This is a genomic window from Herbiconiux sp., from assembly GCF_004297105.1.
Taxonomy (GTDB): domain Bacteria; phylum Actinomycetota; class Actinomycetes; order Actinomycetales; family Microbacteriaceae; genus Herbiconiux.
This window is the reverse complement of record NZ_SCVE01000008.1, coordinates 1-57,389: the sequence shown is the minus strand read 5'-3', so window position 1 is coordinate 57,389 and position 57,389 is coordinate 1. Positions and strand designations below refer to the sequence as shown.

Below are 57,389 nucleotides of genomic sequence, written 5' to 3'. Positions count from 1 at the left end.
GCGCACCCGAGTTGCCACATCTTGAGGCAACTGGGCGGCGGGAGGTCAGCCCAGCGCGCCCGCCGCGAGCCCGAGCTCGCGCTCCACGGCGGCTCGCACGATGCGGATCTTGCCCGCATCGTGCCGGTCATGGATGGCCGACTGCGCGTTGAGGCCGTCGACGATGCCGATCACGAGCCACGCCACACCCTCGGGATCACGCGTGGCGAAGACGCCCGAGTCGACTCCCTCGGTGACGATGGCGAGGGCCTGGGCCTCCCAGGCATCCGAGAGGTCGCGCACCGCCTCGGCCAGGGCGGGGTTGCGCCGGCCGAGGCTCCACGCGTCGACCCAGACCGTGGTCACCTTGTCGCGCGAAGGATCGAGTGCCGTCGCGATGAAGAGCGAGAGCCGCTCGGCCGGGCCCAGCGTGGAAGGCGCTGTGATGGCCGCGATCTCGTCGAGCTCGGCGGAGGCGAGAGTGCGGAACGTGTCGGCCACGAGCTGCTCCATGCTCGGCTCGTAGTGCGCCACGAGGGCCGGCACCACGCCCACCCGCCCCGCGATGGAACGGAGCGTCAGACCGGCCAGACCGTCTTCGCGGGCAAGGTCGACGGCCGCCGAGCGGATCTCGAGACCCCGCTCATCGGCGGACTTGCGTGACGCCTTCTTGCGCGGCGTGGCGGTCGACATGATGCAGCCAGTCTACGAAGCGGTGCGGCCGGTGCTCGGGATGCGGGGCATCCCAGGTGCGTCAGAACAGAACGATGACGGCGAGCACCGCACCGACGACGGCGGTGCCGATGAGCAGGGCGGCCACCCGGGTGAGCGATGTCCAGGGCGAGATGCCGTGTGAGCGGGCCGCGCGCCGCCGCGCGGCGAACAGCACCACGGCCGCCCCTACCGCGATCATCCCGGCGATCGCCGTTCCGATGAGGAAACCGGTGCGGAGGCAGGCGAACGCCAGCAGCACCGCGATCATCGAGGTCGACAGGGCCGTGCGCTGCCACGACAGTGCGGTGCGCTCGCGCTGAAGCCCGGGATCGGCGTTCACGCCGTCCGGCCCGACCGTCGAATCCGTGCGGCTCACCTGATGCCACCGGGCACCGCGACGGGCAGGGCGGGCGGGCGGCTCACCGCGAACGCCCGAGTTCGAACACCGCGTACCCGGCCAGCACGAGCGCGAGCACCACCACTCCACCCACGAGCCACGGCAGTGCCGCGGGCGGGGGCAGCGGCCGGCCGAGTCGCAGAGCCCGTTCCACCCGCCGCCAGGAGAACAGGGCGGATGCCGCCAGCGCACCTCCGCTAAGACAGGCGATCAGGGCGATGAGGTCGAGCACCCAGGGCAGATCGGCCAGCGCCGCCAGCGTGGTGAGGGCCACGCCGCCCGCCACGAGCGACAAGCCGGTACGCACCCAGGCCAGGGCCGTGCGCTCGTTCGCCAGGCTGAACCGCACGTCGGGATCGCAACCGACGCCGTACACGGAGCGGGGCCGGCGGTCGGTGCCCGGCCCATCGTGGGCGGCTGCCGCATCCGTCGACGTCGGCTCCTGCTCGCTCATACCCGAACTCTAACGAACCGGCCGCAACCGCACACCGACGGAGTCGCTCCGCGGCTCGGCCTTCTTCCGGGCCGCCCGGGTACGATTGCAGCCACCCGCACGCCGTCCGGCGGCGATGCAGCCACCCGCAGACCCAGGGAGCACCACCGTGACACTCGCCACCGACCTCTCCGCCGGCCTCGCCTCCACGGGCGCGAACGGCCAGATCGCACTCATCATCGGCGGCATCGCCGTCGCCGTGCTCGTGATCGGCGGCATCGTGTTGTTCATCTCCCGCCGCCGCCGCAAGAACTGACCGATCGCGCCGGGTCGATTCCGCAGCCACGCTCGGCCACACCAGGGGCGAAGCCCCACCGACTTGCCAGCAACTGTGGTCTGGGCGGGTGGGTTGCCACATGTTGTGGCAAGTGGGCGTGGCGCAGGATGCCGCGGGTGCGGGCCGGCCCATCGACTTGACAGTAACTATGGTCTGGCTGGGTGGCTTGCCACATGTTGTGGCAAGTCGACATGGCGCAGGGTGCCGGGGCGCCAGCTGAAGCACCGACTTGCCAGTAGCTGTGGTCTGGGCGGGTGGGTTGCCACATGTTGTGGCAAGTTGGCGTGGCGAAGGGTGTCGGGGGTGCGGGCCAAACCACTGACTTGCCAGTAATTGTGGTCTGGCTGGGTGGGTTGCCACATGTTGTGGCAAGTTGGCGTGGCGAAGGGTGTCGGGGGTGCGGGCCAAACCATTGACTTGCCAGCAACTGTGGTCTGGGCGGGTGGGTTGCCACATGTTGTGGCAAGTTGGCGTGGCGCAGGGTGCCGGCCAAACCACTGACTTGCCAGCAACTGTGGTCTGGGCGGGTGGGTTGCCACATGTTGTGGCAAGTCGGCGTGGCGCAGGGTGTCGGGGATGCCGAGGGTGCCGGCCGGCCCACTGACTTGCCACTAGCTGTGGCCTGGGCGGGCGAGTTGCCACAACATGTGGCAAGTCGGCGGCGGGCCGGCGCGGAGGCTGGCACCGGCAGGCCGCGAAGCGCGCCCGGGGCGCTGCTACCCGAAGGCCTCCACGATCGGCCGGAACTTCATCTTGGTCTCGAGGTACTCCCGCTCCGCATCCGAATCGGCGACGATGCCGCATCCGGCATAGGCCGTGATGTCGCCGGATGCGTCGACCTGAGCCGAGCGCAGAGCCACCGCCCACTCCCCGTCGCCATCCGCTCCCACCCAGCCCACGGGCCCGGCGTAGCGCCCGCGGTCGAAGGGCTCGAGTTCGCTGATGAGCGAGAGGGCCTCGGCGCGAGGCGTACCGGCCACGGCGGCCGTCGGATGCAGGGCCGCGATCAGGTCGAGCGACGTCGACCCGTCGCTCAGCGTGCCCACCACGTCGCTCGCGAGGTGCCAGAGGTTCGGCAGCTTGAGCGTGAACGGGATCTCGCTCGTGATGAGGTTGCGGCTGTGCGGCGCGAGCGCATTCACCACGCTCGTCACCGCGAAGCCGTGCTCGTCGAGGTCTTTGGCCGAGGTGGCGAGGGCCACCGCCTTGTCGTGGTCGGCCTCCGCATCCGATCCTCGTGAGGTCGTACCGGCCAGCACCCGGGCACTCACGTGCCCGTGCGAGACGCTCACGAGGGTCTCGGGGCTCGAGCCCACGAACCCGTCGACCGCGTACGTCCAGCAGTCGGGGTAGCCGAGCGCGAGGTCGGTGAGGGGCCGGCGAAGGTCGGAGCCTGCCGGCAGATGCCCCACGAGATCGCGCGCCAGCACGACCTTGCTGAGCTGTTGATCGGCGATGCGCGCCACAGCGGCATCGACGGATGCCCGGAACGCGTCGGCGTTCATGGCCCCCGGCAGGAGGCTCAGCCGGTACTCGGAGCCGAGCGGCCGAGCGGCAGGCAGGGCGGCATCGCCACCACCGTCGGCACCGGATGCGCCATCCGCCACGATCCGCGTGACCCAGTACTTCCCGTCCCGCTTGCCCAGCACGAGCTTCGGCACGATCAGCACGCTCGCCGCGGCCGAGTCGTCGGCGAAGGCGAAGCTCCCGAAAGCCACGAGCCCGGTGCCCGGCACGCCAAGAGGGTCGATCACGGTGGACGCCTCGGCCACCTCTTTCCACGCGGCGCAGGCATCGAGCATCCGGTTCGCGCCGCTGAACTCGAGGCGCAGCGCCTCTCCCACGCCCGCGATGCCCTGGCCCTTGCGCATCCAGATCAGCGGATGCTGCGGATCGACCCGAGGGAGGAGCATCTTCAGGTCGTCGACCGGAGTGGTCTCCACCCGCAGTCGGGGGATCGTGCGTACGGTGTTGCTCACCCCTCGAGTTTACGTCCGGTCGAGCACGGGTCGGCCGGCGCCGGCGTCGCGATGAGGATGCACCGGATCCTCACGGGCAGCTCCCGCGGATTGCTGAGAGCGTGGTCACAGCCTTCTGAACATAAACTAGGTCAGTGACTAAGGCAGACCTCACCAAACGACCCGAGCAGGTCTCTGCCATGTTCGACCAGGTGGCCGCGGGCTACGACCGCACGAACAACGTGCTCTCGGTCGGCAATGCGGTGCTGTGGCGCGTCGCCACCACGCGCGCCGTCGCCCCCCGCCCGGGCGAGATGATCCTCGATCTCGCTGCCGGAACCGGCACGTCGAGCGCCTCGTTCGCCAAGAGCGGCGCCCATGTGGTGGCCGCCGACTTCTCGCCGGGCATGATCGAGGTCGGCCGGCGTCAGCAGGCCGGCGTGCCCAACATCGAGTTCGTCGAAGCCGACGGCATGAACCTGCCCTTCGACGACGAGCGTTTCGACGCCGTCACCATCTCGTTCGGACTGCGCAACATCGTCGACCCCCACAAGGCCCTCGCCGAGCTCTACCGGGTCACGAAGCCGGGCGGGCGCATCGTGATCTGCGAGTTCTCGACGCCTCCCATCACGCCGCTCCGCAAGGCGTACTTCTGGTACCTGCGGCACGTGATGCCCCCGCTGGCCAAGGCCGTCTCCTCGAACGACGCGGCCTACGACTACCTCTTCGAATCGATCGCCTCCTGGCCCGATCAGAAGACCCTCTCGTCGTGGCTGCGCGCCACCGGCTTCACGGATGTGCGCCACCGCGACCTGAGCGCGGGCATCGTCGCATTGCACCGGGGAACGAAGCCGGCGACAGCGGCCGCGCCCGGGGAAAAGTAGGCTGTGACCGTGACCCCAAGCCTCCGCCGCGCGAGCGGACTCTCCCTCGCCGACCGGCTGTTCTCCACGGGAGACGATCGGCGCACCGCGCGCGTGATCGAAGAGAGCATCGACGCGCTCGAGGTGCGCCTCGCCGAAGAGACCAGGTTCACCGGCGGCCTCGTCGATGTGGTGGCCCGTTACCTGCTCGAGGCGGGTGGCAAGCGTGTGCGCCCGGTGCTCGCCTTCCTCACCGCCCAGCTCGGCGACGGCATCACCGATGAGGTCATCACCGCCGCCACCTCGATCGAGCTCACCCACCTCGCGTCGCTGTATCACGACGACGTCATGGACGACGCCGATCAGCGCCGCGGCGTACCCAGCGCGCAGTACGTGTGGGGCAATTCCGTGGCCATCCTCACCGGCGATCTGCTGTTCGCCCGGGCGAGCGCCCTGCTCGCGATCCTCGGCGAGCGCGCCATCCGGTTGCAGGCCGACACCTTCGAGAGGCTCTGTCTCGGTCAGCTCAACGAGACCATCGGCCCGTCGCCCGACGAAGACCCGGTGGCCCACTACCTGCACGTGCTGGCCGACAAGACGGGCTCGCTCATCTCGGCCTCGGCACAGCTCGGAGTCATCTTCTCCGGAGCCGATCCGGCCTACGAGCAGCCGGTGCGCGAGTTCGGCGAGAAGGTGGGCATCGCCTTCCAGCTCGTCGACGACGTGATCGACATCGCGCCCTCGGCGGAGCAGTCGGGCAAGACGCCCGGAACCGACATCCGGGCCGGTGTCGCCACGCTGCCCGTGCTCTACCTCCGTGGAGAGGCGCTCAGCGACCCGGCTGCTGCGGTGCTGCTGGCCCGCCTCGACCCGGCCGCGCTGACCGCCGCGAGCGACGAGGAGTCGGATGAGTCGATCCGCCTGCTGCGCGAGCACCCCGTCACCCGGCGCACGATCGACGAGGCCCGCCGCTACGCTCACGAGGCCATCGCGGCGCTCGCCCCTCTGCCCGAGGGCACCGTGAAGAAGACGCTCGTGCGCTTCGCCGAGACCGTCGTCGAACGCACCAACTGACCGCAGACCGGGATGTCTCCGAATAGGTGACGCACCCGTGGAGCGGCACACGCCGCATCCCCCTCACTCACATCACCACATCACCGATACGAAGGAATTCTCAGTGACCAAGCTCCGTTTGGCCATCGTCGGAGCCGGCCCCGCCGGTATCTACGCCGCAGACCTGCTCGTGAAGGCCGAGCGTCACTTCGACGTCTCGATCGACCTGTTCGAGCAGCTGCCCGCCCCCTACGGGCTGGTGCGCTACGGGGTCGCGCCCGATCACCCGCGCATCAAGGGCATCGTCAACGCTCTGCGTGAGGTGCTCGACTCGGGTGTGATCCGGTTCTTCGGCAACGTGCGCTACGGGGTCGACATCACGCTCGACGACCTGAAGAAGCACTACAACGCGGTGATCTTCTCCACCGGGGCCATCAAAGACGCGGCGCTGAACATCCCCGGTATGGACCTCGAGGGCTCTTACGGCGCCGCCGACTTCGTGAGCTGGTTCGACGGTCACCCCGATGTGCCGCGCACCTGGCCGCTCGATGCGCAGTCGGTGGCCGTGATCGGCAACGGCAACGTGGCGCTCGACGTGTCGCGCATCCTCGCCAAGCACGCCGACGATCTGCTCGTCACCGAGATCCCCGCGAACGTCTACGAGGGGCTCAAGGCCTCGCCCGTCACCGACGTGCACGTGTTCGGCCGCCGCGGCCCCGCGCAGGTGAAGTTCACGCCGCTCGAGCTGCGCGAGCTCGGCGAGATGAACGACGTCGACATGATCGTCTGCGACGAGGACTTCGAGCTCGACGAGGCCTCGAAGGCCGCGATCGCCTCGAACAAGCAGGTGTTCGTCATCAACAAGGTGCTGAACCAGTGGCGCGAGCGCCCGGTGGGAACTGCGTCGCGGCGCCTCCACCTGCACTTCTACGCGAAGCCACTCGAGATCGTGGGGTCTGACGGGAAGGTGTCGGCTATCCGCTTCGAGCGCACGGTTCCGGATGGCGCGGGCGGGGTCGCGGGCACGGGCGAGATCCGCGAGATCCCCATCCAGGCGATCTACCGGGCCGTGGGCTACTTCGGGTCGCCGCTCGATGGCATCCCGTTCGACGAGCACCACGGAGTCATCCCGAACCACGAGGGCCAGGTTCTCGATGACGACAACACCGTCATCCCCGGTGTCTACGCCACGGGCTGGATCAAGCGCGGACCCGTGGGCCTCATCGGTCACACCAAGTCCGACGCGATGGAGACGCTCTCGCACCTCGTGCGCGACCAGGCCAACTGGTGGGCGCCGGCCGATCCGGCCGAGGAGTCGGTGCCGGCACTGCTCGAGTCGCGCGGCGTGCAGTACACCGACCTCGAGGGCTGGCACAAGCTCGACCAGCACGAGCTCGCCCTGGGCGAGGCGCAGCCGACGCCGCGCCTGCGCGTCAAGGTCGTCCCGCGCGAAGACATGATCGCGATCTCGCGCGCCGACTAACCCCCCGTTCCTCCTCCTTCCTCCTCGCGACTCGCCAAAATCCGGCCCTTCTCACGCGATTTAGACCAGATTTTGGCGACTCGCGAGGAGGGTGGCGCGGGGAGAGGGAGGGGAGGGGCTAGCGCTTCACTCGGGAGCGGACGGCCAGGAAGGCGCAGAGCACTACTGTCACGGCGCCCGCGATCGTGAGCGGGGTGAGGTCTTCGCCGAGGAGGAGTGCGGCCCAGATCAGGCTGAGCACCGGCTGCACGAGCTGGATCTGGCTGACTGTGGCGATCGGGCCGATCGCGAGGCCGCGGTACCAGGCGAAGAAGCCCAGGAACATGCTGAACAGGGCGACATAGCCGAACGACATCCAGGCGGCGGGCGGCACGGTCGTGACGTCGAGCGGATGCTGCGCCAGCGAGTAGCCCGTCAGCACCAGCATCACGGGCGACGCCGCCACGAGCGCCCAGCAGATCACCTGCCACGACCCGATCTCGCGCGAGAGCAGCCCTCCCTCCGCGTAGCCGATCGCCGCAGCGGCGACCGCACCCACGAGCAACGCGTCGGAGACGTGGAGTCCGCCCAGCCCGCCCGAGGCGATCACCGTGAAGCCGATCACGGCAGCGGTGCCGGCGAGGGCGGCCACCCAGAACATCCGGCTGGGTCGCTCGCGGGCGCGCAGCACCGCCACCACCGCGGTCGCGGCCGGCAGCAGCCCGATCACCACGGCGCCGTGGCTCGCCGGCGAGGTCTGCAGGGCGAATGAGGTGAGCAGCGGAAAGCCGAGCACCACCCCGCCCGCCACCACGAGGATGCGCGGCCACAACCGCCGCGGCGGCATCCGGGTGCGCGTGACGGTGAGCACGAGGGCGGCGAGCAGCGCGGCGACCACCGCGCGCCCCGCTCCCACCAGTAGCGGATCGAAGGTCGCGACCGCGATGCGCGTGAACGGCAGCGTGAACGAGAACGCGAGCACCCCGAGAAACCCCCAGAGCAGCCCGCCCCGGCTGAGTCCGCGCCCGGATCGCGTCGCCGTGTGCGGAGCCACCGCGTCGCGCGTCGCTCGCGAGGTCGCGGAATCGGTCGCGCGTCGGCCGATCTGCGCATTCTCCTGCGACTGCACGCTCTCCGCGGGGGAGGGGGCCGACAGTAGCGGTCCGGTGGGAGGGAGAGTAGCGCTATCCTCTATGTTCATGAACAACGATAGCAGTTCGGAAGTGATTGCACGGGAGCTGCGCGCCGAGATCGCGAGGCTCCGCGCGGGTTCCCGTCTCCCGGGCACCCGCGCCCTCACGGCGCGCTTCTCGGCGAGCCCGGTCACGGTGCAGCGGGCCGTGCGGATGCTCGTGCGCGAGGGCCTCGTCGAATCCCGCCCGGGCGCCGGCAACTTCGTGCGGCACGCGCCCACCGTGCTGCCCGCCGACTACGGCTGGCAGACGGCGGCGCTCGGCGCCATCCGGTCGGACGGGGTGTTCATCGGCTCCACGATGCAGACCCCCTCGGTCGACTCCATCGCGCTGCACAGCGGCTACCCCAGCGACGAACTGCTCCCCGTGCGCGCCGTGCAGTCGGCTCTCGCCCGGGCCGCCCGCTCGCGCTCGGCACTCGACCGGCCGCCCGCGGCCGGGTTGCCGGAGCTGCGGTCGTGGTTCGCGCAGGAGGTGGCCGAGGCGGCGACGGCGGATGTCGCGGCGCCCACAGCATCCGACGTGCTCGTGATGCCGGGCGGGCAGAGCGCGCTGTCGTCGATCTTCCGCTCGCTGGCGCGGCCGGGCGACACCGTGCTGATGGAGTCGCCGGGCTACTGGGGCGCCATCGCGGCGGCGCGGCAGGCGGGGCTCGTGGTGGAACCACTGCCGCGGGCGGGTGCCGTGAACACGGCCGGCGCTGCGACCTCGTCGCCCGCCTCCGGCTACGACGCCGTCGACCCGGTGGTGCTCGCGGAGGCCTTCGAGCGAACCCGGGCGCGGCTCTTCTATGCGATGCCGCACTTCGCGAATCCCACCGGGGCGAGCTGGTCGGGGGAGCGGGCATCCGCTCTGCTCGATGTGGTGCGGCAGAACGATGCGTTCCTGATCGAGGACGACTGGGCGCACGACTTCGCCATCGATGCGCCGGCGCGTCCGCTGATCGGGCAGGATGCCTCGGGTCACGTCGTGTACGTACGCTCACTCACGAAGAGCGTGTCGCCCTCGGTGCGCATCGCCGCGGTGATCGCGCGGGGGCCGGCGCACGCGCGCATCCAGACCGACCGGGTGGTCGACGGGCTCTACGTGAGCGGAGTGCTGCAGACGGCCGCGGTGGAGGTGGTGACCGCAGCCGGCTGGCAGCCGCACCTGCGCCGGATGCAGGAGCAGCTCGCGCGGCGCCGGGACTCGCTGGCCGCCCTCGTCGACGACCTGCTGCCGCCCGGCACGCTCACGACGATTCCGCGCGGGGGCCTCAACCTCTGGCTCCGCCTGCCCGTCGGGGTGGATTCCGCCGGCTTCGTGGCGAGGTGTGCCCGTGACGGCCTGCTGATCTCGCCGGGGGCGGAGTGGTTTCCGGCCGAGCCGACGGGCGACTACGTGAGGCTCAACTACTCGGGCCCGGCCCCTGGCCGCTTCGATGAGGCCGTGCGCATCATGGCCGCCAACCTGCCCTGACCTCTATCGTGCACCTCCCGTACTGGGTACTCTCGCCGCATGACGTTCTCCGAAGACCAGTTCTCGGCGCTCGCTGCCTCCGTGACCGGTGCCGTGTTCCGACGCGGCGACAAGGGCCTCGGAGCCGAGGTCGCCGGTCAGAACACGACAGTCGTGCATGACCCCGATGTCGTCATCGGCGCCGCCACCGAGGCCGATGTCGCCGCCGCCGTCCGCTTCGCGGCCTCGGTGGGGATGCCCGTGCACGTGCTCGCCACCGGCCACGGCACCTACGCGCCCGTCACAGACGGCGTGCTGATCACCACGTCGCGGCTCACCGAGCTCTCCATCGACGCCGATGCCCGCATCGCCCACATCGGCGCCGGCAATCGCTGGAGTGCCGTGGTCGCCGCTGCCGCCGAACACGGCCTGGCCCCCATCACGGGCGCCTCGGGAAACGTGGGCGTCATCGGCTACACGCTCGGGGGCGGCCTCGGCCCACTCGCCCGCACCTACGGTTTCTCGTCCGACTACGCCCGCGGTTTCCGGGTGGTCATCTCGACGGGGGAGGTGGTGTCGGCCACGGCCGACGAGAATCCCGACCTCTTCTGGGCCTTGCGCGGCGGCAAGGGCGGGTTCGGTGTGGTCACCTCGATCGACGTCGCGCTCGTGCCGCTCACCACCTTCTGCGGCGGAGCGCTCTTCTACGACGCGCCGCACATCGAGGCGGTGCTGTCGCTCTGGGCAGCGTTCACCGAGACGGCTCCGGATGAGGCCACCACCTCGGTGGCGATCATGCGTTTCCCGCCGCTCGATGTCATCCCCGAGCCGCTGCGCGGAAAGACGGCGATCTCGCTGCGCTATGCCTACATCGGCGACCTCGACGAGGGCGAGCGGCTGTTCCAGCCGTTCCGGGACGTGGCTCCGTCGTTCCTGGGCCGGGTCGGGGAGATGCCGGCGGCGGCCGTGTCGATGATCCACAACGACCCCACCGATCCCGTCCCCATCTGGGACCGCGGAATGCTGCTCGACCGAATCGACGGCGGCTTCGTCGAGACCTTCCTCGACCTCTTCGGACCGGGCCACGACGTGCCGATCGTCTCCGCCGAAGTGCGCCACCTCGGCGGCGCCACACGGGTCGACGTGCCCGAGGGCAGCGCGGTGGGTGGCCGCGACGGCGCCTTCGCCTTCATCATGATCGGCGCGCCCGACCCCTCGCTCTTCGAGTCGGTGCTTCCTCGGGTGGCCGATGGTGTCACGGCTCGTCTCGCCGAGTGGATCTCCCCGTCCACCACCATCAACTACACCGGCGACCTGTCCGGCCCCGGCGCCTACGAGGCCGCCTGGCCGCCGGCCACCTTCACCCGCCTGGCCGCCATCCGCTCCCTCTACGACCCCCCGACCCTCTTCCCCTACCCCCCGATCTCACCCGGCGAACGAGGTGCCCAAGCCTTCCCACACGGTGAGTGGCGGGGATCCGATTCGACTCCGGGGCGCCTTTGATCTCTGCTCAACCCCCTAGCCCCGGAGTCGAATCGGATCCCCACCACGCTCCCCGCGCTCAGCGCGCGAAGGGCCCCGAGAGAGCCGCCCACTGGAGGAGCATGACCGTCTTCGCGTCGATGATGTCGTCGCCGATGCGCGTGAGCGCCTCCTCGATGCCCAACTCCACCAGCTCGATGTCCTCGCCCTCCTCGGCGAGCCCGCCGCCGGCATCCGCCCGGTTCGCGGCCGAGTAGGGCGCGGCGAAGAACGACAGTTTCTCGGTCACGGATCCCGGGCTCATGTACGCGTCGAACACCAGCTGGACCTCGCCGATCTCGTACCCGGTCTCTTCGCGGGCCTCGCGGCGGATCGCGGTCTCGGCGTCGTCTTCGTCGAGGAGACCCGCGGGCGTCTCGAGCAGCACGCCGTCGGGGTGCCCGTTCACGTACGCGGGGTAGCGGAACTGGCGGATGAGCAGCACCGTGCGCCGCTCGGCGTCATAGAGCAGGATCGTGGCGCCGTTGCCCCGGTCGTACGTCTCGCGATCTTCGGTCGACCAGTGCCCGTCGCGGTGCTGGAACTCGATGCGCGTCGTGCGGGTGACGTACCAGTTGGAGGTGAGCAGCTGCACGTCGAGCACGCGCACGCGCGGGTTGCCGGTGAGGTCGCGGCCGGTCTGGTCGAGGCCGGTGCGGCCTCGGCGGTCGGGCACGTCGATGCCGGGCCGCCCGGTCGGAGGCGGTTCGGCCGACGGATGCGTCATCCGCTCGCTCAGCGGAAGTTGATGAACTGCAGCGCCACGTCGAGATCGGCGCCCTTGAGCAGGGCCATGGTGGCCTGCAGGTCGTCCCGGCTCTTCGACGACACACGCAGTTCGTCGCCCTGGATCTGCGACTTCACGCTCTTCGGACCCTCGTCGCGGATGAGCTTGTTGATCTTCTTCGCGTCGTCTTGCGCGATGCCCTCCTTCATGGAGGCCTCGAGGCGGTACTCCTTGCCGGAGGCGTACGGCTCGCCCGCATCCAGCGACCGCAGCGAGATGCCGCGCTTGATGAGCTTCGACTCGAAGACCTCGAGAATGGCCTTGACGCGCTCCTCGGAGTTCGCCTTCATCATCACCTTGTCGCCGCTCCACTCGATCGAGGCCCCGATGTTCTTGAAGTCGTAGCGCTGAGCGACCTCTTTCTGCGCCTGGTTGAGGGCGTTGTCCGCCTCCATCTTGTCGACCTTGCTGACCACGTCAAACGATGAATCTGCCATGCCCTCATTTTACGCACGCCCGCCATTGTGACGAAGGCTCATTGTGGCTAGGATTGCTGGCCAGGAGGTCGGGGAGACCATGGAGAGATACGACGTGCTGTACACGAGAAACAATCTGTCCAAATTGGTGGCGCGGGCCGAGGCAGGTGAAGAAATAGAGATCTCGCGCAGGGGCAAACCGGTGGCGAAGATCGTGCCGATCGCGCCCGCCGAGAATAAGTACTGGACGGGCAAGCAGATCGTCGAGTGGCTGGAGGCGAACCCGATCCCGGCGTCGCAGCGAAAGATGCGTGAGGAGATCGACGCGATCATCCGCGACATCGCCGAGGGTCGAGAGGACAGGGATTGATCTTCGTCGACGCGAACGTGCTCGTATACCTGATCGAGGATCACACCGAACGGGGAGACTCGGTGCGCCAGCGGTTCTCCGAAATGGAGAGCGTTTTCGCGGTGAATCCACTGATTGCCCTTGAGTGCTCGATTCGACCGCTGAGAGACGGAAACGCCGTTCTCGCCCGCCGTTACGACCGTCTCGTGGAAAGTCTCGTGATGCTTGAGATCACTCGAGAGGTCTACACGATGGCGGGCATGTTGCGGGTTCGTCACGGGCTGACCGTGGTGGATGCGGTGCACCTGGCCACTGCGCAGCACTATCTGTGCAGTGGGTTCTGGACCAACGATGCGCGGCTGAAGGTGGCGGCCGGAGGGCTTGCGGTCGAGACGTTCTGAGGGCTCGCCGTGCACCGGCCCGCGGGGCATTGGGCGGAACGTCAGCGGGGAATGGTTGGGTTGGGGTATGCGACACGGTGCCTCGACGGGATTTCGGGGAGGCGCCGCATCCGAGGGGCGGCGTCGGGCGGGGGCGACCCTGGTGGGCCTCATCGTGGTGGGCCTGCTGAGCGGATGCGCGCTGCTGGGCGGGGGAGCGGGCGGCGTCGGCGGGTCCGATGACAGCGGCGGCAGTGGCGGCGGGAGCCTGACCGTGCCACCTGTGATCGCCGAGGCGGTACCCGCATCCGGAGCCGGACTCTTCGCCGACGGCACCGCCACCGCCTACCTCGCCGACGACGCCTGGCTCGACCGGGCGGCCGAGGCCACGGGCATCCCGCGCCGCGCCCTCGAGGCCTACGCGGGCACGGCACTCGCCGAGGCCGAGGTGCGCCCCGGCTGCCACATCGGCTGGAACACCCTCGCCGCCATCGGCTGGGTCGAATCGCACCACGGCACGATCTTCGGCGGCCGCATCGACGACGACGGGCGCACGACCGAGCCGATCTACGGGGTACCGCTCGACGGCGGCGGGTTCCAGCAAATCCCCGACACCGACCGCGGCACGGTCGACGGCGACACCGAGTGGGACCGCGCGGTGGGCCCGATGCAGATCATTCCGCAGACGTGGGCCGCCTGGGCCAGCGACGGCAACTTCGACGGCCTGCTCGACATCAACCAGATCGACGACGCCACCCTGTCGGCTGCCGAATACCTCTGCTACTCGGGCGGCGACCTCGGCACCGAGGCGGGCTGGCGGGCCGCCATCACGGCCTACAACGAGTCTCCGGCGTATCTCGACGAGGTACTCGACTACGCCGGACGGTATGCCGCCGAGGCGGAGTCCGCTCGCACCGACTAGTCGGCCGCGGCGGGCCTGTTGACGAGAAGGCGGACGACGATTTCGCACTGGCCCTCCGGGTGGGTATTCTTGTCCAGCGCCTTCGGTTGTGTCTCGAACGTGGTCGGGTGCGCCTGGCGAGTTACCCAAGTGGCCAAAGGGATCTGACTGTAAATCAGACTGCTTCGCATTCGGGGGTTCGAATCCCTCACTCGCCACCCCACATCAACGGAGATCGATCATGACCGCCGCATCCTCCCTCGACCTCCTCGAGATCGCCCGCTCCATCGCCCTCGAGGCGGGGGCGCTCATCAAGAAGCGCCGCGCCGAGGGCGTCACGGTCGCGGCCACCAAGTCGTCGCCGCAGGATGTGGTCACCTTCGCCGACCGCGAGTCGGAGGACTTCATCCGCGGGCGCCTCGCCGAGCTGCGCCCCGACGACGGCTTCTTCGGGGAGGAGTCGGATGCGACATCCGGCACCTCGGGCATCACCTGGGTGGTCGACCCCATCGACGGCACCGTGAACTACCTCTACGACATCCCGCAGTACGCCGTCAGCATCGCAGCGGTGCGCGTGCCCGCCGTCGGGGGCTCCACGGATGCCTCGACCTGGACGGCCCTGGCCGGCTGCGTCGTGAACCCCGTCACGGGCGAGGTGTTCACCGCGACGGCGGGAGGCGGCAGCTTCCTCGGTACGCGTCGACTCCAGGTGAACACGGATGTCGCGCTCGCGCAGGCGCTCGTGGGCACCGGGTTCTCGTACACGGCCGATCTCCGCGTGAAGCAGGGTCGGGTCATCACCGGGCTCGTGGGGAGCATCCGTGACATCCGCCGGGCGGGTTCGGCGGCGCTCGACCTCTGCTTCGTGGCGGCGGGCCGGCTCGACGCCTACTTCGAGCGCGGGCTGAGCCCGTGGGACCACGCAGCCGGCGCCCTCATCGCTCGCGAGGCGGGAGCCTGGGTGGGCGGCTTCGAGGGCGCTGCCGAGAGCACGATCATGACGATCGCGGCGGGGCCGTCGCTCGCCGGGGAACTGGTTCCGCTGGTGCACGGGCTGCACCGGGAGGCGGGTCTCCCGCTCTGACCGGGTCGTGGCCAGTCGTGCTCGAATCGCGCGCGACACTCGGTCGGCGCGCAGGAATGTTGCGCCGGGTGGCTTTACGGTGGGGCGCTCGGTACCCTTTATGAATCCGATATCTCGCTTACCCCGAGATGAAGAACGACGATCTACCGGAGACACCCGAACAATTGCCACGCCCGACTTCACGACCGGATGACGACTCATCCACACGCGAGGCCACTGGTTCATCGACGCGCCAATCCCCCTCTCTTCCGTCACGACGCAGCTTGCGCGGGGCGTCTTCGCCGACCGTGCCGGCACCCGAAGCCCTGAATGCCGACACCGCTTCTGACTCCGAATCACGGGTTCCCCCCGCCCCTCTGACGCGTCGTGCCCGCCGCGCGAGTGCGCCGGCCGGCCTCCCCGCCGAGGTGACGGAATCCGTGCAGTCGTTTGCGGCGGCCGTCGAACCAGAAGCTGCTTCCGCACCTCGCCGTGCCGGGCGGCGTGCGGGAGACCTCGTCGATGAGGGCCCGGTCGACTCGGCTGCGCCGACCGTTCGGCGCGGGCGCCGGGCTGCGGGGCCGCCGGACGTTCCCGACGCGGATGCGCCAGCCCGCGATGTGGTTCCCCTCGTCGATTCCACCGTCACTCCTGCTGCTGCGGATCCTGCTCCTGCCGCTGCGGCGCCGTCGGTCGCCGCGAGCATCGTGGCCGCGCCGCGCCCACACACTCAGCGTGGTGGCCGCCGTGCGGCCGACACCACCTCCGACTCGATCGAGCGGCCCGTGGGTCGCCGGCGGGCTTTGATCTCGGCCCCCATCTCGGCCCCCGCGAATGCGGGCGAGGCCTCGCCGGTGCACGAGCCGGCCGAAGTCGCTGCGCAGAACGACAGCGTGCAGATCGATCCGGTGCGTATCGATGCCGCGCAGATCGATCCGGTGCAGAGCGACGTTGTGCGGATCGACGCCGTACAGATCGCCCCGGTGCAGAACGACGCCGCGCAGATCGACCCGGCGCAGATCGACACGGTCGTCGTGCCCGTCGTGACTGCGCCCGCGATCGACGTCGAGATCACGGCGCCGGCGAAGCCGTTGTCGCGCCGGTCCCTGCGCACGGCGGGGCCGCCGGCGCTTCCCGAGACGTCTGCCGCCTCCGCTGCCTCGGGCACGACCGCGCCCGAGGGCTCGCACGCAGCATCCGAGTCCGCCCCGGCGACGGGCCGCCGCAGCCGTCGCGGCTCCATCGCCAAGGGCACGTTCAGCATCGTCGCGCTGCTCTTCGCCACGGGGATCGCCGTCGCGACCTCGATGCCCGCCTCGGCCTGGCAGGCCGCCACCGACTCATCGGCCGAAAGCCTCCTGGCCGACGTCGCCCCGGCTGTGCCCGCCCAGCAGCTCACGACGGCGGCGGATGTCGCCGGGTCGAGCGTGGCTCGCGACGGCTACGGCGTCCGCGATGTCGCGGCTCTCAAGGCCGCCGGCTACCGCCTCGCCGACACCTTCACGAACAACCCGAACGGCACCATCCAGTGGCCGTTCCCCGTGGGCGTGCCGATCAGCGACGGCTACGGACCTCGTGAGTCGCCCGGCGGCATCGGCTCGACCGACCACAAGGGCGTCGACTTCACCCCCGGCGAGGGAACGCCGATCCAGGCGATCGCTGATGGAGTCGTGAGCACCGTGGTGCGCTCCGACAGCGGTGGGCTCGGTGTCTACGTGATCCTCGATCACGTCATCGACGGCCGGAAGGTCTCCACGGTCTACGGTCACATGCTGACCGGATCGATCCAGGTCACCGAGGGCCAGGTCGTCAAGGTCGCCCAGACCATCGGCAAGGTCGGCAACACGGGTACCTCGACGGGTGCCCACCTGCATCTCGAGGTGCGCCTCGACGGCGTCACCCCGGTCGACCCCTTCGCCTGGCTCGAGGCCAACGCCAACTAGCCCCACCCCGAACCCGCGCGCGCTCGCGCCGCGCGTCGCCGACCGGACTCACGGCGGAGTTCTCCACACCTGGTGCACACCGCGCCTCTCACCGCTCCGGTTGGCACGAGGATTGTCGATGTCCGCGGCGCTTGAGGGTCTCCTGTGTGCGCAGGCGGTGCGGGCGCGGTGCGCCGCCGTTACGCGCGGAGCCAGACCGTGGTGTCGGTGGGAAGTGCGGCCTCCGTCAGGGGCTCGGATGAGAGCAGCACATCGCCGAGGTGGGGCTCGACCGGCAGCTCCACCGGTGTGGCCCCCAGGTTCGCGATCACCGTCACCGAACCCACCCGGAATGCGATGACCTCGGGGCCGTAGCCCTCGAGCCACGAGAGCTCGCCCGTGCCGAGATCGTTCTGCGACCGCAGCGCGAGAGCGCGCTTGTAGAGCTCGAGCGTCGACGACTCGACGCCCTCCTGTGAGGCGCGAGCGAGGTCGTCCCAGTCGGTGGGCTGCGGCAACCACGAGGAGGTGGAGGTTGCCGGGCCGAAGCCGTAGGTGGGGGTGCCGGCGGCCCAGGGGATGGGCACGCGGCATCCGTCGCGACCGTACTTCTCGCCGTTGGTGCGGAACCAGGTGGGGTCTTGCCGAGCCGAGTCGGGCAGGTCGATGACCTCGGGCAGCCCGAGCTCCTCGCCCTGGTAGATGTAGGCGCTGCCGGGCAGCGCGAGCATGACCGCGGTGGCCGCCCGCGCGCGCCGGAGCCCGACCACGGGGTCGGGGAGGCCGGGCGACTTCGGCCCGATCCCCGCGCCCTGCAGGTTCTCGGCACCGAGCGCGAGCCGGGAGGCGTGCCGCACCACGTCGTGGTTCGACAGCACCCAGGTCGAGGGCGCGCCGACCGTGCCGAACGCGTAGATCGAGTTGTCGATCACGGCTCGGAGCTCGGGGGCCGACCATCCTGCGGAGAGGTACGTGAAGTTGAACGCCTGCTGCATCTCGTCGGGCCGCACCCAGCGCGCGAGCTTCGTGAGGGGCTCCACCCAGGCCTCGGCGCAGAGCACGCGGTCGCCCTCGTACTCCTCCAGCACGGCGTGCCAGCCGCGGTAGATCTCGTGCACGCCCTCCTGCGCCCAGTAGGGCGGGGTGGGTGGGTCGTCGGAGGCGTGGGCGTCGATGCCGGGTTCGAGGCCCACCAGGGAATCGCCCGCCGTGGCGCCGCCACCCATCGACCCCGCGTCGGCCGGCGGCGTGTAGTCGGGCAGCCCCTCCTCTTTGATGAGGCCGTGCGCGACATCCACCCGGAAGCCGTCGACGCCGCGGTCGAGCCAGAAGCGCAGGATGTCGTGGAAGCGCTCGCGCACCCACGGGTTCTCCCAGTTGAGGTCGGGCTGCGACTTGTCGAAGATGTGCAGGTACCACTGCCCGGGCGTGCCGTCAGGACGGGTGGTGCGCTCCCACATGGGCCCGCCGAACACCGACTCCCAGTTGTTCGGCATCTCGTCGCCGTTCGGGCCGAGACCGTCGCGGAACATGTAGCGGTCGCGCTCGGGGCTGCCCTCAGGGGCGGCCAGGGCCTCCTGGAACCACTTGTGGTCCCAAGACGTGTGGTTCGGCACGAGGTCGACGATGACCCGGATGCCGAGCTCGTGCGCGCGGGCCAGCATCAGGTCGAAGTCGGCGAGCGTGCCGAACAGCGGGTCGACGTCGCAGTAGTCGGCGACGTCGTACCCGGCGTCGTGCTGGGGGCTCGTCATGAAGGGGGAGAGCCAGACCGCGTCGACTCCGAGCTCAGAGAGCGCGGTGAGCCGGGAGGTGATACCCGGCAGATCGCCGATGCCGTCGCCGTCGGAGTCGGCGAAGGAGCGCGGGTAGATCTGGTAGATGACCGCGGAGCGCCACCATTCGCCGCCGGTGCCGATGAGGGTCGCGGCGGTCTCGGCGACCGGCACCCCGGTCTCGGGCAGCTCGGCTTCGGGGGTGGTGTCGATAGTCATGCCGAGAACTCTAACGGCAGCATCCGTCTGTGTGGAAACGTGTGCACACAGTTCAGGATGCCCGTGCTGTGCTCGAGCCATGCCCGCGACGAAACCGGTCGCCGAGTGATGCTATTCTCTACTGGTGCCAAAAGCCGTTCGCGGCTGTGCGCGCCCCCTTAGCTCATTGGTAGAGCACTTCCTTGGTAAGGAAGAGGTAGTGGGTCCGATTCCCACAGGGGGCTCCGGCTTCCGGCCGGCGGCGGCCTTCGGGTCGCGCCGCAGGAGTCATGGCGGGATAGCTCAGTTGGTTAGAGCACACGGCTCATAATCGTGGGGTCGCGGGTTCAAGTCCCGCTCCCGCTACGAAAACCCCCAAGATCTCGCCATCTTGGGGGTTTTTGCTTGTGTCGAAAAGGCACAACGGGGTGGGACCTCCTGCTTGGTGCGGTGTTGCACGGGGAGAAGGTACGCGTCTGCGCCACGTGGCTCAGATTTCTTGGGACCTAACCATTCGTCGCCTCTCCCCGTGCAAGTCTCCCTATCGTTCGACGCCTCAAAGTGGCTGAAACACTGGACGCTGAATCGGGTGATGCCTGCCGCTGAATCCGGCAGGGAGCCGAAGCTGGTGCCGTCAGAGCACCGCTACGGGGTTGAGGGGGCTGGATGTTGATCCCACGAATCTCCACGGCAGCGCGGTGAAGAGAAAATCCCACTGCTCGGATTTGGTGCATTCGGCGGTGAGGCCCGTGAGATCGAGGTTGTCCATGAGCCAGAGGCCGATGGCCACGAGGCTGACGCTGTGGATGGGGCGGGCGAAGTTGAAATCGGAGAATTGCGGCGGCTGTACGTCGTGAGTCCCGTCAGCGCCCATGATGGCGATGTCGCGTTCCCGGAGGTAGGGGAGCGCTGATGCGTCGAGGCCGGTCTGCACGCCGTCCAGGGGTCCTTTGCTCTCACCAAGGTAGAGGGGCCCGTCGGCGATGATCGCCGCCGCGTTCCCGGTGTGGATGAGAAGAGCGTCGCCGGATCCCACCGTGACACCTTGTCGCTTCTCGGCAGCCTCCAGGTCGGAGGGAGTGATCGCGTAGCCGCGTTCGACGAATTCGACGCCGAACAGTCCCGCGATGTCGAGGAGCACGCCGCGGGTGATGATGCCTTCGGCAGCGTGGTGCACGGCCAGCTTCGTCGCGCCGTCCTCAGCGGTGGTTGCATCGGCCGGGAAGCCGTTGTAGTTCTTTCCGTCCCAGGAATAGTGGGCGAGGCCGTCGAGGTGGGCGTTCCCGCCGTGGGGGGAGACGTGGATGTCCTCGCCTGCTGCATCCCAGCGGATGCCGTCACCAAAGGATCGTTTCACCTCGCCGGCGTGGGTCGTGCGTTCAAGGGCTGCGATTCCTGAGTGCACTGGGTCGGGGTTCGACGGGTCCAGGTCGCGGGAGAGTGACACGGCGAGTCCAGCGCGAACGCTTGCGAGGGCCTGTCGGCGGACTTCGGGTGTGATCAGGTTGAGGGTGCCTTTTCTGTCATCCCGGCCCCACCGGCCCCAGTTGGAAAGTTCGTCGAAATAGCGCTCGACCGCGCTTGTCGTCAGACCGGATGTTGTGGCCACAGTTCCTCCATTGGATCGTGACTCCAACGGTAAACGGGACCCGTCAACTGCCGTTCGTGAAAACAGAATGTTCGGTCGGAATCGCGGTATTTCCGATGATGGGTCGCAAGTCGAAAACACGAGTCACAGCATCGACGACCGCCTGGAAAGTAGCGGTCTCCTCCAACTCTCGATGCCAGGCGAGATAGGTCGTCAAGACGGGAACGGGCTCGAGAAGAGGTTTGATCAGGATGTTCCGCCGGGTCTCAGGCGACAGCAGAAAGTGCTCGTTGGAGTTGGTCGGGACGAATGCGCAATGTTCTCCGCTTGAGACCAAGAGGTGGGTACCCCCGAGGACAGCGCTATTGACTCGATCGCAGCGTGGCAAGTAATCGAGGTAAGGCCCGAGGTCGGCCGGGACGGTGAGAGGGTCGACTGTAGAGGCCAGCTTCAAACCGGCCAGATCCTCGGGGGCTATCCGCTCGAGCGAAGAGAACTTCCGATTGGCCGGGACCACCACGGCAAGACTTTCGGTGATGACTCGAAGCGAGTGCAGCGGAGGTTGAGGGGGTACCCACACGAACCCATAGTCCAGACGCCCGGTCAACAGGAGCTGGACTTGCGTGATCGAGTCCAGCGGCAGTGTGTCGACAGCCCGCCCTCCGATGGCCGACTCGAGAGCCGACTTCAGTTCCTCGAGGAGCTCCATCGGAAGTGAACGCATGCCAACTCGGAGCCGAGGCGCCGGGTCTTCAGGAAACAGCATGCGAATGGTTTCGAGTTCTCGAACGACAGCTCGAGCCCGTGGGATGAGGGCGAGTCCGGCTTGGGTGGGCGCCAATTGGCGGCTTGATCGGTCAATGAGCGTGGTGTTCAGCTCCGCTTCGAGTTGCTGCACTCGCTCCGTGACTCGGGACGGAGCGATGAACATGCTCTTGGCGGCTGACGCGAACGACTTGTGCTCGACGACGGCGAGAAATGTTTCCAAGTGAGTGAACTGCATGAGTTCCAATCCGCCGAAGTGACGTTCTGCAGGGCCGAAGCGAGCTGTCTTTCTTCGGATCTATCGTCCATTGATAGCTGTTCATGCTAAACCCCTAAAGACAAGGAAGTCTCGTGGCTCAAGCACCTCATCTCGCCGTCGGCAGATCTTTCAGCGCGGAGGAGATCACCGCACGACTCGACCGCATTCCCGCGCTCACCCGCAAGCACATTGTGCTGATCGTGCTCCTCATCTCCGTCTTCACCTTCGACATCATCGATCTCGCATCCTTCTCCTACGTCGCCCCCGGCCTGATTGCCGACTGGGGGGTCAGCGTCGAGCAGATCGGCCTGCTGACCTCGACTGCCTTCATCGGCATGTTCCTCGGCGGTGTGATCGGAGGTCGGCTCGCCGACCGCTTCGGTCGGCGGCCACTCGTGCTGGTCGGCGTGGTGATCTTCTCGCTGGCCTCGCTCGCCAGCGCACTCGCGCCCACCCCTGAGATCCTCGGGGGTCTGCGTCTGTTCACGGGCTTCGGACTTCAAATGGCCACCGGCGCGATCCTGGTCACGGTGTCGGAGACCTTCCCGAAGCCCTTTCGTGGGCGAGTCATGGCGCTGGTGCTCGGCGTCAGTCTCATCGGTGGCCCCATCATCGCGCTGGTCGGACGCATCTTCGTACCGCTGGGCATGTGGCATGTCGTCTTCATCGTGGGTGGGCTCGGGTTGATCCCGGCGGCGTTCGCTCTGAAGTACCTGCCTGAGTCTCCCCGCTGGCTGGCAATCAAGGGTCGTGGCGACCTGGCAGACGCCCAACTGCGCATCTATGAGTCGCAGTACGAAGCGAAGCGCGGCCCGCTGCCAGGACTCCAGATCGCGCCTGCCGCGGCGGCCGGAAAGAAGAGTTCCATCCTCGACATCTTCCGCAGGAATCTCATCGCCCGCACCATCGTCGCCACGCTGGCGTTCTGCTGCCTCATTCTGCTGAACTACGGGTTCGCGTCCTGGCTGCCGACGATTCTGATCGAGCGGGGCTACCCCCAGACGGACGCTCTGACGTTCTCCTTCATCCTCTCGTTCGCCACCATGGCCGGCGCTCTCGTCGCCCTTCTTTTCATCGACCGGATCGAGCGGAAGGTCAGCATCGCGCTGGCCGTCGTCCTCATGGCCGTGAGCTACTTGACGATCGGTTTCGTGGATTCGGTACCTGTGCTGCTGATCGCCGGATTCCTCGCAAACATGCTGTCGCAGGTCGTGTCCGCCACGATGTACGCCTACGTGCCGGAGATGTTCCCTGTCTCGGTTCGCGGCGTCGGAGCCGGCTTCGCGAACGGTGTAGGCCGTGTGGCCGGCATCTTCAGTGGGATCATCCTCGCCGCCGTCATCGCCGCGTTCGCCGTCCAAGGCGTGTTCGTGTACCTCGCAATCGTCGCGGTTGTGATGGGCGTCATCGTGCTATTCGGGCCCGTGATCGGTATACGAACCGCCCACCTGAAGCTCAAGGCAGAGAAAGCTGAGGTTCAGTCCCTCGCTGCGGCCCCTGCTGGCAATTGACAGATCCACCGAGAAACGGAGCACCATCATGACATCCACACACCAGCCACTCGCCGGCAAGGTGGCCTTGGTCACCGGGAGTGCCGCGGGAATGGGCCGGGCTTACGCCCACCACCTCGCGAAGCTCGGTGCCGACATCGTCATCGCCGACATCAACCTCGAATCGGGGAAAGGGTGGGGAGAAGTCGAAGAGTCGGTCGAGGCCGAGATCCGTGCCATTGGCCGGAGCGCTGTCAGTGTTCAGGGGGACCTGTCGACCCGTGACGCAGCCAAGGCAGCCGTCGGCGCGGCCATCGACTCTTTCGGCCGGCTCGACATTCTGGTCAACAACGCCGGCGGAGCGATCACCCCGCCCGAGCGCAGCACGCTCACCCAGTCACCCGACGAGGACACCAAAAAGCTGATGGATGCCAACTTCTACAGCACGTTCTACATGTGCCAGGAGGCTGCGCCGGTCATCACCAAACCAGGTGGATCGATCATCAACATCGCAACCTTCGGCCTGTTCGGCAGCAAGAACGGTTCGTATGCGATCTACGTCGCTGCCAAAGCCGCCGTCGTCTCGATGACCGAGTCACTCGCGGTCGAATTGGGTCCCGACGGTGTCCGGGTGAACGCGGTGGCACCGGGTCTGATCCGGACAGGGCGCGTGATCGCCACAGCCAAGGCCCGCGGTATCGGCACGGGAGACCAGGACGAGAAAGTCCCGCTGCGGCGCCTCGGAACACCCGATGACATGGTGGGCGCGATCGAGTTCTTCGCAACCGACCTCTCGCGGTACGTCACGGGCGAGCTGCTGAGCGTCGACGGCGGAGCACATCGGGTCTCCGCAATATGACCCACGTCGAGGGCCACCTGAATCCGCTGCTGGATCACCTCGAGGCCGACCGGGCGATATTCACGCTCTGGGTCAACTACTACGGAGTCGGAGCCGACTACCAGACCGCCGCCTCGGCACAGGCAAGCGACTACGACTTCCTGCTCTATGACCTCGAACACCAGCCGTACGATCTTGGCCAGCTCCGGCAATTCCTGTGGAATCTGATCGACCCCGCGGACTTCGCCGCGCACGGACGCCGCGCGATCAAACCGGTCATCCCGCGCCTCCCACCGGCCGGCCGTGAGATGAACGAGTGGGTCATCAAGCAGGTTCTCGACACCGGTGTGGCGGGGCTGATGTTTCCCCACATCGAGACCGCAGAACAAGCGCTGAACTCTGTCGCGGCTGCACGTTACGCGCAGGCTCCCGGCTCGCCGGACTACCTCCCTGAGGGCAGACGCGGATTCAGTCCGGCCGTGCCGGCCCGCTACTGGGGGCTCGACGCGATGGAGTACGTGGCGAAGTCTGATGTGTGGGGGCTCGACCCTGACGGTGAGCTGCTCCTCATCTTCATCATTGAGAGCTACCGCGGTGTCGACAACGTCCGCGACATCGCTCGTCAACTCAGCGACGCGGGTGTGAAAGCCATTCTCTGGGCCGGCGGCGGCGACCTGTCGCTTTCCTATGCCGACCCCTCGCGAACTCAAGACGGTCTCGATGCGATCCTCTCCGCCGGGAAAGAGTTCGGACTCCCGGTCGGCGTCAATCAGTACTCGGATCTCGAAAGCGACTTCGCCAAGGGTGCCCGGGCTTTCTTCACCCTCGGCCCTTCGGCGCTCGGTGGGGCCCCACTCACACCTGAACAACGACGCGCGGTCGGACGATGACCAGCACCGCACGACACTCCCCCCCAACCCACGAATGGTGGTCATACAGATGAAGGTTCGTCCTCGCAACATCCGCAACAAACTCGAAGCCGGCGAACGCGCCTACGGATTCGCCGTCCAGCTCCCCAGCCCCGATCTCGTCGAGATCGCGGGAGCGTTGGGATACGACTACGCGTGGATCGACGCGGAACACGGCTCGCTCGGGCTCTCCGAGATCCGCGAACTCATCCGCGGCGCCGACGCCGCCGGGATGGACTCAATCGTCCGCGTTGCTGACCATGAGCCGTCCTTCATCCAGCGCGTTCTGGACCTCGGGGCAACGGGAATCATGGTGCCGCACGTCCGAACCGTCGACGAGGCCAAAGCCATCGCGGCAAGCGTGCGATACAGCCCCCTCGGTATCCGCGGAGCCTGCCCCTCGGTGCGCTCCGTCGGACACATCACCACCGACTGGACAGAGGACTACACGCGTGCCGACGCCGACGTGCTCGTCTTCGGCCTCATCGAAGACATCGAAGGACTCGTCAGTGTCGAAGCGATCGCCCGGGATGGCGGCCTCGACGGACTGGTCTATGGGCCATTCGACCTGGGTATGGCACTCGGCCTCGACGGTGACGTGTCCCACCCACAACTTCGTGCACATCACGACCGCGTCGCGGAAGCGTGCAAGGCCGCTGGCATCGAATACGTCGCCGCGTCACTCGAGTGGGAATTCGGAGCTCTCAACGAGTCAGGTGCCAGGATCGTGACTGTGGCGGGAGACCGCGGCGTCGTGTTCAGCGCACTGAGTCGAGCACTCGCCGAGGTCAGAATGGCCGGCACCCCCGCAACAGCGTCCCACGGATGATGTCCGCTGGAGCCGGCGACGCTCTCGCCGACGAAGTGGTCGTGGTGACAGGAGCCGCATCGGGCATCGGAGCAGCGACGGCCACGCGCCTCATCGCCGCAGGGGCACGGGTGCTGCTCACCGACATAGATGCCCGGGGAGGGGAGCAACTGGCCGCCTCCCTCGGCGAACACGCCACCTTCTGCGAACTCGACGTCGCCGATGAAGCAGCGTGGGGCAACGCGATCAGCCATGCCGAGACCTTCCTGGGTCCCGTCACCGCACTCGTGAACAATGCCGGGATTCATGGCGGTGGCTTCATCGAGGGTTTCAGCGAATCCGACTGGAACCGATCGCTGGCAGTCAACCTTCATGGCCCCCTCCTGGGGATGCGCGCAGTCGTCCCCGGGATGAAGCGAGCCGGTAGAGGGGCCATCGTCAACATCTCGTCTCTCCAAGGCCGCGAAGCCGATGTCGGCCTCATCTCGTACGTGGCTGCAAAGTTCGGGCTGCGAGGGATCAGCAAATCTGGAGCGGTCGAACTCGGACGGTACGGGATCAGAGTCAACACCGTCTTCCCTGGCCTCGTCGCCACCGCCCTCACCCAAGGACTACCCGACCACCTCATGGGAAAGGTGCCGCTGGCGCGACCAGGGCAGCCTAGCCGCGCCGGTACACCTTCAGATGTTGCTGCGCTCGTCACGTTCCTTGTCTCCGACCGGGCCTCCCACATCACTGGCGCAGAGATCACCATCGACGGGGGCAAATCCGTCCGCTTCCCCACCACGATTCAGGACTACACCACGGAGATCGGTCTCTTCGACCTGAAAAAAACGAGCACGCACGGATGACCGCATTCGCCGAAACCACCGTCACCGTGGTGGCGCCGACAGGCGCTGTCGAAGACGAAATCGTCCGTGTCCTTCAGCGAGACGGAGCACGTCTGGTCGCAGCAGACCAAGGATCCAACGCCGGCATCTTCATCGCCGGCTCTCCTCGCGAATACGGGCTGCGCCCACTCGACGTGGGTACCTACGTGAGGGAGATCCTCGACCGGGCAGGCGCCCTCCTGCATTCCATCTCGCTGGATGAGACGCGTTCCCGATCCATCACGCTCATCGCGCCATCCGCCGGTCAGACTCTCCACGGTGGACTCGAGGCCACCAGCGCTGCCATCGGCGCTCTCAAGGGCTTCTCGCGAGCCGTGGTCGTCAAGTACGGAGATCGAGGCTTGCGTTCGAACGTCATACTTCCCGGAATCTATGAAACTGACGCCGAAAGTGTCGAAGCTCTCCCCTCGATCCCACTGATCCGGGACAGGGGAGTGTTCACCCGCCCCGGAGATGTCGCCGAATGTGCAGCCTTCCTCGTGTCCGAAGACGCCGGATACATCAGCGGAGCCGAATTCGACGTGGACGGTGCGCTCAGCGAGGACCGGCACTCCGCAATGTCGGTCTTGTGGTCCAAGAACATCCTCGCCGCCGGCCCGAACCCAGTCGAAGCAATCCTTATGCGAAGTTCGCTCTAGCCTCAGCTTCCGAACTGTCGAAGCCCTATTCGATGCAGGCGAACCAGCAGTTCGCGCTTCGGATTTATGGTCCTTTTAGCACCGAATGGTGAACCCTCAAAGACAAGGACGTCTCGTGACCCACCCCACAAGCAATCCGACGGAAGAAACACTCGATTCCCCAGCCGAGTCGAAGGATCACTTACGATTCGTCCTCGTGCACGGCTCATGGCACGACGGCCGGTGTTGGGACCAGACCGCTACCCTCCTCGAATCCAGCGGTCACGAGGTTCACTCGCTCACCCTGCCCGGAAACGGCACGCTCTCAGACCCGAGCGTCACGATGGAACAAACCGCGGCCGCAGTGGTCGACCTCATCCGAAACAATGATCTCCACGACGTCGTCATCGTCGGACACAGCTTCGGCGGCGCAGTCGTGCAACTCGCCGCGCTCCAGGTACCGGATCGTCTTCGCCGCATCGTTTTCTACAACGCATATGTGCTCGAAAACGGTGCATCGATCTTCTCCTACGTTCCCCCTTCAGTCGGAGGAGCTCTCGCCGGCGCCGCCAATGCGGACGGCACGATGGCGCTGCCCTACGGATTCTGGCGCGACCACCTCATCAACGACGCCGACACCGCCACCGCTCAAGCCGCGTATGAATTCCTGTGCCCCGAGCCGCTGGCGCGTAGCAGCCAGCCCGTCGACCTCACCGGCTTCGACGAACTGCCCGTCCCACGCTCCTACCTCTATGCCTACGAGGACAACGTGTATCCGGCGGCCGAATTCACCTGGCACCCCGGAATGTCCCAACGGCTAGGAGATTTTCGCCTCGTCGTCGTGCCCGGAGGGCACGAACTCATGTTCAGCGCCCCCAGCGTGCTCGCTGAGGGGCTCGTGGCCAGCGCGCGGGACTAGACCGAGGAGAAAAGCCACCGCTCGCTCCTTGGAGCCGCGCGCTGCGCGCGTCACAATTTCAGCGAACGATGGCACCGCCTCTACGCGCGCTCGACGGGGAGCCAGAGCTCGCAGGTGGCCGTGCTGAAGTCGTCGGCGCGGTCGAGTACCGCGACGATGGACGGCCCAGGCCGGAGTCGCCACGGGTTCGACGGGAACCAATCGGTCGCGGTCGCAGCCCATGCCTCCTGTAGTGCAGCCGGGTACTCGCCCTCGCTGTGGAACACCGCCCACCTGCCGGCCGGAACCTCGATCGTGTCGAGATCGTCGGCCACTGGGGCCGTGCCCGTGACGGCGACTCCGTGCAGGTAGGTCAGTTCGCTTCCCTCGGCGTAGTCCGCGTCGACGTCGGCGCTGACCTGGAGGAGGCCGGCCGGCTCGGTGTCGCTCAGGGCTTTGAGTCGTTCGTGTTCCGCCGCCGGCAGGGAGGCTATATGGGATTGGATGTGCGGGTTCACGCCCTCGTGGATGAGGGGCACGCGGGTGGCGTGGCCGACGAGGAGGAACGCCGGTCGATCGGTGATTCGGGTGTCCATGGTGATGTTCCCTTCTACGGTCAGGCGGAACCTGAGCTGCGGTTGCGTTCGAAGGGGGCCGCCGTCTCGCTTGACGTCGCCGACGCTGACGCCGTGCACCGATCGGAATGCTCGGCCGAAGGCTTCGGTCGATCCGTAGCCGTAGCGCACCGCGATGCTCAGCAGGTCGTCGGTTCCGAGAATGTCTGCTGCCGCGACGGACATGCGGCGACGCCGGATGTAATCCGACAGCGGCATCCCAGCGAGCGACGAGAACATCCGCCGGAGGTGGTACTCCGTCGTGCCGAGTTCCTTCGCCAGGGATGCAACGTCGAGGTCGTCGTCCAGACGACCTTCGACCAGTTCGACCAGTCTGTTCAGCTCCGCGATCATGCCGCCTCCTTCGACACCCACACTTCCGGGTCGTCACGATCCGCACCCTACTATCGCGGTCCGATCGGATCGCCCTTGTGCTCCACCGCACCGCCGACGCACCTCGCTCATCCTTGTCACGACCGTGGTGGGCGCCCTCTGCGCGCAGACCCTTGCCCAGAACCCGGCCCGACGCGGTGGCTCCGCTCCTGTGAGGAGAGGGTTTCGTGATCGCGGTGTTCGCATGCGCCCGACGGTGCGGGACTGGTCGCTCGGCCGTTTGCACGGCTGGCTGGATTGTGGCGAACCGCACCGCCCACTACAATTGGGTATTGTCGAACCGGTTCGACAGTACAACCCTAGGTACAAAATGATCACCCGATGCAAAGGAGCATTGATGACATCGACATCGACCCCGCCGAGCGGCCTCCGAGGGCTCGCAACCCGAAAGCGCGCCGTCGCTCTGATCGCGCTGCTGGCGGCCGCCGCGGTGGGAACCTCGGTCGCTCCGTCGGCGGCGTTCGCCGACGCATCGGGCGGCAACACCCTGAGCATCGACGCCGGTACCGTCATCCGACCGGTCACGCACGTGGCCAGCGGCGGACTGTATGCCCTCGGCTCGGCGACCACACCGGATGCCTCTCTGCTCGCCCCGCTGCGCCTGAATCAGCTGACCCAACCCGCCCCCGGGGTGCAGCAGCTCGGCAACGGTGCGACCTCGCCGTCGGGTGACGCCCTGAAGGTGGCCGGCAGCGCGACGTCGGTCGGCGCCCAGCAGACCATCCGCATGCCCGATGTCTACCCCGACTGGCCCTACAAATGGGTGAGCTGGGACGACTACCTCGGCAAGGTGCGCACGATGGTGCAGGCGCGGCTCGACGCCACCAGCACCACGAACATCAACGGCTGGGAGCTCTGGAACGAACCCGACGGCACGTGGAACACGTCGGCCGCCGGCTCGTTCACCGACGGCTGGGCCCGGATCTACGCGGAGGTTCGCAAACTCGACACGGTCACACCGATCGTGGGGCCGAGCACCCAGAGCTACAACCACGACTGGATGCTCAACTTCCTCACCGCGGCCAAGAACTCCAACACCGTCCCCGACGTGATCAGCTGGCACCAGTGGAGTGCCGACTCGCTGCCCGGCCAGCTCGCCGATCTGCGCAGCATCGAGTCCCAGCTCGGCATCTCGCCCCGGCAGGTGTCGATCAACGAGTACGCCTGGCCCGATCAGGTCGACGTGCCGTCGTCATCCCTGCGCTACATCTCCACCTTCGAGCGCCAGACCGACGTCCGTGATGCCGAGCGCGCCTACTGGTTCGAGTCGGGAACGGTCGACGGCCTGCTCTACAACGGGCAGCCGACAGGCACCTACTGGCTCTACAAGTGGTACGGCGACATGACGGGGAACATCGTGTCGGTCACACAGAACGGCGTGCAGGACGGCGTCGCCTCGCTCGACGGCACCCGCAAGATCCTGAACACGATCGTGGGCGGCGCGACGGGCAACAACACCGTGGCGATCAAGAACCTCACCGGCTTCGGCTCCACCGTGCAGGCGACGATCAACTACACGCCCGACTCGGGCCGGCTGGCGAACGTCTCGGCGCCCACCACGATCTGGTCGGGCACCCTTTCCGTCACGAACGGTGTGGTGACCGTACCGCTGACGGCGCAGGACCCCGGGGGCGCTTACCAGATCCTCGTCACCCCCGCCTCCGGTCCGGTCACGTCGTACCAGCAGACCTACGAGGCCGAGAACGCGACGGTCGTGTACGGGCAGCGCCGGCAGTCCGCCAGCGCGTCCAACGGTTCCTACGTCGGCGGACTCGACAACTCGGGTGACGTGCGCAACGACAGCTTCGTCGACTTCCTGGTCAACGCTCCTGTCGCCGGTGACTACTCCCTGTCGATCCGCTACGCCAACGGCACGAGCGGCACCTCCACGCAGGGCATCGCCTACAACGGCGGCGCCTGGTCGACGGTCAGCTATCCCGCCACGGGCGGCTGGGGCGAGACAGGCAAGTTCGCCTCGGTGAACGGGCCGACCCTGAACCTCAAGGCCGGGTACAACATGATCCGCATCGCCAAGGGGTCGCCATCGTTCGCGGGAGCCACCGGATACGCCGAGCTGGACTCGATCACGGTATCCACCACGGCGAGCGTGCCGGCCTGGACCGCTCCTGCCAACCCAGCGGCCGCAAGCTACGTCGCGCGCACGGAGGCCGAGGCGGCCACGGTGACTCACGGCACGACGTACTCGTCGTCGAACGCCTCGGGCGGTCAGTACGTCGGCGGGCTCGACTACACCGACAGCTCCGTGCGGTTCGGGGTCAACGTCCCCACGGCGGGCACCTATCGGCTCGCACTGGGCTTCACCAACGCGGGCACGTTCACCCAGAACAACTCGGTGAGCACGGTCATGGGGCTGTCGGTGAACGGCGGCTCGTCGTCGAACGTCACCCTCCCGGTGACCGGCGCGTGGGGCGGTAACGGCGGGTCCTTCCCCGTCTGGGCCACCCAGGTGCAGCTGGGCGCGGGAGACAACACCATCACGATCAGTCACCTCGCCAATCAGAACTACGCCGAACTCGACTACCTCCAGCTCTCGAGCCCGGCGGTCGCCGTCGTGCGCTGAGCCACTCAGGAGCGCCGCGCATCCCGCGGCGCTCGGGGGCGGATCGGGTCATCACGCCCAGCGCGGCGACCCGATCCGCCCCCCAGAAAAATCCTTGCTGGGCAGCAATTCTTGCCCGCCCGAGCCGAGACAGCGAGCCGAATCGGACCTCACTCCGATTCGCGTGCGATGCCGCACACGTGCGATGCCGCGCACGTTCGAACAAGGACGTTTGCGGGACGTGCATCAGCATGCATCTGAACCTGGCCGGCGGGTGAGCCCGCCGCTGTGATTCACGCGCCCGGGTCGGCCTCGGGCTCGTTCAGAGAGCTGATGATGGTCGACAGGATGCGTCGGGTCGTCGCCTGGTCCTGGTCGGACAGCCCTGAGAGCATCTTCTTCTCGACGGCCCTGACGGCAACCGTCGCCTGGGCGAGACTCTCTCGCCCAGCGGCGGTGAGACTGGTCGGCAGGGCCTTGCCGACGGGCGCGCGAGCGGGGCGGCTCACATATCCGTCCCGTTCCAGCGACTGCAGGAGAACGTTCATCGATTGCCGTGTGACGAACGTGCCGCGTGCCAGGTCCGAGTTCGACAGGCCAGGTCGCTGCGACAGGAGCTCGAGGCACGAATAGTGGGTCACCGTCATCCCGAGGGGGCGGAGAGCGGCCTCCATGGCGCCGCGGAGCGCGCTGGCGGCCTCCTTCAACCGGTACCCCAGAGACGTCTCCAGGTCGACACCCTCAGCCGCTTGACTCATGTCAGTAGTTTGACATAGATTGGTGCGTGTCAACAAGCTGACATACGAACGGAGCATCACATGGCTGTCACCGGCCCCGATTTCATCAACCTCCAAGCCACCGACCTCGCCGCATCGCAGGCGTTCTACGAGCACTACCTCGGCCTCGTGCGTTCGCAGTCCGGGCCGCCTCACGCCGTCGTCTTCGAGACGACCCCGATCGCGTTCGCGCTCCGGGATGTCATCCTCGGAACCGACATCGCGGGCACCCCGCAGCCCGGAATCGGGGCGGCCATCTGGTTGCACGCCACGGACGTGCAGGCCATCCATGACGCGCTCGTCGCCGACGGCAAGACGATCGTCTCGGCGCCGATCGACGGACCCTTCGGCCGCACGTTCACCTTCGCCGACCCCGACGGCTATCAGATCACCCTCCACGACCGCGCCTGAGCCACGCGCGCTGGTGATCTCGCCCGCCGCGCACCGGCCGGAGCGGCGGTTCGTCGATCAGTTCGGGTTCAGCGCATTGCCCCGCCCGCTCCTGATCAATAGTCTTCCACTGTGAAGAAAAATCCGATCCAGCAGAAGCCGCCTTACCCGATCGAGTCGGTCGACAATGCGCTGCGCATCCTGCAGATGATGCGCGATGAGGGTGAGGTGCGCATCACGGATGTCGCCACCGCGCTCGGAGTGGCTCCGTCCACGGCGCACCGGCTGATGGCGATGCTGGTCTACCGCGGTTTCGCGATCCGCGACGACTCGCGGCACTACTCCGCCGGTCCGGCGCTCGGCGCGAGCGCGATCGGATCGTCGTGGACCAGGACGCTGCGCGTGGCGGTCGAGCCGACCCTCGAGATCCTGAGCTCGCGCATCGCCGAGACCGTCAACCTGATCGTCCGGGTGGGCGTCAGCGCCCGGTTCCTCACCTCGATCGAGTCGAGCACCCTGCTCCGTGTCGGCGACCGCACCGGCTCGGTGCTGCCCGCCCGCTCGGCCTCCGGTGGCAAGGTTCTGCTCGCCTTCGAGCCGCTCTCTCAGCTCGAGCGACTGTACCGCGGCAAGAGCGCCGAGCTCGGGGGCGACGCACTCAACGACGCCGACTTCGCGCTGCTGGTGGCCGACATGGCGGCCATCCGTCGCCGCGGCTACGCGATCAATCGCGAAGAGACCGAGACGGGAGTCGGAGCCATCGGCATTCCCGTGCTCACCCCGGCCGGCTCGCCGATCGCCTCGTTCTCGGTGGCCACCCCCGTCGGGCGGCTCGACCGGCTCCTCGCCCCCGATCGCCTCGAGCTGATGTTCGCCGCTCGCGACGACATGACCGACGCTCTCAAAGGCACCACGCTCGACCGGCCGGGGGTGGCGGAACGGCCGTGAGACGGGTGCGCCAGCGTTGCGTGGTGTTCTGTTGAGCAGAATGCGCTCGAGACGGTGGCGCCGCCCGCACTAGCGTTGCCGCGAACCTCGAGGAAGCGAGCTGCTGCAATGGGTCGTACAACGGAGTCGGTCGACGGTGCGGAGCTTCTCGTGCGCACCCTCGTGCGCCTGGGCGTCGAAGACGCCTTCAACATCGTGGGTCTCGGACTGTTCCCGCTGGCCGAGGCGTTCTATCGCCACCGCGCCGACGTGCGCTACATCTCGGCGTTGAATGAGACCAATCTGGGCCTCATGGCCGTCGGCTATGCCCGTGCCAAGAGGTCGGCGGCCTTCGTGAACGTCTACCACGCCTCGGGCACCGCCCTCGGCATGATGGCACTCACCACCGCCTGGGCCGAGAGTGTGCCCTTGGTGTTCACGACCACCACGTCGAGCCGCAGACTCGAGGGCCGCGACCAGTATGCCGCGGTGCCCCGCGCCGTGACCGAGATGAGCGGCCAGTTCACCAAGTGGAGCGCCGAGATCCCGAGCGCCGAGCGCATCCCCGAATTCGTCGAACGTGCCTTCCAGATCGCCAACACGCCGCCCTACGGCCCCGTGCACCTCGCCTTCCCCATGGACGTCTGGCTCGAGCAGGCTCACGACACGACAGCGGATGTCTCCCCGACCGACCTCCGCGTGGGCTACGGCGCCTCCGACGAGGCCGTGGCGCGCGTGGCCGATGCCCTGCGCACCAGCGAGCGGCTACTTCTGGTCGTCGGCAGCGAGGTGGCCCGGTATGGAGCGGTGGATGCGGCCGTCGCCCTGGCCGAGACGCTCGGTGCACCGGTGACGACCGAGGACAAGATCTCCGATCTCGGCTTTCCCACGACTCATCCGCAGTTCGTGGGCAAACTCGGCATGAATCGCGCACTGATCTCCGAGAGCGACCTGGTGCTCCTGCTCGGCGTCGAACTCACCGAATCGGGCCTCACCGCGCCCGTCGACTTCGGCGACGCGACCGTCGTGGTGCTGAGTGCCGATCCACTGCTGCTCACTCGCCAACTCCGCCCCGAAGTGGCCGTGCTGGGGCTTCCCGAGCCGACACTCGCTGCGATCACGTCCGCCCTCGTCGACGACCCGGTACCGGATGCTCGTCGGAGCGCCGGTCTCGACGACGCGCGGGCGAGGCATGCTGCGCGCGACGCGCGAAACGAGGAGATCCGTGCCATCCGGTTCGACGAGTCGCCGATCGCGATCGGCCGTATCGTCACGGAGATCGCCCGCGCGATGCCCGAAGGCACGATCGTGGTGAACCACTGTGCGTCGGGAGAGCCGTTCTTCGAAGACCTGCTGCCGATCGCCGACACCGACACCTTCTTCGGCATCTCGAGCAAGGCCAGTGCTCAGGGTTGGGGCGGCCCGGCCTCCATCGGCATCCAACTCGCCCGGCCCGACGTGCGCGTGGTCGCCGCGCTGGGTGATGGAGGCTTCATGTTCTCGTCGACCGCCATCTTCGCGGCCGCGCAGTTGGGCGCACCGGTGATCTTCGTCATCCTGAACAACGGTGGCTGGCGCGACATCGGAGCTCTTGCCCGTGTGGCGCGCAGTCCGCTGGCCGACGCGGAGAAGGAGTTCGGCTGGCTGTTCACCGAGCCCACCATCGACCACGCGGCCTTCGCGGCGAGCCTCGGCCTCACGAGCTACCGTGCCTCGACTCCGGATGCCCTGCGTCACGCGCTCGAGACGGCCTTCGCCCGCGACGAACCCGCCCTCATCGAGGTGATGAACTCGCCCCAGGACGCCGATGAGTTCTCGCGGGTGTTCACACAGTCGAACTGAGCACGGACCGCGCCGGGCCGATCAGCCGCTGAACTCGAACGACTCCAGGGGCTCCGGGTCGATCGCGGTGACGTGGTCGCCGACCAGCAGGGGAACCCAGGACCAGAAGAGCCCACGACCCGCGGGACTCAGCAGGGCATCGTGGATGGGGAAGATCGTGGACGGCGCCACGGCCGTCACGAAGTCGACCGTCTCTCCGAGCCGCCCCCAGGGCGACGACAGAGGCACGGCCAGGATGTCGATGTCGGCCGGCACCGACTCGTAGCTGTCTCCCGGGTGGAAGAGTCGGGGGCCACCGCCCGCGGAGATCACCAGCCCGACGTTCTCGATCCGCGGCATGCGCGGGTGCACCAGCTGATGCAGCGTTCCGACCGGCTCCACACCGAACGGCCCGATGGTCACCGGCGCACCTTCGCGGAGCTCGGCGATCTCCAGGCCGGCGTCGGCCGCAGCCGGCACCACCGAGGGCGCGCCGTACAGGAGGGCCTCGGGGTTCGCCTCGACGACACCGGAGAGGCGTTCGGGCTGGAAGTGATCGGGATGCTCGTGCGTCGTGAACACCGCCGCCAGACCGGTCAGTTCGAAGGCCTCCGGACGAGTGAAGCTGCCCGGGTCGATGAGAATCCTCGTGTCGTCCTGCTCGACGAGGAGGGTGGCGTGCCCGTATCGCGTGATCTTCACTGTCGGCTCCTTCGCTGGTTCGTTCCAGCGTGGTCGGCGAGCGTCGCACCTGCCAGCGACTTCTGGCAGGGAGAAAGTCTCATCATCGCCGGGTGCCGCAGCCTAGGCTGTGCGGGTGGCGAGGAGGCGCGGATGGTGACGGAGTCGGATCGCATCGTCGAGATGTTGCGAGCGGATCCTGTCGATTTCGCCGGGGAGTTGAGCCTGCTCCGCACTCGCTTCTCGGGACTCGCGGGCGCGCAGCCACTCCCCGCGCCCGCCCGGTCGAGAGAGATGATGCTCGGCGGCGTTCCGGTGCAGGAGATCAGCAGCCCGGACGATGAGCCGGGAGTCGTGATCTTCGTGCATGCCGGGGGCTTCATCGCCGGATCCGCGGAGGCGTCCCGTCCCCTGGCGGCGCGGATCGCCGGTGCGTGCCGGCGCCGCGTGGTGTCGGTCGACTACTCGCTCGCGCCGGAGCACCCGTTCCCCGCGGCCCGCGACGAACTGGCCGCCGTGTTCGACGCGCTCGTGATGCAGGGGGAGGACGCCGGGCGGATCGCGCTCGTGGGCGCCTCGGCCGGCGGCGGCCTCGCGCTGCAGTTCCTCGCCGACCGGGCCTCCTCGCCGGAGGCCGCTCTGCCTGGCGCTCTGGCCGTCATCTCGCCTTTCGCCGACCTCGCGCTGACCGGATCGTCGATGACGGACAAGGCGGCTGACGACCCGTCGCTCACACCCGAGGGGCTCGCGCGCTGCGCCGCCGACTACCTCGGCGCCCGGCCGCTCCGCGATGCCGATGTGCTCGGTGCGTCGCTCATCCACTTCCCACCCACCCTCGTGCAGGTGGGCACCAGAGAGATCCTGCTCGATGACTCCCTGCGTCTGGCCGGGGCGCTCGCCGCTGCCGACGTCGATGTCCGCCTCGAATGCTGGGCCGGAATGGTGCACGTGTTCCCGACTTTCGCGGGCGTGCTGAGAGAAGGGCGCGAGGCGATCGAGAGTCTCGGGGCGTTCGTGCGCAGTCGCATTTCGACCTGACGCGGGAGTCCCCGCTCGTCTTTTCTTCAAAGCAGAAGAGCCTTGAGCGCAAATTCTCCTGGCGCGAGCATTGCATCGACATATTCGGTACTCATCCGAATGCTCACCGCCGAGTGGAGGACACCGTACATGACAACGCTTCGAAACCAGAGGGTGACGATCATCGGAGGGGGGATGGGCGGCCTCGCCTCCGCTCTGGTACTCCGCCGTCTGGGTGCCGATGTCACTCTCTTCGAACACGCCCCGGCCTTCGGCGAGGTGGGCGCCGGCATCCAGCTCGGGCCGAACGCCACCCGGATCCTGCGCGAGTGGGGGCTGCTCGACGAGGTGATTGCCCGGGGCTTCCGGCCGGAGAACCTCGTACTGAAAGACGCGATCACCGGTCAGGTGCTCACCCGGCAGAGCCTCGGCGACGACTTCGTGGAGCGTTACGGCGCCCCCTACGTCGTGATCCACCGCAGTGACCTGCACGCCATCCTGCTGGAGGCGGCGGAACGGGAGCAGGTCGAACTGGTGGTCGACAGCCATGTGGAGCGCATCGACGACGTCGGTCCGGAGGCGGTCGTCACGCTCGCGGGTGGAGCCCAGCACCGATCGGATGCCGTGCTCGCTGCAGACGGTCTCGCATCGCTCACGCGCGATTCGATCGTGGGAGATGCGCCGGTGGCCTCCGGTTACGTCGCCTACCGCGGCACACTGCCGGAGACCGGCGGCCACGGCGCCGATGTGGTTGCCTGGCTCGGCCCGCACTGCCACTTCGTGCAGTACCCCATCCGCCGCGGCGAGATGCTCAACATGGTCGCCGTCTTCCGGTCTCCGGCCTTCCTGCGGGGCGAGGAGGAGTGGGGCGGTGTCGAGGAATTGGATGCCGCGTACACGGAGTGCTCGGCCGAGGTGCAGGAGGCCGTGCGGCACCTGTGGCGCGACCGTCGCTGGCCGATGTACGACCGCGAGCCCACCGAGAACTGGGGAGCGGGACGCGTGAGTCTGATCGGTGACGCCGCACACCCGATGCTGCAGTACCTCGCTCAAGGCGCCTGCCAGGCCTTCGAGGACGCCGATGCGCTCGACGTCTTCGCGGCCCGCACACCGGGCGACTGGCCCGCGACCTTCGAGGCGCTCGCCGCGGTGCGCCGGCCCCGCACGGCGCGAGTGCAGCGCACGGCCCGCGTCTGGGGCGACATCTGGCACGTCGACGGCGTCGCCCGCGTTCTGCGCAACGAGCTGCTGCACCAACGCGATCTCACCGACTACCGCTACCTCGACTGGCTGTACGGTCGTTCCCGGGACGACGACTTCGGTGCCCAGGCCTCCGGCTCGGAGACGGCGTCCCGCGAACAGGAGGCTGCACGATGACCGACCTCTCGATCCGGCCTGGAACGCACCACGACGCCGTGCGCGACCGCGAGTGGCGACTGCTCATCGGGGGCGCCCTCCGGCCGGCCGCTGAGGGGCGCAGCTATGACCGCATCAGCCCGTTCACCCGCGACATCATCGCCCGGGTTCCGGATGCCGGCCCGAGCGATGTCGACGACGCGGTCGAGGCCGCGTGGGCGGCCCGTCGGGAGTGGCGCCTCACGCCCGTGCCGCAGCGCGCCGCCCTCGTGGCCCGGGCGGCCGATCTCATCGAGGAGCACGGGGAAGAACTCGCCTACCTCGACTCCATCGACGCGGGCTCTCCCCTCATCAATTCGCGCCTGGACGTGCGGCTCACCGTCTCGCACGCCCGTCTGTTCTCGGGTATCGCCCTCGAGATGAAGGGAACCACCGTTCCGGCCAGCGCAGGTCTGCACCTGACGGTGCGGGAGCCGGTGGGAGTGGTGGTGCGCATCGTGCCGTTCAACCATCCGCTGATGTTCGCCGGCAAGGTGTTCGCCCCGCTGATCGCGGGCAACCCGACGATCCTGAAGCCCCCGGAGGTGGCGCCGCTCTCGGCACTGCGCCTCGGGGAACTTCTGCGGGAGGTCTTCCCGCCGGGAGTGTTTCAAGTGGTGGTGGGTGACGGCCCCGCCGTGCCCGACCGTCTGGTGCGGCATCCGAAGGTGCGCAGAATCGGCTTCATCGGTTCGGAGCGCACCGGCATGGCCATTCAGCGGGCCGCCGCGGAGTCGGGGATCAAGGAGGTGTCGCTCGAGCTCGGCGGGAAGAACGCCATGGTCGTCTTCGACGACGCCGACCTCGATGCCGCGGCGCAGGGCGCCATCGCCGGGATGAACTTCACCTGGTCGGGGCAGAGCTGCGGATCGAACTCGCGTCTGCTCGTGCAGCGGTCGGTGCACGACGCACTCGTGGAGCGGATCGCAGCGAAACTCGCCGATCACAAGCTCGGAGACCCGCTCGACCCGGATTCGCGGCAGGGCACGATGATCAACGAGGCGCAGTACCGCAAGGTGATGGACTACCTCGACATCGCCCGCGCGGAGGGCGCCACCGTCGTCACCGGAGGCGGCAAGCCCGACGGAGCCGAGTTCGAGCGCGGGCTGTTCATCGCGCCCACCGTGCTCACGGGGATCGACATGACGAAGACCGTGGCGCGGGAGGAGATCTTCGGCCCGGTGCTCTCGGTCATCCCGTTCGACGACGAAGACGAAGCGCTGTCCATCGCCAATGACTCCGAGTACGGCCTCACGGCGAGCGTGTGGACGAAGGACATCTCGCGCGCACTGCGCCTCGGCCACGAACTGGAGGCCGGATTCGTCTGGGTGAACGACTCCTCCAAGCACTTCCCGAACGTGCCCTACGGCGGCGTGAAGGCCTCCGGCATGGGCCGCGAGGAGAGCATGGAAGAGCTGCTCAGCTACACGGCGCTCAAGTCGATCAACATCGCGTACTGACTCAAGGAAGAGAAGCACATGTCATATCAAGGTCTGGACACCAAGGTCGTCGTCGTCACCGGCGCCGCCCAGGGGATCGGCGCCGCCTACGTGCGACGCCTCGCACAGGAGGGCGCGACCGTGATCGCGGCCGACCGCAACCTGGCGGGCGTCGAGGCTCTCGCGGCGGAACTCGGAGAGAAGGTGGTGCCGCTGGCGATCGACGTCTCGTCGGCGGCGTCCTGCGCAGAACTCGCCGCGACCGCGATGGAGCGTTTCGGCCGGGTCGACGGCCTCATCAACAACGCCGCGATCTTCTCGACCATCGCCATGCATCCGTTCTGGGAGATCCCGGAGAAGGAGTGGGATGCGATCATGGCCGTGAACATCAAGGGTCCGTGGCTCGTGACCTCCGCGCTCCTCGAGGCCTTCAAGGCCTCGGGCCGCGCGAGCATCGTGAACATCGGGTCGGATGCCGTTCTGCTCGGCAGAACGGAGTACCTGCACTACATCGCCTCGAAGGGCGCTGTGACGGCCATGACCTTCTCGATGTCGAAGGAGCTCGGCGGGTTCGGTGTGCGCGTGAACACGCTCTCACCCGGCCCGGTCTACACCGAGGTCTCACGCGAGACCGTCACCGAGGCCCAGCGGGAGGCCATGCTCGCCCGCCAGGCCGTTCCACGCACCGCGGGGCCCGACGACATGACGAGCCTCGCCGCCTTCCTGCTCTCCGACGACAGCGGCTACATCTCGGGCCAGACCATCTCGGTCAACGGGGGGTTGGTGCACCGGTGAGCGCCGATCTCTCCAGCGCCGATCTCTCCAGCGCCGAGCTCTGCGAACTCGTCTCGCTCTCCTCGCGCATCCTCGGCGGCGCCGATCAGGGCGACTTCATCTGGGGCCACGGTTCTGCCCGCGACCCGGGAGGCCGCGGCATCTGGATCAAGGAGAGCGGGATCGGGCTCGCGGAGGTGGGCCCAGACCGCGTTCATCTCGTGTCCCGCGAGGGGGAGGTGCTGGAGGGGTCGCAGGGGCCGCGACACATCGAGTACCCGATCCACACCGAGATCATGGCCGCGCGCCCGGATGTCGGTGGAGTCGTGCACACGCACTCGCCGCACGCGATCGCGCTGGCCGCCGCCGGCGTCGACCTGCTGCCCGTGAGTCACGCCGCCACTCACTTCGTGCCGCCGCAGGTGCCGCGGTTCACCGAGACCGCCAACCTCATCCGCACCCGCGAACTGGGAGCCTCTCTGGCCGCCACGCTCGCTGGTTCGAACGCCGTGTTCCTGGTGAATCACGGCATCGTCACGGTGGGTCCCGACCTCCAGACCGCCACGGTCTCGGCTCTGCTGCTCGAGGCCGCTGCGCAGCAGCAACTGCTCACCATGGGTTTCGGCGGTGCGACCTCGTGGTCCGACGACGAGGAGGCGCTCGCCAAGCGCGAGATCATCTACAGCCCGAAGGCGCTGCACACCGTCTGGGACCACCTGGTGCGCCGCCTCGGCTGAGCCGCGCAATCCGTTCTGACTGACAGAAATCTGGCGCCTCGGCGCCGTCCGGCCTCTACGGTCGGAGACACCCACCCCGGCCCGCGCCGGAAGCCCGTTCACGCAAAGGAGCGTTCAGCATGAGCTATGTCATCGGAGTCGACGTGGGAGGGACGTTCACCGACGCCGTCCTCGCCGACGACCTGGGGAACATCGTGGGGGCGAAGGCACCCTCGACCCCGCCGGATTATTCGGAGGGCGTGATCGACGTGCTTCGAGCGCTCGCGGAGCAGCTCGACGTAAGCCTCGACGTGATGCTGGCCGACACCCGGCACATCGCCCACGGCACCACGTCGTCGTTGAACGCACTGGTGATGGGCAACGTGCCGCCGGTGGGGTTCATCACCACGCGCGGCCACGGCGACTCGATCTACATCATGAACGTCGAAGGCCGCTACCTCGGCAGCTCACCGGAGCAGCTGCAGAGCGTGATCACGCAGTCCAAGTCGCACGGCCTGATCCCGAAGAGCAGCACGTTCGAGGTCACCGAGCGGGTCGACCGCGACGGAGGGGTCGTGGTGGCGCTCGACGAGCAGAACGTGCGGCAGGCCGTCAGCGACATCCTCGCCCAGGGGATCAGCGCCATCGCGGTGTCGCTGCTGTGGTCGTTCCGGAACGATGCGCACGAGCGCCGCATCCGCGAGATCGTCGAAGAGATGGCGCCCGGCACGTTCGTGTCCCTCTCCTCCGAGGTGAGCCCGCGCATCCGCGAGTTCTCCCGCAGCGCGACCACCATCATGAGCACGCAGATCGGTCCCGGTCTCGCGGCCTACCTGGAGAATCTCGAAGGCACCCTGCGGGAGCACGGGCTGCGCGGACCACTGCTCGTGATGCAGAGCAACGGTGGCGCGATCGTGGCCGGCGAGGCTCCTGCCACCGCGATCAGCACCGTCGGATCGGTGCTCACGGGCGGCGTGGTGGGGGCGGTCGCCCTCGGCAAGCAGCTCGGTCACACCAACGTGGTCGCCACGGATGTCGGGGGCACCACCTTCCTCGTCGGCCTCGTCGTCGACGGTGAACCGGTGCGCTCCTCGGGCACGGTCATCAACCACCACCCGGTGAACGTGCCGACCCTCGAAGTGCACGCCATCGGATCCGGTGGCGGCGCGATCGCCTGGATCGACCAGGGCGGCAATCTGCAGGTCGGGCCGAAGAGTGCCCAGGCCGTGCCCGGTCCCGCGTGCTACGGACAGGGCGGCACCGAGCCCACCAACACCGATGCGAATCTGGTGCTCGGCATCCTTCCGACCAGCGGTCTGCTGGGCGGGCGGAAGGGGCTCGACGTCGACAAGGCGCGCGAAGCCATCCGCACCCGCATCGCCGAGCCCCTCGGACTCTCGATCGAGGATGCCGCAGCAGCCATCTACGCCGTGCAGAACGCCCAGACCGGAGACCTGCTGCGCAAGACCGTGGTGGAGGCGGGGCACGACCCGCGCGACTTCGTGCTGTACGCCTTCGGGGGCGCCGGACCCGCGAACTGCGCCGCCTACGCCGCAGAGCTCGGTGTGAGCGAGGTGGTGGTTCCTCTCGGGCCGGTGGCCTCGGCGTTCTCGGCATACGGGCTCGCGACCAGCGACATCGTTCTGGCCGCCGAGCTCTCCGACCCGGTTTCGTTGCCGAGCGATCCGGCAAAGGTCGAACGCAACTTCCAGGGCTTGGAGCGCCGCGTGCTCGAGGCGCTCGAACGCCAGGGAATCACCTTCGAGAGCATCGAACTGCACCGCGAGCTCGACATGCGCTTCGCCATGCAGCTCGCCGAGCTGCCGATCGAGATCGCGTCGCCGGTGACCGAGGAGGAGCTGGCCGATGCCGCCCACCGTTTCGAGCACCGCTACGAGGAACTCTTCGGCGCCGGATCGGGCTTCGCGGCAGCCGGAGTGCAGGCCATCACCTATCGCGTGCGCGCCGTGGGGACTCTGCCCCTCTCGCTCGAGTTGCCGATGATCGAAGCCGGCGACTCGGCCGACGCCTCGGCGGCGGTGCTCGGCCACCGCCCGGTGCGGCTCGACTCCAGCGGCTACGCCGACACCGCCGTGTACGACTACACGCTGTTGCGAGCCGGTCACCACATCCAGGGTCCTGCCGTCGTGCAGGTGCCCACCACCACCGTGGTCGTGCCGGCGGGCATGACGGGAACGGTCGACCCCCGCGGCAATCTCATCATCGACACCGGGGTGCGCCCCGACACCGGCGACGCCGGTACCGAGAACGGAGCCAACTCATGAGCATGACCATCCCGGGCTCGGAGGTCTACTCCAGCCGCCCGCTCAGCCCTGAGCAGCTGCAACGGTTCATCCCCGACACGCTCCGGATGCACACGGTCACCCAGGAGCAGATCGACGCCGTCGACGCCCTCACCTACGAGGTCATCCGGCACCGTCTCTGGTCGGTGACCGAGGAGATGGGTGAGGCCCTGAAACGGATGTCGGGCTCGCCGATCGTCACCGATGCGAACGACTTCGACTTCGCGATCGGCGACGAGTACGGACAGGAGGTGCAGGTCGGCCTCTACAACACCATGCTGGTGGGCGCCGTCGATCTCGCGGTGTACTGGACGCTGCAGCACCGTGCCACCAACCCCGGTATCGCCGAGGGCGACATGTTCCTCTGCAACGACCCGTGGGTGGGTGGAGGACTGCACCAGAACGACGTCATCGTGTACCAGCCGGTCTTCCACGACGGACAGCTGTTCGCGTGGACGAGCGCCATCTGCCACGAGCCCGACCTCGGTGGCGTGGGCCTCGGGTCGTTCTCGCCGGCGGCGCAGGACATCTTCAGCGAGTCGCTGCCCACCCCGCCCGTGAAGGTGGTGCGCGATTTCGAGCTGCAGGACGACATCGCCGATCTGTGGACCCGCCGCTCACGCGTGCCGATGCTGGTGGGCCTCGACCTGCGCGCCAAGATCGGGGCCAACAACGTCGGCCGAACCCGGCTGCACGAGGTGATCGAGCGCTACGGCGCCGACACCGTGAAGGCCGTGATGAAGCGCATGATGGCCGACTCCGAATCGCGTCTGCGTGCGAAGCTGACCGACCTGCCCGACGGCACCTGGAAGGCCACCGGCTATCAGGACCAGTCGCACGAAGGAGATCGCAGCCTGCACAAGATCACGCTCGCGATGACCAAGGCGGGCGATCACCTCACTTTCGACTTCACCGGCACCGACCCCCAGGCGGGAGTCATCAACTGCACCTATGCCGGTATGCGTGGAGGAGTCATGTTGGCGCTGCTGCCGATCCTGGCCAACGACATCCCGTGGTCGGCCGGAGGTCTCATGCGCTGCTTCGACCTCGTGGCCGAAGAGGGGACCATCAACAACGCCACGTTCCCGGCAGCCGTCAGCCGCGGCCCGATCGGTCCGGCCTGGCTCACGGGAACGCTGGTGGCCGAGTGCCTCTCGCAGATGCTCGACCGCTCGGTCGATCTCGGCAAGAGCGTGCAGGCGTCCTGCTGCGGCACGTGGGACACGGCGGTGATCGCCGGGCTCGACGAACGCGGCACGGTCCCCGTGCCGTTCCTCAACATCTTGATGGAGCCGATGGCGGGGGGCTACGGCGCACGGCCGACCGTTGACGGCATGGACACCGGCGGGCTCTTCTGCATTCCGATGGGTCGCATCCCCGACACCGAGATGTCGGAGTTCCTCTATCCGATGCTCGTGCTCTGGCGGCGCGAGGAGGCCGACTCGGGCGGCCCGGGCCGGCAGCGGGGTGGTGTGAGCGCGTCGCTCGCGATGACGCCCCTCGGAACCTCGGTGCCCATGGGCCTCGTGTTCGCCTCGGCCGGCAAGGCCGTGTCGCAGAACAACGGCCTCGCCGGGGGGTACCCGGGCAACACGGGGCTGGACGTGCTGGTGCGCGACGTGAACGTGCTCGACCGGTTCAAAGACGGCGTGATGCCGGTCGGGCTCGACGAGATCGGCGGCCGGATCGAGATCGGCCAGAACTACTCCCAGAGCTACGTCGCACCGGGAGAGGTGCTCTACATGCACTGGCAGGGTGGCGGGGGCTACGGCGATCCGCTGTCGCGGGAGCCGCAGGCCGTGGTCGACGACCTGCGGACGGGCAAGATCTCGCCCGAGGCCGCCGAGAAGAGCTACGGCGTGCGGGTGGATGCCGCCGGCCTCCTCGATGCGCACGCGACAGAGGAGCTGCGGCGTGCCGTGCGCGATGAGAGACGTGCGCGCTCGGTGGTCGACGACGCCGTCGCCGGGTACCCCGTGCTCGACGTCGCGAGAGGTCGTCGCATCGACGACAACCTCGTGCAGGTCCCGGGTGACGACGGGGGTGTGGGGCTCGTGGCCTGTGCGCACTGCGGTCAGCAGCTCGCGGACTCCGCGCACGACGACCGGCTGCGGCTCGCCGCCTTCGATGGCGCGCCGGCAGAGGCCGGCCCGCAGGTCACCTCCGATCATGCGAACTACGTCGACGACGAGGTGGTCTTCCGGCAGTACTGCTGCCCCGGGTGCTGGACGGCGCTCTATACGAGCATCGTGCCGGTCGGACATCCGGACCACGCCCGTAGTATCGCGCTACTGGCTGGATAATTTCGCTCAACAGAAAACTGATGTGTCCCGTGCGCGGGCGTCTTACCGTGAAGTATCGGCGGGGAGACGCCCGCTCACGACGTTGTGGAACCAGGAGATCTCAATGACGAGTTCGTTGCAAGAAGGCGCCAAGAACGAGGTCGATACCTCATCGCGTGCCCGGATACGCGCCACGGTCCTCGCGACGCTGGGGAACGTGCTGGAGTGGTACGACTTCACCGTCTACGGATTCCTCGCCGTTTACATCGCGGCCAATTTCTTTCCAGGAGAAGATCCGATCGCGGCCCTCCTCTCCGCCTTCGGGGTCTTCGCGGTGGGATTCATCGCCCGCCCTCTTGGCGCGCTCGTGCTCGGTCCCCTCGTCGACAGGAAGGGCCGCAAGTCGGTCATGCTGCTCTCGATGCTGATGATGGCGGGCGGTTCGCTGCTCGTGGGCATCGCGCCCAGCTACGTCACCTTCGGGGCCTTCGGGGCGTTCGTGATCATCTTCGGCCGGCTGCTCCAGGGTTTCTCCGCCGGTGGAGAGTTCGGAAGCTCCGCCGTGTTCCTGGTCGAGTGGGCGAACCCCAAGCGCCGCGGCTTCTTCGGCAGTTTCCACCAGGTGGCGACCTACGGAGGCCTGCTGGTGGGAGTGGTGTTCGTCGCGGCGCTGACGGCGATCCTCGGGTCGGAGGTGATGGCCTCGTGGGGCTGGCGTATTCCGTTCATCCTGGGTTCGGCACTCGCGATCGTCGTGCTGATCCTCCGCCGCCGAGTGTCGGAGACCCCCGTGTTCTCTGAGATCAAGGAGGAGGAGGCCGAGGGCGGTGCACCGGATGCCCCCACCTCGACGGCGAAAGAGCTCGGCGCGGTGGCGGGCTTCTTCCTCACGATCGGCGTGGTGGCGCTCTGGGCGGTGACCTCGATGGTCACCATCAATTACATGCCGACCTTCACCTCGAACTTCGCCGGCATTCCAGCGCAGGAGGCGCTCTGGGCCACGTGCATCGGCTGCCTGGTGGCCGTCGTGCTCATCCCCCTGGCCGGGCATCTCTCGGACCGCTTCGGACGCAAGCCCTTCATCATCGGCGCCGCGATCGGCTACATCGTGCTCGCCTATCCGATGTTCTGGATGATCGTCGAGGGTCGGGCGTTCGGTTTCGTGGTGCTCGCCCAGGTCATCTTCGCCGTCCCCACCGCGGCCATCGCCGGAACCGGCAGCTCGACGATCTCCGAGCTGTTCGCCACCAAGCGCCGCGGATCGCTGGTGTCGATCGGATCGGCGATCTCGGTGACGGTCTTCGGGGGATTCGGCGCACTGATCTGTACGCTGCTCATCACGACGACGGGCCTCCCCACCTCTCCGGCGTTCTACGTGATCGGGGTCGCGGTCATCACCTTGATCGCCGGAATCGCCCTCCCCAACCTCGCCACGCGCGAACTGCGCCGGTGACCTGCCCGAAGTCGCACCACCCAGAAGGAGTCCTCTCGTGAGTCAACGTCACGTGCTCATCACCGGCGCCGGCATGGTCGGCACCTCGACCGCCCGAGAACTGCTGGCCGACGGCTGGCGGGTCACCCTGGTCGACCGCAGCATGCCGCGCGCCTATGTGCGGGAGGTGCTGGGTGACGAGGCGCTCGACGAGGGCCGGGTGGAGCTGATCGAGGTCGACCTCACCGATCAGGATGCCCGTGCGGCGGCCCTGCAGGACCTGCCGGTCGACGCGGTGGTGCACACGGCCGCGCTGATCGCGGCACGGGCGCAACGCGACGTGCTCGAGACCCTCGCCGTGAACGTCGAGGTGCCGCTCTGGCTCGCCGGCTGGGCCCACTCGGCCGGCGCGGCCCGCTTCGTCTCGATCAGCAGTTGGAGCGTGTTCTCCGAGGATCAGCCGGGGCCCATCACCGAGGACTCTCCCCTCATGACGCACTTCACGTCGTACTACATCGCCTCGAAGCTCGCGGCCGAGCACCTCCTGAGCGCCTATGCTGCGTCCAGTGGCCTGCAGATCGCGGCGATCCGGCCCACCGTCGTGTACGGGTACGGACCCAATCTCGGAGGCGGCGTGGGCAGCGCGGCCATCGAGGCCCAGGTGCTGCGGGGAGTGCGCGGCGAGAACATCGAGTTGCCGGCGAACATCATCTCGACAACGGAACTGGTCTACGCCGGGGATGTCGGCCGCGCCGTCGCGGCAGCGGTGACGGTACCGATGGAGGCCGTCTTCACCTGGTTCACGATCGGCTCGCAGGAGACGACCACCATCGAAGAACTCGCGGCCACCCTGCGTGAGCTGTTCCCCGCGGTCGAGGTGGCCGTCGGTTCCGGGTCCGAGTCCTCGGTGGTGCCGCCGCGGCAGAGCTCGCCCACCGACCTGACCGAGACCCTTCGCACCCTCGGTATCCCGCAGCCGCTTCGGCGGCGCGAGGGCTTCGAGCGGTTCGCCGGGGAGCTCCGTCAGGCCCAGGCGCTCGCCGAGGGAGGCGTGCGATGACGGCCGGCGGCATCCGCGCCGTCGAGACGGTGATCGCAGGGGTCGGATTCAGCGGGCTCTCGGCCGCTCACGAACTGCTCGCCCACGGTCGTGACGACTTCCTCCTGCTCGAGAAGGCGGAAGAGGCCGGCGGCGTCTGGCGTGACAACGTGTACCCGAACGCCGCCTGCGACGTCCCGGCACACCTGTACAGCCTCTCCTTCGCGCAGAGCCCCGAGTGGTCGAGCAACTATGCCCTGCAGGCCGAGATCCTCGACTACAACAACCGGGTGATCGACGATCTCGGTATCCGTGACCGCATCCTGTTCAGCACCGCTCTCGAGCGGGCCGTGTGGAACGGCGAGCGGGGGCGCTGGCTCCTGGAGCTCTCCACCGGAGAGAGTCTCGAGTGCCGTTTCCTGGTGTCGGCGCTCGGCACGCTCAACCAGCCGCTCGTGCCCGAGTTGCCCGGGATGCACGACTTCGCCGGGCGGATCGTGCACACGGCGGAATGGCCTGCGGATCTCGACCTGTCGGGTCAGCGCGTGGCCGTCATCGGCGCCGGGGCCAGCGCCATCCAGGTGGTTCCGCACGCCGTCGATGTCGCGGCTTCGGTGCTGGTGTCGATCCGTACGGCTCCGCACGTGATGCCCAAGCCGGAGGCGCTCTACGACGAGAAGGCGAAGCAGCACTTCCGCGAGCATCCGGAGGCGCTGCTCGCGTTGCGCAAGGAGCAGTACGACTACTGGAACCACTCCACCCACGCGCAGGCGGTGATGGACGAGGAGTTCCTCGCCAATGCCGAACGGGTGTGGCGCGAGCACATGGAGTCCGCCATCTCCGACCCGGAGCTGCGGCGCGTGCTCACGCCCGATTCGCGTTTCGGATGTCGTCGCCCCGTGGTGTCGAATGCCTTCTATCCGGCGCTCGCGTCACCGAAGACCACCGTGTTCGACTCCGCCATCACCCGGCTCACCCGCGACGGAGTCGTGTCGGAGCGGGGCCAGGTGTGGCAGGCCGATGTGGTGGTGCTCGCCACCGGATTCCGTGCCACCGAGATGCTCTCGCACGTCGAGTTCGTGGGTGCCGGCGGCTGGACGCTCGAAGAGGAGTGGGCCGACGGCGGTCCGCAGGCCTACAAGGGCACGCTGGTGAAGGGTTTCCCCAACCTGTTCCTGATCACGGGCCCGAACACGCAGGCGTCCGGGTCGATCATCGGCGTCATCGAGGCGCAGACCGACTTCGTGGCCCGGCTGATGGACGACGCGGATGCCCACGGCGCGCAATCCGTCGCCGTCACGCCCGCAGCGCAGGCGGCATTCGACGAGGAACTCAGCAGCATGATGTCGCGCAGTGTCTGGGAGATCGGTGGCTGCGAGAGCTGGTACCGCATCGGCGGCAGTGGACGTGTGGTGACGAAATGGCCGGGAAGCCTCGACGAGTTCGAGCGTGTGCTGGCCCGGCTCGACGACGTGGATCTCGCCTTCGGGGGTGCGCTCGAACCGGAACGGGTGGTCGTCTAGCGCCGCTCACCGCAGGCCTCATCGACCGCGTGACGCCGGCGTCGGCCCTCCGGCGGCAGCAGATCGCATCGCCCTTCGGGCCTCGGCTCGCGCCCGGATCGCAAGGATGACCTCGGTCTTCGCGTCGGCATAGTCGTTCATGTCGTCCCAGCGCCGCGTGAGCAGGGCTCGCTTGGTGCTCTCGTAGAGTGCCCGGTCGGCCGCATCCGTGCGCAGGTGGTCGCGGAGCACGAGGTACCGGTCGATTGCGGTGTCGCCGACCTGGTAGATGTGCACGTGCACGTCGCGCGCCGGGGTGCGCACGAGGCGGTGGCGCGGCTCACGCACCCGCAGCACGTAGCCGGCGGCCAGGAGGGCATCGAGGTAGTCCTCCTCCGCCGTGATGTCGGCGACCGCGACGACGACGTCGATGATCGGCTTGGCGGCCAGGCCGGGAACCGAGGTCGAGCCGATGTGCTCGATGGTCGCGTCGGCCCCGGCCTCTCCGAGGGCGTCACGGATGCGCTGCTCCTGGTCGCGGTAGGCGTCCACCCACCGCGCGTCGTACTCGTGCAGTGCGAGCGTGAGCGGCTCGGGGCCGCCCACGATGTCGACGGTCGTGACATCCGCTCGTCTCGGTGTGCGGCTCGTGCTCACCCCGTCATTCTCGCAGAACGGTGTGGCGGGGGCGCGTCAGCCAGGGCACGAGGCGCACGAAGACGACCATCGCCACCAGCTCGACGAGCGTCTGCGCCACGACGGCGAGCGGCGCGAGGCCGAGCGCGGCGGGCAATGCCAGGGCGAGGGGGAGGACGACGAGGGAGTTGCGGGTCGCTCCACTGAACACGACCGCCCGCACGGCCGGCACATCCAGCCGCGCAGCTCGGCCCGCAGCGAGCCCGACGGCGAGCATGATGACCGCGAACGCGACGTAGAGCGGCACGACGCGGAGAAGGGTCACCGCCTGCGCGCCGACGGCCGCGATCTGCGACCCGATCACGAGCGCCAGCGTGATCATCATCAGCGGCACCATGGCCGCCGCGGAGACGCCTTCGATCATCCGACCCGTCCGGTGCCGGCGAGCGAGGACCTGCACGAGCGCCGCCGCGATCAGCGGCAGCAGGATCAGCAGCACGAATGCGTCCACGAACGGGGCGATGTCGATCAGGGCCACGGCATCGCTCCCCGCGAAGAGCAGGAGGTACACGGGGAGCAGCAGGATCTGCAGCAGCATCAGCAGGGGAGCGGCCGCGAGCAGCCGCGCTCTCGCCCCGCCGGCCAGGCCGGTGAACACGATCACGTAGTCGACACACGGCGTCAGGAGCACCAGGAGCACACCGAGGAGCAGGCCGCGGTCGTCCGCCACGAATCGTGACAGTCCGAACACCACCACGGGCACGACGGCGAAGTTCACCAGGACGACCGTGGCGAGAAAGCGCAGATCCCGGAAGGAACGGCCGACCTCGACGAGCGGGACGCCGAGGAACGTCGCGAACAGCAGAAGGATGAGCGCGGGATCGATCCCGGCGGCCAGCGCCGGCGCGGTCCCGGGCGCGAGGCCGCCGAGAAGAGCGCCGGCCCCGATCGCCGCGATGTACAGAGCGATCTGGTGCGCATCCCACCAGCCGATGATCCGCCCCATCGGTCCAGCCTAGGCAGTCCTGATCCGTGCGGGTGTCAAGCCCCGTGCGGCAACCCGGCCGCCGGGCTTCACTCGGGAAGGGAACGGCACGGAACCGAACGGATCCGAACCGATGATCGACGACGAGAGGATGCGCATGCGAGCGCTCACCTGGCAGGGAACCATGAAGGTCAGCGTCGAGGACGTGCCCGACCCGGAGATCGAGGAACCGACCGACGCCATCGTGCGCATCACGTCGACCGCGATCTGCGGATCCGACCTCCACCTCTACGACGTGCTCGGCCCGTTCCTCGCGAAGGGCGACGTGCTGGGTCATGAGCCGATGGGCATCGTGGAATCGGTGGGCTCCGCCGTCACGCGGGTGAAGCCGGGCGACCGGGTCGTCATCCCCTTCGTGATCGCCTGCGGCCACTGCTTCATGTGCGTGCGCGGTCTCACCACCCAGTGCGAGACCACCCAGAACCGCGACACGGACACGGGGGCCTCCCTCTACGGCTACACCGAGCTCTACGGCTCGGTGCCCGGCGGTCAGGCCGAGTACCTCCGGGTGCCGTTCGCCGATTTCAACGCACTGGTCGTCGGCACCGAGCTGCCGGATGAGCGCTACCTCTTCCTGAGCGACATCCTGCCCACTGCGTGGCAGGGCGTGCAGTACGCGGAGCTCCCGGAGGACGGCGTGCTCGCGGTGATCGGTCTCGGCCCGGTCGGTCAGTTCGCGGCGCGCATCGGAAGGTACCTCGGGCACCGCGTGATCGGTGTCGACCCTGTCGCGGAACGACGCACGATGGCGCAACGGCACGGTATCGAGACCCTCGATCTCACGCCCGACGTGGTCGAGATCCTGCGCGACCTCACCGAGGGGCGCGGCCCCGACGCCGTCATCGACGCCGTGGGCATGGAGGCGCACGGCAACCCGGTCGCCGCCTTCTCCCAGTTCGCCGCGGGCCTGCTCCCGGATGCGCTGGCCAAGAAGGCCGCCACGACCGTCGGCGTCGACCGCCTCGCCGCCATGATGCTGGCTCTCGACGCGGTGCGTCGCGGCGGCACCGTCTCGCTCAGCGGGGTGTACGCGGGCGCGGCCGATCCCATGCCGTTCGTGACCATGTTCGACAAGGGCATCACCCTCCGGATGGGCCAGTGCAACGTGCACCGGTGGCGCGACGAGATCCTCCCTCTCGTCGAGGACCCGGCCGATCCGCTCGGTGTCGACGACCTGGTGACGCACACGGTTCCGCTCGAGGACGCGGCGCACATGTACGACGTGTTCAAGAAGAAGGAGGACGGCTGCGTGAAGGTGGTGCTGAAACCCTGATCGCGGCTGGTGCGCCCACAGGCCTCCAGGATCTGTGAGAGTAGAGGGATGAAGGTCCTCTCCATCCAGTCCGCCGTCGCCTACGGTCACGTCGGCAACTCGGCAGCCGTCTTCCCCCTGCAGCGCATCGGCGTGGAAGTGCTCCCCGTCTACACGGTCAATTTCTCCAACCACACGGGCTACGGCGCCTGGCGCGGGCCGATGATCGCCGCCGACGACGTGCGCGACGTCATCCTGGGCATCGAGGAGCGGGGCGCCTTCCCGCAGATCGACGTGGTGCTCACCGGCTACCAGGGCGGCGCGGGCATCGCCGAGGTCATCGTCGACGCGGTACGCCGCGTCAAGGAGGCCAACCCGGCCGCGGTGTACTCCTGCGACCCCGTGATGGGCAACGCCAAGTCGGGCTGCTTCGTGGCGCCCGAGATCCCCGAGCTGCTGCGCGAGAGGGTCGTGCCCGTGGCCGACATCATCACGCCGAACCAGTTCGAGCTCGGCTACCTCACCCGCACCGAGCCGGCCGATCTCGAGTCGACCCTCGCCTCCGTCGACCTCGCCCGCGCGATGGGCCCCTCGACGGTGCTCGTCACGAGCGTGGAGCGACCCGACCGCGAGCCCGGCACGGTCGAGATGCTCGCCGTCGACGATGCCGGGGCGTGGATCGTGCGCACCCCGCAGCTGCCGATCAAGGCCAACGGCTCCGGCGACGTGACCGCGGGCCTGTTCACCGCCCACTACCAGGCCACGAAGGATGCCGCCCTCGCGCTCGAGCGCACCGCATCCAGCATCTTCGACCTCATCGAGCTCACCCTGGATTCCGGCGAGCGTGAACTGAAGATCGTGGAGGCGCAGGAGTTCTACGCCCACCCCCGACTCCAGTTCACGGCCACGCGCGTGCGCTGACGGACGCATGGCCGAGACGATCCCCGCCCATCGCCCCGGTGGCCTGACCGCCGCCGAGGTCGCCGAGCGCGTCGCCGACGGTCGCACCAATGCGTTCGTGCAGGATTCGAGCCGCAGCGTGTGGAGCATCGTGCGCGCGAACGTGCTCACCCTGTTCAACGCCATCATCCTCGCCTGCTTCCTGGTGCTGCTGGCGATCGGCCGATGGCAGGATGCGCTGTTCGGCTTCTCCGCCATCGCCAACGCGGTGATCGGCACCGTGCAGGAGTATCGCGCCAAGCGCGCGCTCGACAAGCTCGCGCTGCTCAACGCGCCGAGCGCCCGTGTGCGGCGCGAGGGCGAGGAGGTCGAGGTGGCGGTGAGCGAGGTGGTTCTCGGCGACACCCTCGTGCTGCGCGCCGGCGACCAGGTGCCGGCGGATGCGGTCACGACCGACAGCCACGGCCTGCAGCTCGACGAGTCGATGCTCACCGGCGAGTCCGACGCCGTCGAGAAGGCGCCGGGAGACCGGGTGCTCTCGGGCTCGATCGTGGTGGGCGGTGAGGGGTCCGCCGTCGTCGACCGGGTGGGAGCCGACTCCTTCGCGAACTCGCTCGCGGCCGAGGCGAAGAGGTTCTCGCTCGTCGCATCCGAACTCCGTTCCTCGATCAACCGCGTGCTGAAGTGGGTGACCTGGTTCATCGGGCCCGTCGCCCTGCTCGTGCTGAACGCGCAGATGATCGCGCAGGGCGGCTGGGCCGAGGCAAGCGGGAGCGGCGCCTGGCGGGACGCCGCGGTGGCGACCATCGCCTCCGTGGTGGCGATGGTGCCGCTCGGCCTCGTGCTCATGACGAGCATCACCTTCGCCGTCGGCGCCGTGAAGCTGGCCCGCCAGCAGGTGCTGGTGCAGGAGCTGCCCGCCGTCGAGGGGCTCGCCCGGGTCGATCTCATCTGCCTCGACAAGACCGGCACGCTGACCCAGGGCGACATCGTGTTCGACGCGGCGCATCCGCTCACCGAACGACCCGGCTGGCAGCAGGTGCTCGCCTGGTACGGCGTGCAGAACGACGCCAATGCCACCGCCCGCAGTCTCGTGGGTCGGTTCACCGAGCAGCCCACCGGCGCCCCCGTCGATCGCGTGGCCTTCTCCTCGGCGCGCAAGTGGAGCGCCGTGACGTTCGGCGACGGCATGTGGATCCTGGGCGGTCCGGAGATGGTCTTCCCCGCCGGTCGCACGAGCGATCCCGTGCTCGAGCGCCTCGCCGCCGAGGCTGCCGAGCTGGCGGCCACGGGCAGCCGCACGCTCGTGCTCGCCCACGGCACCCCGACGCACGACGAGACCGTGCCGGCCGATGCCGTGCCGGTCGTGCTGCTGACCTTCCGCGAGAACATCCGCCCGGATGCGGCCGAGACGCTCGCCTACTTCGCCGCGCAGGGCGTCGGCGTGCGCATCATCTCGGGCGACAACCCGCAGACGGTCGCGGCGATCGCGCGCGGCGTGGGCCTGGATGCTCCGCACGGCTTCGACGCCCGTGAGCTGCCCGAGGAGCAGGATGCCCTCATCCGCGTTCTCGACGAGAACATCGTGTTCGGGCGGGTGACGCCCGACCAGAAGAAGCGCATCGTGGTGGCGTTGAAGACGGCGGGGCACACCGTGGCCATGACCGGCGACGGCGTGAACGACGCCCTGGCCATCAAGGAGGCCGACATCGGTGTCGCGATGAACTCGGGGGCCGCCGCCACCAAGGCCGTGGCGCGGCTCGTTCTGCTCGACGGCAAGTTCTCGCATCTGCCGAGTGTGGTCGCCGAGGGCCGTCAGGTGATCGCGAACATCGAGCGGGTGTCGATGCTCTTCCTCACGAAGACCGCCTACGCCACCTTCCTCGCGATCGCGTTCGGCATCCTGCTGCTGCCGTTCCCGTTCCTCCCCCGACAGCTCTCGGTGACGGATGGGCTCACCATCGGCATCCCCGCGTTCTTCCTCGCACTGCTGCCGAATGCGCAGCGGTACGTGCCGGGTTTTCTGCGCCGCTCGCTGACCTTCGCCGTTCCGGCGGGTGTGGTGGTGACCGTGGGCCTCGCCGCCTACGCGCGGCTCGCCGCGAACCTGAGCATCCCCCAGGCGGAGATCCGCACGGGCTCCACGCTCATCCTCACCATCATCGGCCTCTGGATCCTCGTGGTGCTCTCGCGGCCGGTCACCCGTTTCAAGGGCGCGGTGATCGGGGCGATGATGATCGGCCTGGTGCTCGTGTACACGGTGCCGATCGTGCGCGACTTCCTGCAGCTCGTCGATCCGACCCTGCAGACAGCTCTTCTGGTGCTCGGCACCTCCGTTCTCTCGATCGCGCTCATCGAGGTGGTGCGGTTCGCGCACCGGCGCATCGCGGTGCGCGATGTGGAACGGGCCCTCAGCGACCGGGCGATGCGAAGTAGCGACGCGCGGAGCCGACCCACAGCGGGATGATCACGAGGGCGCACACGATCAGCTGGGTGATCACGCCCGACCAGTCGCCGTCGGCGGCGATCACCAGGTCGGCCACGTCGAGGGCGAGCCCGGCGAGCAGCACGACCGTCGCACCGGTTCTCGCCGCGCGGCTGCCACGGGCGACCCCGGACGCGAGGGCGACGAGCAGGAGACCGAAGAGGACCATGCCCACCCCGAGGAGGGTGACCGGAAGGCGGATGCCGTCGGCCGCCGTCTCGGGCAGGTAGCGGAGGAAGATCGTCAGCACACCGAGAACGATGTCGGCGATTCCGGCGATGTAGATCAGCACCACGACGAACGTCACGATCCCCGGGCGGCGGGTGGGCGCATCAGTCATGCGCCGAGCCTAACCGGCGTCAGTGCTCTTTCTTGATGGTGAAGTAGGAGCCGCGGATGGTTCCGGCGAGCTTCGACCGCTGGCGGGCGAACTTGAACTTCTCGGCGAGCTCGTCGGGCACCTCCATGCCGTCGGAGAGCTTGAAGCCCACAGCCCGCTTGCCCGCGTCCTCGAGCGTGTACAGGACGTTGATCGAGAGGCCGCTCTCGTAGAACACATAGGCCCAACGGATGCCCTCGACCTCGAACTCGGTCGCCTCGAGCGCGGGCGACGCGATCACGATGTCGCGTTCGTCTTCCAGGATGCCGGCGACCCAGTCGACGATGGCTCTCGCGGCGGGCTCGTCGGCCGACTCGACGGTGAAGACGTGGTCGTACTTGTTCTTGAAATAGCGGGCCTCGTTGGCGCGGAGGCCGGCGAGGGCATCGACGACGGGGGACGACTCGAGCCCCCTGGTGGAGACGGTGGTGA

At 68.1% G+C, this 57,389-nt stretch carries 52 protein-coding genes and 3 tRNA genes; 38 read left to right on the top strand and 17 right to left on the bottom strand.

Annotation, left to right across the window (positions count from 1 at the left end; all coding sequences use genetic code 11):
- Positions 1–45: 45 nt before the first annotated feature.
- From EPO52_RS04860 to EPO52_RS04850, 3 genes are all read right to left on the bottom strand, one after another.
- Entirely contained in the window at positions 46–672 is a 627-nt protein-coding gene (locus EPO52_RS04860) for a TetR family transcriptional regulator C-terminal domain-containing protein (protein WP_290802733.1), read from the bottom strand.
- Positions 673–733: 61 nt separating this feature from the next.
- Positions 734–1,069, bottom strand: coding sequence for a DUF202 domain-containing protein (locus EPO52_RS04855; protein WP_290802731.1), 336 nt, complete (start codon positions 1,067–1,069; stop codon positions 734–736).
- A gap of 43 nt (positions 1,070–1,112) precedes the next feature.
- Positions 1,113–1,544 carry a DUF202 domain-containing protein gene (locus EPO52_RS04850; RefSeq protein ID WP_290802728.1) on the bottom strand — a complete coding sequence of 144 codons (432 nt, stop codon included), beginning with the start codon at positions 1,542–1,544 and terminating at the stop codon, positions 1,113–1,115.
- A gap of 148 nt (positions 1,545–1,692) precedes the next feature.
- Between EPO52_RS04850 and EPO52_RS04845 the strand changes: the two genes are divergently transcribed.
- A complete protein-coding gene (locus EPO52_RS04845) occupies positions 1,693–1,839 on the top strand; it encodes an LPXTG cell wall anchor domain-containing protein (protein WP_290802725.1) in 147 nt (48 codons plus the stop codon).
- A gap of 737 nt (positions 1,840–2,576) precedes the next feature.
- Here the strand turns inward: EPO52_RS04845 and EPO52_RS04840 are convergent.
- The gene (locus EPO52_RS04840) at positions 2,577–3,773 is read right to left on the bottom strand and encodes an isochorismate synthase (RefSeq protein WP_290803057.1); all 1,197 of its coding nucleotides are present in this window, start codon (positions 3,771–3,773) and stop codon (positions 2,577–2,579) included.
- 200 nt (positions 3,774–3,973) lie between these two features.
- Between EPO52_RS04840 and ubiE the strand changes: the two genes are divergently transcribed.
- The 3 genes from ubiE (at position 3,974) to EPO52_RS04825 (ending at position 7,217) form a co-directional block, all read left to right on the top strand.
- Complete coding sequence (gene ubiE / locus EPO52_RS04835; RefSeq protein WP_290802722.1) at positions 3,974–4,702, top strand: bifunctional demethylmenaquinone methyltransferase/2-methoxy-6-polyprenyl-1,4-benzoquinol methylase UbiE; 729 nt, start codon at positions 3,974–3,976, stop codon at positions 4,700–4,702.
- A gap of 9 nt (positions 4,703–4,711) precedes the next feature.
- Positions 4,712–5,755, top strand: coding sequence for a polyprenyl synthetase family protein (locus EPO52_RS04830; protein WP_290802720.1), 1,044 nt, complete (start codon positions 4,712–4,714; stop codon positions 5,753–5,755).
- A gap of 103 nt (positions 5,756–5,858) precedes the next feature.
- Positions 5,859–7,217: an FAD-dependent oxidoreductase gene (locus EPO52_RS04825; protein ID WP_290802717.1), complete on the top strand. Its 1,359-nt coding sequence runs from the start codon at positions 5,859–5,861 to the stop codon at positions 7,215–7,217.
- Between the two features lie 118 nt (positions 7,218–7,335).
- Here the strand turns inward: EPO52_RS04825 and EPO52_RS04820 are convergent, their stop codons facing one another.
- A complete protein-coding gene (locus EPO52_RS04820; RefSeq protein WP_290802715.1) occupies positions 7,336–8,397 on the bottom strand; it encodes a DMT family transporter in 1,062 nt (353 codons plus the stop codon).
- A gap of 22 nt (positions 8,398–8,419) precedes the next feature.
- On the opposite strand from EPO52_RS04820, the gene EPO52_RS04815 reads away from it, so the two are divergent.
- A complete protein-coding gene (locus EPO52_RS04815; protein WP_363339301.1) occupies positions 8,420–9,847 on the top strand; it encodes a PLP-dependent aminotransferase family protein in 1,428 nt (475 codons plus the stop codon).
- A gap of 39 nt (positions 9,848–9,886) precedes the next feature.
- Positions 9,887–11,329 carry an FAD-binding oxidoreductase gene (locus tag EPO52_RS04810; protein WP_290802710.1) on the top strand — a complete coding sequence of 481 codons (1,443 nt, stop codon included), beginning with the start codon at positions 9,887–9,889 and terminating at the stop codon, positions 11,327–11,329.
- Between the two features lie 58 nt (positions 11,330–11,387).
- Here the strand turns inward: EPO52_RS04810 and EPO52_RS04805 are convergent, their stop codons facing one another.
- Both EPO52_RS04805 and EPO52_RS04800 read right to left on the bottom strand, forming a co-directional pair.
- The gene (locus EPO52_RS04805; protein WP_290802707.1) at positions 11,388–12,074 is read right to left on the bottom strand and encodes an NUDIX domain-containing protein; all 687 of its coding nucleotides are present in this window, start codon (positions 12,072–12,074) and stop codon (positions 11,388–11,390) included.
- A gap of 8 nt (positions 12,075–12,082) precedes the next feature.
- Positions 12,083–12,571 carry a YajQ family cyclic di-GMP-binding protein gene (locus tag EPO52_RS04800; protein WP_290802705.1) on the bottom strand — a complete coding sequence of 163 codons (489 nt, stop codon included), beginning with the start codon at positions 12,569–12,571 and terminating at the stop codon, positions 12,083–12,085.
- A gap of 79 nt (positions 12,572–12,650) precedes the next feature.
- Between EPO52_RS04800 and EPO52_RS04795 the strand changes: the two genes are divergently transcribed.
- The 6 genes from EPO52_RS04795 (at position 12,651) to EPO52_RS04770 (ending at position 17,186) form a co-directional block, all read left to right on the top strand.
- Positions 12,651–12,920, top strand: coding sequence for a type II toxin-antitoxin system prevent-host-death family antitoxin (locus tag EPO52_RS04795; protein WP_290802703.1), 270 nt, complete (start codon positions 12,651–12,653; stop codon positions 12,918–12,920).
- Entirely contained in the window at positions 12,917–13,300 is a 384-nt protein-coding gene (locus EPO52_RS04790; protein ID WP_290802700.1) for a type II toxin-antitoxin system VapC family toxin, read from the top strand. The genes EPO52_RS04795 and EPO52_RS04790 overlap by 4 nt, the downstream gene beginning before the upstream one ends.
- 67 nt (positions 13,301–13,367) lie before the next feature.
- Positions 13,368–14,201: a lytic murein transglycosylase gene (locus EPO52_RS04785; RefSeq protein ID WP_290802697.1), complete on the top strand. Its 834-nt coding sequence runs from the start codon at positions 13,368–13,370 to the stop codon at positions 14,199–14,201.
- A 115-nt stretch (positions 14,202–14,316) separates the two neighbouring features.
- A tRNA-Tyr gene (locus EPO52_RS04780) sits at positions 14,317–14,398 on the top strand.
- A 23-nt stretch (positions 14,399–14,421) separates the two neighbouring features.
- Complete coding sequence (locus EPO52_RS04775) at positions 14,422–15,264, top strand: inositol monophosphatase family protein (RefSeq protein WP_290802696.1); 843 nt, start codon at positions 14,422–14,424, stop codon at positions 15,262–15,264.
- Positions 15,265–15,551: 287 nt separating this feature from the next.
- Positions 15,552–17,186: a peptidoglycan DD-metalloendopeptidase family protein gene (locus tag EPO52_RS04770; RefSeq protein WP_290802693.1), complete on the top strand. Its 1,635-nt coding sequence runs from the start codon at positions 15,552–15,554 to the stop codon at positions 17,184–17,186.
- A 179-nt stretch (positions 17,187–17,365) separates the two neighbouring features.
- Here the strand turns inward: EPO52_RS04770 and EPO52_RS04765 are convergent, their stop codons facing one another.
- Complete coding sequence (locus EPO52_RS04765; protein WP_290802690.1) at positions 17,366–19,159, bottom strand: glycoside hydrolase family 13 protein; 1,794 nt, start codon at positions 19,157–19,159, stop codon at positions 17,366–17,368.
- A 152-nt stretch (positions 19,160–19,311) separates the two neighbouring features.
- Between EPO52_RS04765 and EPO52_RS04760 the strand changes: the two genes are divergently transcribed.
- Together EPO52_RS04760 and EPO52_RS04755 are read left to right on the top strand one after the other, a co-directional pair.
- Positions 19,312–19,383, top strand: a tRNA-Thr gene (locus EPO52_RS04760).
- A 47-nt stretch (positions 19,384–19,430) separates the two neighbouring features.
- Positions 19,431–19,504 (top strand) — tRNA-Met (locus tag EPO52_RS04755).
- Between the two features lie 268 nt (positions 19,505–19,772).
- On the opposite strand, the gene EPO52_RS04750 is transcribed toward EPO52_RS04755, so the two are convergent.
- Together EPO52_RS04750 and EPO52_RS04745 are read right to left on the bottom strand one after the other, a co-directional pair.
- A complete protein-coding gene (locus EPO52_RS04750) occupies positions 19,773–20,747 on the bottom strand; it encodes a cyclase family protein (protein ID WP_290802687.1) in 975 nt (324 codons plus the stop codon).
- A 43-nt stretch (positions 20,748–20,790) separates the two neighbouring features.
- The gene (locus EPO52_RS04745) at positions 20,791–21,729 is read right to left on the bottom strand and encodes a LysR family transcriptional regulator (RefSeq protein WP_290802684.1); all 939 of its coding nucleotides are present in this window, start codon (positions 21,727–21,729) and stop codon (positions 20,791–20,793) included.
- 113 nt (positions 21,730–21,842) lie between these two features.
- Between EPO52_RS04745 and EPO52_RS04740 the strand changes: the two genes are divergently transcribed.
- From EPO52_RS04740 to EPO52_RS04710, 7 genes are all read left to right on the top strand, one after another.
- Positions 21,843–23,261 carry an MFS transporter gene (locus tag EPO52_RS04740; RefSeq protein ID WP_290802682.1) on the top strand — a complete coding sequence of 473 codons (1,419 nt, stop codon included), beginning with the start codon at positions 21,843–21,845 and terminating at the stop codon, positions 23,259–23,261.
- 61 nt (positions 23,262–23,322) lie between these two features.
- Entirely contained in the window at positions 23,323–24,099 is a 777-nt protein-coding gene (locus tag EPO52_RS04735) for an SDR family oxidoreductase (protein WP_290802680.1), read from the top strand.
- Positions 24,096–24,968, top strand: coding sequence for an aldolase/citrate lyase family protein (locus EPO52_RS04730; RefSeq protein WP_290802677.1), 873 nt, complete (start codon positions 24,096–24,098; stop codon positions 24,966–24,968). Before EPO52_RS04735 ends, EPO52_RS04730 begins: the two co-directional genes overlap by 4 nt.
- A gap of 34 nt (positions 24,969–25,002) precedes the next feature.
- The gene (locus EPO52_RS04725; protein ID WP_290802674.1) at positions 25,003–25,815 is read left to right on the top strand and encodes an aldolase/citrate lyase family protein; all 813 of its coding nucleotides are present in this window, start codon (positions 25,003–25,005) and stop codon (positions 25,813–25,815) included.
- A complete protein-coding gene (locus EPO52_RS04720) occupies positions 25,812–26,645 on the top strand; it encodes an SDR family oxidoreductase (protein WP_290802671.1) in 834 nt (277 codons plus the stop codon). The genes EPO52_RS04725 and EPO52_RS04720 overlap by 4 nt, the downstream gene beginning before the upstream one ends.
- Entirely contained in the window at positions 26,642–27,322 is a 681-nt protein-coding gene (locus EPO52_RS04715) for an SDR family oxidoreductase (RefSeq protein WP_290802669.1), read from the top strand. The genes EPO52_RS04720 and EPO52_RS04715 overlap by 4 nt, the downstream gene beginning before the upstream one ends.
- A 115-nt stretch (positions 27,323–27,437) precedes the next feature.
- The gene (locus EPO52_RS04710) at positions 27,438–28,220 is read left to right on the top strand and encodes an alpha/beta hydrolase (protein WP_290802666.1); all 783 of its coding nucleotides are present in this window, start codon (positions 27,438–27,440) and stop codon (positions 28,218–28,220) included.
- 80 nt (positions 28,221–28,300) lie between these two features.
- On the opposite strand, the gene EPO52_RS04705 is transcribed toward EPO52_RS04710, so the two are convergent.
- Positions 28,301–29,167 carry an AraC family transcriptional regulator gene (locus tag EPO52_RS04705; RefSeq protein ID WP_290802663.1) on the bottom strand — a complete coding sequence of 289 codons (867 nt, stop codon included), beginning with the start codon at positions 29,165–29,167 and terminating at the stop codon, positions 28,301–28,303.
- A gap of 376 nt (positions 29,168–29,543) precedes the next feature.
- Here EPO52_RS04705 and EPO52_RS04700 point away from each other — a divergent pair, with 376 nt between their 5' ends.
- Positions 29,544–31,787, top strand: a complete 2,244-nt coding sequence (locus EPO52_RS04700) for a CBM35 domain-containing protein (RefSeq protein WP_290802661.1) — start codon at positions 29,544–29,546, stop codon at positions 31,785–31,787.
- 272 nt (positions 31,788–32,059) lie between these two features.
- On the opposite strand, the gene EPO52_RS04695 is transcribed toward EPO52_RS04700, so the two are convergent.
- The gene (locus EPO52_RS04695) at positions 32,060–32,524 is read right to left on the bottom strand and encodes a MarR family transcriptional regulator (protein WP_290802658.1); all 465 of its coding nucleotides are present in this window, start codon (positions 32,522–32,524) and stop codon (positions 32,060–32,062) included.
- A 60-nt stretch (positions 32,525–32,584) separates the two neighbouring features.
- Between EPO52_RS04695 and EPO52_RS04690 the strand changes: the two genes are divergently transcribed.
- The 3 genes from EPO52_RS04690 (at position 32,585) to EPO52_RS04680 (ending at position 35,701) form a co-directional block, all read left to right on the top strand.
- Positions 32,585–32,953 (top strand): VOC family protein, encoded by a 369-nt coding sequence (locus tag EPO52_RS04690; RefSeq protein ID WP_290802656.1) that lies wholly within the window; start codon positions 32,585–32,587, stop codon positions 32,951–32,953.
- 111 nt (positions 32,954–33,064) lie between these two features.
- A complete protein-coding gene (locus EPO52_RS04685) occupies positions 33,065–33,880 on the top strand; it encodes an IclR family transcriptional regulator (protein ID WP_290802653.1) in 816 nt (271 codons plus the stop codon).
- Positions 33,881–33,988: 108 nt separating this feature from the next.
- Positions 33,989–35,701 carry a thiamine pyrophosphate-binding protein gene (locus tag EPO52_RS04680; RefSeq protein WP_290802651.1) on the top strand — a complete coding sequence of 571 codons (1,713 nt, stop codon included), beginning with the start codon at positions 33,989–33,991 and terminating at the stop codon, positions 35,699–35,701.
- Between the two features lie 21 nt (positions 35,702–35,722).
- On the opposite strand, the gene EPO52_RS04675 is transcribed toward EPO52_RS04680, so the two are convergent.
- Entirely contained in the window at positions 35,723–36,382 is a 660-nt protein-coding gene (locus tag EPO52_RS04675; RefSeq protein ID WP_290802648.1) for an MBL fold metallo-hydrolase, read from the bottom strand.
- 132 nt (positions 36,383–36,514) lie between these two features.
- Between EPO52_RS04675 and EPO52_RS04670 the strand changes: the two genes are divergently transcribed.
- From EPO52_RS04670 to EPO52_RS04625, 10 genes are all read left to right on the top strand, one after another.
- The gene (locus EPO52_RS04670) at positions 36,515–37,399 is read left to right on the top strand and encodes an alpha/beta hydrolase (RefSeq protein ID WP_290802646.1); all 885 of its coding nucleotides are present in this window, start codon (positions 36,515–36,517) and stop codon (positions 37,397–37,399) included.
- 129 nt (positions 37,400–37,528) lie between these two features.
- Complete coding sequence (locus tag EPO52_RS04665; RefSeq protein WP_290802644.1) at positions 37,529–38,755, top strand: FAD-dependent monooxygenase; 1,227 nt, start codon at positions 37,529–37,531, stop codon at positions 38,753–38,755.
- A complete protein-coding gene (locus tag EPO52_RS04660; protein ID WP_290802642.1) occupies positions 38,752–40,233 on the top strand; it encodes an aldehyde dehydrogenase family protein in 1,482 nt (493 codons plus the stop codon). The genes EPO52_RS04665 and EPO52_RS04660 overlap by 4 nt, the downstream gene beginning before the upstream one ends.
- 18 nt (positions 40,234–40,251) lie before the next feature.
- Complete coding sequence (locus EPO52_RS04655) at positions 40,252–41,007, top strand: SDR family oxidoreductase (protein ID WP_290802638.1); 756 nt, start codon at positions 40,252–40,254, stop codon at positions 41,005–41,007.
- The gene (locus EPO52_RS04650; RefSeq protein ID WP_290802635.1) at positions 41,004–41,723 is read left to right on the top strand and encodes a class II aldolase/adducin family protein; all 720 of its coding nucleotides are present in this window, start codon (positions 41,004–41,006) and stop codon (positions 41,721–41,723) included. The genes EPO52_RS04655 and EPO52_RS04650 overlap by 4 nt, the downstream gene beginning before the upstream one ends.
- Before the next feature lie 119 nt (positions 41,724–41,842).
- The gene (locus EPO52_RS04645; RefSeq protein ID WP_290802632.1) at positions 41,843–43,987 is read left to right on the top strand and encodes a hydantoinase/oxoprolinase family protein; all 2,145 of its coding nucleotides are present in this window, start codon (positions 41,843–41,845) and stop codon (positions 43,985–43,987) included.
- Entirely contained in the window at positions 43,984–46,308 is a 2,325-nt protein-coding gene (locus tag EPO52_RS04640; RefSeq protein ID WP_290802629.1) for a hydantoinase B/oxoprolinase family protein, read from the top strand. Before EPO52_RS04645 ends, EPO52_RS04640 begins: the two co-directional genes overlap by 4 nt.
- Positions 46,309–46,411: 103 nt before the next feature.
- A complete protein-coding gene (locus tag EPO52_RS04635; RefSeq protein WP_290802626.1) occupies positions 46,412–47,740 on the top strand; it encodes an MFS transporter in 1,329 nt (442 codons plus the stop codon).
- Positions 47,741–47,777: 37 nt separating this feature from the next.
- Complete coding sequence (locus EPO52_RS04630; protein ID WP_290802623.1) at positions 47,778–48,779, top strand: NAD(P)-dependent oxidoreductase; 1,002 nt, start codon at positions 47,778–47,780, stop codon at positions 48,777–48,779.
- On the top strand, positions 48,776–50,281 hold the full coding sequence (locus EPO52_RS04625) for an NAD(P)/FAD-dependent oxidoreductase (RefSeq protein WP_290802620.1): 1,506 nt from the start codon (positions 48,776–48,778) through the stop codon (positions 50,279–50,281). Before EPO52_RS04630 ends, EPO52_RS04625 begins: the two co-directional genes overlap by 4 nt.
- Before the next feature lie 18 nt (positions 50,282–50,299).
- Here the strand turns inward: EPO52_RS04625 and EPO52_RS04620 are convergent, their stop codons facing one another.
- Together EPO52_RS04620 and EPO52_RS04615 are read right to left on the bottom strand one after the other, a co-directional pair.
- Positions 50,300–50,917, bottom strand: a complete 618-nt coding sequence (locus EPO52_RS04620; protein ID WP_290802617.1) for a GrpB family protein — start codon at positions 50,915–50,917, stop codon at positions 50,300–50,302.
- 4 nt (positions 50,918–50,921) lie between these two features.
- Positions 50,922–51,902: a bile acid:sodium symporter gene (locus EPO52_RS04615; RefSeq protein ID WP_290802614.1), complete on the bottom strand. Its 981-nt coding sequence runs from the start codon at positions 51,900–51,902 to the stop codon at positions 50,922–50,924.
- A gap of 136 nt (positions 51,903–52,038) precedes the next feature.
- Between EPO52_RS04615 and EPO52_RS04610 the strand changes: the two genes are divergently transcribed.
- Genes EPO52_RS04610 through EPO52_RS04600 form a run of 3 tightly spaced genes read left to right on the top strand, consistent with a single transcriptional unit; the run spans position 52,039 to position 56,560 of the window.
- Entirely contained in the window at positions 52,039–53,214 is a 1,176-nt protein-coding gene (locus EPO52_RS04610; protein ID WP_290803054.1) for a zinc-dependent alcohol dehydrogenase, read from the top strand.
- A 48-nt stretch (positions 53,215–53,262) separates the two neighbouring features.
- Positions 53,263–54,114 (top strand): pyridoxal kinase PdxY, encoded by an 852-nt coding sequence (gene pdxY, locus EPO52_RS04605; protein ID WP_290802612.1) that lies wholly within the window; start codon positions 53,263–53,265, stop codon positions 54,112–54,114.
- Between the two features lie 7 nt (positions 54,115–54,121).
- On the top strand, positions 54,122–56,560 hold the full coding sequence (locus EPO52_RS04600; protein WP_290802609.1) for an HAD-IC family P-type ATPase: 2,439 nt from the start codon (positions 54,122–54,124) through the stop codon (positions 56,558–56,560).
- Here the strand turns inward: EPO52_RS04600 and EPO52_RS04595 are convergent.
- Both EPO52_RS04595 and EPO52_RS04590 read right to left on the bottom strand, forming a co-directional pair.
- Entirely contained in the window at positions 56,505–56,918 is a 414-nt protein-coding gene (locus EPO52_RS04595; protein WP_290802606.1) for a hypothetical protein, read from the bottom strand. The two genes, EPO52_RS04600 and EPO52_RS04595, sit on opposite strands and share 56 nt — an antisense overlap.
- A 19-nt stretch (positions 56,919–56,937) precedes the next feature.
- The coding region (locus EPO52_RS04590; RefSeq protein ID WP_290802605.1) for a phage tail protein at positions 56,938–57,389 on the bottom strand (452 nt) is incomplete at its 5' end.

Excerpts from the sequence above, each read along its gene's own strand:
- EPO52_RS04860 (WP_290802733.1), bottom strand. The coding sequence starts at position 672 with ATGTCGACCGCCACGCCGCGCAAGAAGGCGTCACGCAAGTCCGCCGAT.
- EPO52_RS04850 (WP_290802728.1), bottom strand. The coding sequence starts at position 1,544 with ATGAGCGAGCAGGAGCCGACGTCGACGGATGCGGCAGCCGCCCACGAT.
- EPO52_RS04840 (WP_290803057.1), bottom strand. The coding sequence starts at position 3,773 with ATGCTCCTCCCTCGGGTCGATCCGCAGCATCCGCTGATCTGGATGCGC.
- EPO52_RS04820 (WP_290802715.1), bottom strand. The coding sequence starts at position 8,397 with ATGAACATAGAGGATAGCGCTACTCTCCCTCCCACCGGACCGCTACTG.
- EPO52_RS04810 (WP_290802710.1), top strand. The coding sequence starts at position 9,887 with ATGACGTTCTCCGAAGACCAGTTCTCGGCGCTCGCTGCCTCCGTGACC.
- EPO52_RS04805 (WP_290802707.1), bottom strand. The coding sequence starts at position 12,074 with ATGACGCATCCGTCGGCCGAACCGCCTCCGACCGGGCGGCCCGGCATC.
- EPO52_RS04800 (WP_290802705.1), bottom strand. The coding sequence starts at position 12,571 with ATGGCAGATTCATCGTTTGACGTGGTCAGCAAGGTCGACAAGATGGAG.
- EPO52_RS04795 (WP_290802703.1), top strand. The coding sequence starts at position 12,651 with ATGGAGAGATACGACGTGCTGTACACGAGAAACAATCTGTCCAAATTG.
- EPO52_RS04785 (WP_290802697.1), top strand. The coding sequence starts at position 13,368 with ATGCGACACGGTGCCTCGACGGGATTTCGGGGAGGCGCCGCATCCGAG.
- EPO52_RS04775 (WP_290802696.1), top strand. The coding sequence starts at position 14,422 with ATGACCGCCGCATCCTCCCTCGACCTCCTCGAGATCGCCCGCTCCATC.
- EPO52_RS04765 (WP_290802690.1), bottom strand. The coding sequence starts at position 19,159 with ATGACTATCGACACCACCCCCGAAGCCGAGCTGCCCGAGACCGGGGTG.
- EPO52_RS04745 (WP_290802684.1), bottom strand. The coding sequence starts at position 21,729 with ATGCAGTTCACTCACTTGGAAACATTTCTCGCCGTCGTCGAGCACAAG.
- EPO52_RS04730 (WP_290802677.1), top strand. The coding sequence starts at position 24,096 with ATGACCCACGTCGAGGGCCACCTGAATCCGCTGCTGGATCACCTCGAG.
- EPO52_RS04725 (WP_290802674.1), top strand. The coding sequence starts at position 25,003 with ATGGTGGTCATACAGATGAAGGTTCGTCCTCGCAACATCCGCAACAAA.
- EPO52_RS04720 (WP_290802671.1), top strand. The coding sequence starts at position 25,812 with ATGATGTCCGCTGGAGCCGGCGACGCTCTCGCCGACGAAGTGGTCGTG.
- EPO52_RS04715 (WP_290802669.1), top strand. The coding sequence starts at position 26,642 with ATGACCGCATTCGCCGAAACCACCGTCACCGTGGTGGCGCCGACAGGC.
- EPO52_RS04705 (WP_290802663.1), bottom strand. The coding sequence starts at position 29,167 with ATGATCGCGGAGCTGAACAGACTGGTCGAACTGGTCGAAGGTCGTCTG.
- EPO52_RS04700 (WP_290802661.1), top strand. The coding sequence starts at position 29,544 with ATGACATCGACATCGACCCCGCCGAGCGGCCTCCGAGGGCTCGCAACC.
- EPO52_RS04695 (WP_290802658.1), bottom strand. The coding sequence starts at position 32,524 with ATGAGTCAAGCGGCTGAGGGTGTCGACCTGGAGACGTCTCTGGGGTAC.
- EPO52_RS04690 (WP_290802656.1), top strand. The coding sequence starts at position 32,585 with ATGGCTGTCACCGGCCCCGATTTCATCAACCTCCAAGCCACCGACCTC.
- EPO52_RS04680 (WP_290802651.1), top strand. The coding sequence starts at position 33,989 with ATGGGTCGTACAACGGAGTCGGTCGACGGTGCGGAGCTTCTCGTGCGC.
- EPO52_RS04670 (WP_290802646.1), top strand. The coding sequence starts at position 36,515 with ATGGTGACGGAGTCGGATCGCATCGTCGAGATGTTGCGAGCGGATCCT.
- EPO52_RS04665 (WP_290802644.1), top strand. The coding sequence starts at position 37,529 with ATGACAACGCTTCGAAACCAGAGGGTGACGATCATCGGAGGGGGGATG.
- EPO52_RS04660 (WP_290802642.1), top strand. The coding sequence starts at position 38,752 with ATGACCGACCTCTCGATCCGGCCTGGAACGCACCACGACGCCGTGCGC.
- EPO52_RS04655 (WP_290802638.1), top strand. The coding sequence starts at position 40,252 with ATGTCATATCAAGGTCTGGACACCAAGGTCGTCGTCGTCACCGGCGCC.
- EPO52_RS04645 (WP_290802632.1), top strand. The coding sequence starts at position 41,843 with ATGAGCTATGTCATCGGAGTCGACGTGGGAGGGACGTTCACCGACGCC.
- EPO52_RS04640 (WP_290802629.1), top strand. The coding sequence starts at position 43,984 with ATGAGCATGACCATCCCGGGCTCGGAGGTCTACTCCAGCCGCCCGCTC.
- EPO52_RS04635 (WP_290802626.1), top strand. The coding sequence starts at position 46,412 with ATGACGAGTTCGTTGCAAGAAGGCGCCAAGAACGAGGTCGATACCTCA.
- EPO52_RS04625 (WP_290802620.1), top strand. The coding sequence starts at position 48,776 with ATGACGGCCGGCGGCATCCGCGCCGTCGAGACGGTGATCGCAGGGGTC.
- EPO52_RS04615 (WP_290802614.1), bottom strand. The coding sequence starts at position 51,902 with ATGGGGCGGATCATCGGCTGGTGGGATGCGCACCAGATCGCTCTGTAC.
- EPO52_RS04610 (WP_290803054.1), top strand. The coding sequence starts at position 52,039 with ATGCGAGCGCTCACCTGGCAGGGAACCATGAAGGTCAGCGTCGAGGAC.
- pdxY (WP_290802612.1), top strand. The coding sequence starts at position 53,263 with ATGAAGGTCCTCTCCATCCAGTCCGCCGTCGCCTACGGTCACGTCGGC.
- EPO52_RS04600 (WP_290802609.1), top strand. The coding sequence starts at position 54,122 with ATGGCCGAGACGATCCCCGCCCATCGCCCCGGTGGCCTGACCGCCGCC.
- EPO52_RS04595 (WP_290802606.1), bottom strand. The coding sequence starts at position 56,918 with ATGACTGATGCGCCCACCCGCCGCCCGGGGATCGTGACGTTCGTCGTG.